We start from the raw sequence: 56639 nt of genomic DNA, 5'->3' as shown, positions 1-56639 counted from the left end.
GCAAGCCCGTACGCACCCTCACCGGCCTCCGGACGGACGGCAAGGGCCTGCTCACCCTGCCCAAGCTGTACGCGGACGACACCACCGGCACCTACCTGCTCCGCGTCACCACCGCGGGCGGTGCGACGCTCACCGTCGAGCTGAAGGTCGCGCCGGCCGCGGACTCCTCCGGCGACCCGGGCACGACCCCGAGCGCCACCCCGAGCCCGTCCGCCTCCGGCTGAGGACGTACACGACGACAGGGCGCCCTCCCCGCTCCGGCGGGGAGGGCGCCCTCGTTCGTGCGTGCACCGCTGTTCTCATCTCGCCCGGCCGTTGCTACGGTGCCGAACCTGACCTCACCTGACGATCCATCAGGGACCAGTCAGGTCACCGCCGTCCGCCGGGAGGCCCCGCATGCGCGCCCTCGCAGCCGCCGCGACCGGTCTCGTCCTCGCGCTCGCCCTGGTCCTCACGATCAGCGCGACGGGCGCACCGACGGGCGGCACGTCACCCAAACCGCTGCTGACGACGGTGCCCGCGCACCCGTAGCCGCGCCCGTCCAGGAGGGAGGCCGGCATGCGCCGCAAGGCCAGCCTGGTCCTGCTCGCCTGCGCCGTGTTCTGCGCGGCGCTGTCCCCCCTGCTGCGCTGGTACGCCTTCCCGCGCCTGGCGAGGATCCCCGCCGGCCAGTACCAGGACATGGTCCTGGAGGCCAAGGACGCCACCCTCCTCGACTACGGCACCATGCGGGCGAAGAAGGTCTCCAAGGTCACCATCGTCCAGACCCTCAAGGGCGACGTGGAAGCCGCGAAGAGGATCGAGCGGACGGCGGACCGGCCCGTCGTCGTCTGGGACAGCCTGTCCTACGTCCAGGGCCCCGACGGCAAGATGGTCTCCCGCATCCCCGAGCGCTACATCTTCGACGCCCACAGCCAGGACCCGGTGCACGCCACCGGGGAGAGCGTCGACGGCGACCCGGTACGGCGCGACGGCATCGAGTTCAAGTGGCCGTTCCTCACGCAGAAGCGGGACTACGAGTACTTCGACGCGCAGACCCGCACCACCGGCCCCATCCACTACAAGGGCACCCGCACCTTCCGCGGCCTGGACGTCTACTACTTCGAGCAGACCGTCCCCTGGACCAAGGTGCCCATGCCCAAGACCATGCCGGTGCAGGGCATCACCCCGCAGTCCGTCGCCAGGACCGGCACCACCCGCTGGTACACCACCGTCCGCAGGTTCTGGGTCGAACCCGTCACCGGCGCACCCGTCTACGGCGAGGAGATCCACCGGGAGGAACTGCGCGGCGGCACCCTGCTCGGCGACCGCGCCAAGGTCACCGCCTTCGCCGGGCACGTGAAGATGCGCGAGGACTACATCGAGCACACGGTCGCCCTGGTGAAGCACAACCGCACCCTGGTCCTCATGCTCACCTCCTACGTCCCCCGGGGCTCCCTGGTCCTCAGCCTGCTGCTGCTCGCCCTGTCCCTCTGCCTGGAGGCCCGCGCCCGCCGCCCGCGGGACCCGGACGACCCGGAGGCGAGCGAGACCGCCGCACCCGAACCGGTCAGCGCCTGAGCCGCGCGTTCGTGTGCCGGGTCGGCTCGGCCGCGGCCGGGTCCTCCGGCCACGGATGCTTCGGATAACGCCCGCGCAGCTCCGCCCGCACACCCCGGTAGCCGTCCGCCCAGAAGGAGGCGAGGTCGGCCGTGACGGCGGCGGGCCGCCCGGCGGGGGAGAGCAGGTGCACCAGCAACGGCACCCCCGCCACGGCCGGCGTCCGCCGCAGTCCGAACATCTCCTGCAGCTTCACCGCGAGAACCGGCCGCTCGGCATCCCGGTAGTCGATCCGGATCCTGGACCCGCTGGGCACGGTGATCCGCTCCGGCGCCAGCTCGTCCAGCCGCGCCGCCTCGCCGCTCGCCCAGGGAAGCAGCCGCGCGAGCGCCTGCCCGGCGTCGATCCGGGCGAGATCCGCCCGCCGCCGGGCCCGGCCCAGCTCGGGCTCCAGCCATTCGTCCACGCGCGCGTACAGCGCCGCGTCCGACACGTCCGGCCACGGCTCCCCGAGGTGCGCGCGCAGGAACGCCAGCCGCTGCCGCAGCACCACCGCGTCCGGCGACCAGCGCAGCAGCTCCGGCCCCTCCTGCCGCAGCCCTTCGAGCAGGGCGGCGCGGACGAGCGCGGGGTCGGCGTCCCGCAGCGGCCGCACGGCCAGCTCGATCGCCCCCAGCCGCTCGACCCGCCGGGCCACGACGTCCCCGTCCGCCCAGTGCACCTCCTCGCGCTCCTCCAGAAGCGCCCGCGCGGCCGCCCGCGCCACGTCCTCCGGCACGGCGGCGCCAAGCCGCACGCGCGCGTGCCCCTTCCCGGCGGGCCGGTCGGCCACGGCCACGACGATCCACGGCGCCCCGCGCAGCCCCGACCCGTCCGACACCTCGGCCCGCGTCCCGGAAGCCATCAGATACGACCCCCCGTCCGCCTTGGCGACCCGCTCGGGAAACGCGAGCGCGGACACCAGCCCGGCCAGTCCGTCGTCCCCGCCGGCCCCCGCGACCGGACCGGCGCCGGTGCCGCCGGGCACCGCTCCCGCCCCGGTGGCCGCCTCCGGCCCGCGCCACCCCGCCGGGCGCTCCGACTCCCCGGAGACACCCCGCAGACGCCGTACCTCCGCGGTCCAGCGCCCCGCGTACGCGTCACCCCCGCGCCGCGCCCGCCGCAGCGCGGCCGCGAGATCGTCCCCGTACTCCCGCGGCACCTCCTCGGAGAGCAGCGCGACCACCGGCGCACCCGCACCGGCCGTGTCCAGCAGCGCCCGCCCCAGCCGGGGATGCACACCCAGCCGGGCCAGCCGTCCGCCCACCGCCGTGGCCCGCCCCGCCGAGTCCACCGCCCCCACCGCCGCCAGCGCCGAGCGCGCCGCCGTCATCGCCCCGCCGGGCGGCGGATCGAGCAACGCCAGCCCCGACGCGTCCGGATCGCCCCAGCAGGCCACCTGAAGGGCGAACGCCGTCAGATCGGCCACCTTGATCTCCGGAGCCGGAAACGCCGGCAGACGGCCGTCCTCCGCCTCGGACCAGCACCGGTACACCACCCCCGGCGCCTCCCGCCCGGCCCGCCCCGCCCGCTGCCGCCCCGCCGCCCGCGACGCCCGCACCGTCGTCAGCCCGCTCAGCCCGCGCGCGTGGTCCACCCGGGGCTCCCGCGCGAGCCCGGAGTCCACCACCACCCGCACCCCCGGCACGGTCAGCGACGACTCGGCGACCGACGTGGCCAGCACCACCCTGCGCCGTCGGCCCGGCGCCAGCACCGCGTCCTGCACGGCGGCCGGCGCCCGCCCGTGCACCTGGAGCACGTCGACGTCACCGAGATCCCCCAGCTGCCCCGCCACCCGCGCGATCTCCCCCACACCGGGCAGGAAACACAGCACGTCCCCCGCCCGCTCCGCCAGCGCTCGCCGCACCACCGACGCCACGTGCGCCAGCAGCGCGGGATCCACCCGCATCCCGTGCGGCGGCCGCACCGGACGCGCCGGGGGCGCCCACACCGGCTCCACGGGATACGCGGCACCCGACGCCTCCACCACCGGCGCACCGCCCAGCAGCCGCGCCCACCCCTCCGCGTCCGTGGTCGCCGACGCCGCCAGCAGCCGCAGCTCCGGCCGCAGCGCCTGCCGTACGTCCCACAGGAACGCCGCCGCCGTGTCGGCGTCCAGATGCCGCTCGTGGCACTCGTCGAGGACGACGACGTCCACACCCGCGAGCTCCTGGTCGCGCTGCAACCGCTGCAGCAGCACGCCCGTCGTCACGACCTCCACGCGCGTGTGCCGCCCCACGGACCGCTCGCCGCGCACCGTGAAGCCCACGCTCTCGCCGGGCCGCTCGCCCAGCAGCCACGCCATCCGCCGGGCCGCCGCCCGCGCCGCGATCCGCCGCGGCTCGGCCACCACGACCCGCCGCGCGGGCCCACCCCCGACCAGCCCCGCCAGCACGAGCGGCACCAGCGTCGTCTTCCCGGTGCCGGGCGGCGCCACCAGCACGGCGGTGCCGTCACCCTCCAGGGCGTCGGTCAGGGCGGGCAGGGCCGAGCGCACGGGCAGCGCGTCCAGGGCGTCGTAGCGGATCACGCCCCCAGTGTCGTACGAGCACGCGAAAGGCCCGCACGCGCGCGTACGGGCCTTTCCTCACCGAAGGGCCTGCGATCCCCCTCGGGAACCGCCTCAGTCCCGCTCGCAGACGAAGATCGCCGTCCCCGGGATCAGATTGCCGCGCAGCGGGGACCAGCCGCCCCACTCCGAGGTGTTCCAGGCCGGCCACTCCGGCTCCACCAGGTCCACCAGCCGGAAGCCCGCGCCCACGACGTCCCGCACCCGGTCGCCGAGCGTCCTGTGGTGCTCGACGTACACCGCGCGGCCGTCGTCGTCCTGCTCCACGTAGGGCGTGCGGTCGAAGTAGGAGGCGGACACCGACAGGCCCTCGGGCCCCGGCTCGTCCGGGAACGCCCAGCGGACCGGGTGCGTCACCGAGAAGACGAACCGGCCGCCCGGCCGCAGCACCCTGCGCACCTCCCGCAGCACCAGCCGCGGGTCGGCGACGAACGGCAGCGCCCCGTACGCGGAGCACGCCAGGTCGAAGGCGCCGTCCGCGAAGGGCAGCGCGCCGGCGTCGGCACAGACAAGGGGAAACGATCCGCCGATCCGCAGGGCGTGCTGCAGCTGGCGGTGCGAGAGGTCCAGGGCCACCGGACGGGCGCCCTGGGCGGCCAGCCAGCGCGAGCACTGGGCCGCGCCCGCGCCGATCTCCAGCACGTCCTTGTCCTTGAGGTCCTCCTGCGGGCCGAGCAGCTCGGCCTCCACCTCGTCCAGGCCCTCCGGGCACCAGACGAAGCGGTCGTCACCGAGGAACGTGCCGTGCTCGACCTGGTACTCGTCCGCGTTGCGGTCCCACCAGCCCCGGTTCGCCCGGGAGCTCTCCGCGATCCCGGCGTCACGCCGGGTGGCCTCCGGTTCGGACCCCTCGAATTCCCCGGGTTCGTGCGCTTCCGGCTCTTGGATGATCGGCTCCCTCGTCGTAATCTTCCGTCCAACCCGCCGGGGGCCGTCACACAGGCGGCCCATGGGCCCGCGTGGCCTCCTGGGACGATTCTTCTGCCGGAATTGCGGCGAACCGCCCCGGGTGTGCGCCTTCGCGCATTGACCCTTTCCGGCTGCCCCCGTATGCTACAAGTTGCGCTGCGAGCCTGCGCACCTCAGACGTAGCAGGCTGCGCTCGCATCTGTTGTATGTCCCCTCGGTTGTCGAGGCGCCATCACCGGTTCTCTGGTGGGGCGCTTCCTTGGCTGTCCGGCTTCTTCAGAGCGATACGGGCTCCCGGCGTAGCAGTACCTACGACTCAATGTCCGTACCGGAGCCCTTTCCCACATGACGAGCAGCACCGAGACCACCGCCACCACCCCGCAGGTTGCGGTCAACGACATCGGTAACGAGGAAGCCTTCCTCGCCGCGATCGACGAGACGATCAAGTACTTCAACGACGGCGACATCGTCGACGGCGTCATCGTGAAGGTCGACCGGGACGAGGTCCTGCTCGACATCGGTTACAAGACCGAAGGTGTCATCCCGAGCCGCGAGCTCTCGATCAAGCACGACGTCGACCCCAACGAGGTCGTCGCCGTCGGTGACGAGATCGAAGCCCTTGTTCTCCAGAAGGAGGACAAGGAAGGCCGCCTGATCCTCTCGAAGAAGCGCGCCCAGTACGAGCGTGCCTGGGGCACCATCGAGAAGATCAAGGAAGAGGACGGCATCGTCACCGGTACCGTCATCGAGGTCGTCAAGGGTGGTCTCATCCTCGACATCGGCCTCCGCGGCTTCCTCCCGGCCTCCCTGGTCGAGATGCGCCGTGTCCGCGACCTCCAGCCCTACGTGGGCAAGGAGCTCGAGGCCAAGATCATCGAGCTGGACAAGAACCGCAACAACGTGGTCCTGTCCCGCCGTGCCTGGCTGGAGCAGACCCAGTCCGAGGTCCGCCAGACGTTCCTCACGACCCTCCAGAAGGGTCAGGTCCGCTCCGGCGTGGTCTCCTCGATCGTCAACTTCGGTGCCTTCGTGGACCTGGGTGGCGTCGACGGTCTGGTCCACGTCTCCGAGCTGTCCTGGAAGCACATCGACCACCCGTCCGAGGTCGTCGAGGTCGGCCAGGAGGTCACCGTCGAGGTTCTCGACGTGGACATGGACCGCGAGCGCGTCTCCCTGTCGCTGAAGGCGACCCAGGAAGACCCGTGGCAGCAGTTCGCCCGCACCCACCAGATCGGCCAGGTCGTGCCCGGTAAGGTCACGAAGCTGGTTCCGTTCGGTGCGTTCGTCCGCGTGGACGAGGGCATCGAGGGTCTGGTCCACATCTCCGAGCTGGCCGAGCGCCACGTGGAGATCCCGGAGCAGGTCGTCCAGGTCAACGACGAGATCTTCGTCAAGGTCATCGACATCGACCTCGAGCGCCGCCGCATCAGCCTCTCGCTGAAGCAGGCCAACGAGGCCTTCGGTGCCGACCCGGCGACGGTCGAGTTCGACCCGACCCTGTACGGCATGGCCGCGTCGTACGACGACCAGGGCAACTACATCTACCCCGAGGGCTTCGACCCCGAGACCAACGACTGGCTCGAGGGCTACGAGACCCAGCGCGAGGCGTGGGAGCACCAGTACGCCGAGGCGCAGCAGCGCTTCGAGCAGCACCAGCAGCAGGTCATCAAGAGCCGCGAGGCCGACGCTGCCGCTGCCGCCGAGGGTGGCGAGGCTGCCGCTCCGGCCGCGTCGGGTGGCGGTTCGTACTCCTCCGAGGGTGCCGACACCTCCGGTGCCCTGGCCTCGGACGAGGCGCTTGCCGCGCTGCGCGAGAAGCTGGCCGGCGGCCAGAGCTGATCGCTGCCGCTGAGGCTTAGCCGATAGTCGGCTGAGGGGTCGTACCTTTCGGGGTACGGCCCCTCGGTGCGTTCCGGGTCCGGCCGTCTCCCCGTCAGGGGGTGACAGGGATGTTCGTCAGGCCCTTGCCGCCGGTCACCGTGTTGCTGCGGTACACGGTCGTACGGCAGCTTGCGCTGTTGTTGGTGACGTCGATCGCCAGCCGCGTGGCGCCCCCGGCACCCGTCAATGTCGACTTGTTTCCTTTGAAGGCGGTGCCGCAGCCCCAGCCCGACTGCTGGGTGTGGGTCTGGTAGCCGTCGTTCGTGGTGTTCCTGCCGGTGTTGTCCTGCACCAGGACGTCGTTGCCCTTCACGTCGACCCAGGAGTCGTCGAAGTTGGCGCCGGTCAGCCCGCTGCCGTCGAAGGTGTTCCCGACGATCCGCGCCCCGGTCGTGCCCTCCTTGATGTCGACGTTCTCGCCGCCCACGTCCGGTCCGATCGTGTTGCCCAGGATCTGGATGCGGTCGCTCCGGTCGGACAGGGTGTTCGCGGTGCCCACGTACACCCCCTCGCCCATGCCGCGGCCGTCGTTCCCGGTGTCGTAGATCCGCGAGTTCCTGATCACGCCGTCGGTGCTGGAGGTGCGGAAGTGCACGCCCTCCATGTCCAGGCCGTGCACCGTCACCCCGTCGACGACCACACCCTTCGCCGCGTCGATCATGATGCCCTTCTGGCCGCCGGTCACGGTCAGCCCGCTGACCGTCCAGAAGGAGGCGCCGTTCAGATGCAGGCCGTAGCCGCCGCTCGCGGTGAGGACGGCCCCGGGGGAGCCGGTGAGGGTGACGCGTGCCGTGGCGGTGCCCGGTGCGGTCGCCTTGAAGTTGCCGGTGTACGTGCCGTCCGCCAGGTGGATCGTGTCGCCGGGTCCGGCGCCAGCCAGCGCCGCCTTGAGCTGTGCGGCGGTGCCGACCTCGATGGTGGAGGCGGCCGGGGCGGGGCCGGCGCAGAGGAGGAGCCCGCCGGCGGCGGCGGTCGCGGCGAGCAGGGAGGTGAGCGGCGTACGCGTGCGCATGGGAGGTGCCTTCCTGTCGGCGGGTTCCTGACCTGACCGTCGTGCTGCGGACGTTCCGACGGCGTCCAGGAAGAGATCTCATACATGAACAGTGAACGTCCATATGAACAGCACTGCTGGTGAAGGTACGGACCAGGTGACGGAGCGTCAAGAGACCCCGCATGAGATGCCTGATCAGCGGGCCGACACGGGAATGCCCACGCCCCAACGTGCGTTGACCACCACTGGACACGAGGAGGAGCGGTCACAGTGCTTGATCCGCAGGGTTTGTACGCATGGGAGCCGAAGGGCGTTGCCGTCGTCGACATGGCGCTCGCCCAGGAGTCGGCCGGTCTTGTCATGCTCTACCACTTCGACGGATACATCGACGCGGGCGAGACCGGCGACCAGATCGTCGACCGGCTGCTCGACTCGATGCCCCACCAGGTCGTCGCGCGCTTCGACCACGACCGGCTCGTCGACTACCGGGCACGCCGGCCCCTGCTGACCTTCAAGCGGGACCGCTGGGAGGACTACGAGGTCCCGGCCATCGAGGTCCGCCTCCTCCAGGACACCACGGGCGCTCCCTTCCTCCTGCTCTCCGGCCCCGAGCCGGACGTGGAATGGGAGCGGTTCGCGGCGGCCGTGCAGCAGATCGTGGAGCGGCTCGGTGTCCGCCTGTCCGTGAACTTCCACGGCATCCCCATGGGCGTCCCGCACACCCGCCCCGTGGGCCTCACCCCGCACGGCAACCGCACCGACCTCGTCCCCGGCCACCGCAGCCCCTTCGACGAGGCGCAGGTGCCCGGCAGCGCCGAGTCCCTGATCGAGTACCGCCTGATGGAGGCCGGACACGACGTCCTGGGCGTCGCCGCACACGTGCCGCACTACATCGCCCGGTCCCCCTACCCCGACGCGGCACTGACCGTCGTCGAGGCGATCACCGCCGCCACCGGACTGGTCCTGCCCGGCGTCGCGCACTCCCTGCGCACCGAGGCCCACCGCACCCAGACGGAGATCGACCGCCAGGTCCAGGAGGGTGACGAGGAACTGACCGCGCTCGTCCAGGGCCTGGAGCACCAGTACGACGCCGCCGCCGGCGCCGAGACCAGGGGCAACATGCTCGCCGAGCCCACGGACATCCCCTCGGCCGACGAGATCGGGCGCGAGTTCGAGCGGTTCCTGGCGGAACGGGAGGGCGAGGGCTGACGGCCGCGCCTCGCATGCGCAGCGTGCGGACCAGGTGGCACGCGGCCTCGGTGAGCGGCATGGAGTCCATGGAGTCTCTCCACGCGGCCACGGCGAGCGGCAAGCGGCGCCTCCGCGTGGCAAGCGGACTCGCCCCCTGGCACGCGGCCGGCTCGCCGCGCGGGGCCGGCCGCCACCGGCCCGTACCCCTCGCTGTGGCCCCCGAGAGGAAGGTCTAGGCTTCCGCCCATGCTGAAAGTGGGCCTGACCGGCGGCATCGGCGCCGGCAAGAGCGAGGTGTCGCGGCTGCTCGTGGAGCACGGGGCCGTGCTGATCGACGCGGACCGCATCGCGCGCGAGGTGGTCGCGCCCGGCACTCCCGGCCTCGCGGCCGTCGCCGAGGCCTTCGGCGAGGACGTCCTGGCCGCCGACGGCAGCCTCGACCGGCCCCGCCTCGGCTCGATCGTCTTCGCCGACCCCGAGAAACTCGCCCTCCTGAACTCGATCGTCCACCCGCTGGTGGGCGCCCGCTCCCAGGAGCTGGAGACCGCCGCGGCCGACGACGCCGTGGTGATCCACGACGTACCGCTCCTCACCGAGAACGGCCTCGCGCCGCTCTACGACGTCGTGGTCGTCGTCGACGCGCCCCCCGGGACCCAGCTCGACCGGCTGGTGCGGCTGAGAGGGATGACGGAGGACGACGCACGCGCGCGTATGGCCGCACAGGCGTCACGTGAGCAGCGCCGGGAGATCGCCGACATCGTGATCGACAACGACGTGCCGCTCGACGCGCTGCGCAAGCGTGTCGCCGAGGTGTGGGACGACCTCGTGCGCCGGGTACCCGCACGCGCGGAGAGGTCAGGCGACGGGCGCCCGCGGGACGCCGCTCCGGAATAACGGCCCTGTCCGCGGGCGTTGAACCGCCGGAGCGAGGGAAGGACTCTGCCGTGCCCGAGACCAGCGGTTCCAGCGGACGTACACCGGAGACGCATGTCATCGACTTCCGTGCCGCCGAGCATCTGCTCAACGCACGGGACCCGCGGGGCGCGGTGAAACTGCTCGACGGAGTCATCGCCGCGTACCCGGAGAACACCGCCGCGCGACTCCTCCGCGCGCGCGCCTTCTTCGCCGCGGCGCAACTGCGTCCCGCGGAACTCGAATTCACCATCGTCCTGGAGCGCGAACCGGACAACGCGTTCGCGCACTTCGCGCTCGCCCGCACCTACGAACGCCAGGGCCGCCCCGAGCAGGCCAAACGCCACTTCCGGCTGGCGGCCGCGCTCGACCCCAACCCGCAGTACCTGAAGGCCGCCCACTTCGAGGACTGACCGTCGTCACCGGGCGCCGTCACCCGCCACCGGTCTCTCACGGATGCCGGTGCCTCGGCGGTCCCGGATACGGCGGCGATCCCGGATACGGGGGCGATCCCGGGTGCGACGACGGCCCCGGGCGCGGCGGTCCGGCATCCGGCGGCCGGTACGGCGGAACGTCAGGGCCCGGTTGATAGTGCGGGCCCTGCCGGAGGTGCCTGAGGATCATGGCCGTGTCGACGGTGACCACCAGCCACAGCACCCCGCACGCGGCCGCCCAGCCGGGGCGCCCGGCGAGCGCGAACGCCGCCGTGCCGAAGACCGCCCAGGCCAGTCCCCACATGCTCAGCCAGAACCGCGCCCGCAGGGCACTGCGCGCGGTCGCCGGTTCACTGCCCGTACGCATCGGATCACCACTCCTTCTTGCAACGTACTCTTCGACGCCGATGCGCGACAACGCCCGGCGGGAGCGCGCGCCGGATCCCGCACCCCGAGTACGCGACCGTTCACCGAAGGGGGACCCACCGTGCTGCCGGACGCCGGCGGCCTTCCCGACCTGCTGCTCGACCTCGCCGTACCGCACGAGGACATCAACGAACTCGTCGCGCTGCGACGCCGGGTGAGCGGCGACCCGAGCATGCTGAGGCTGCTGGAGGCGTGCGTCCAGGAGCTCTTCCAGGACCTGGACGACGTGGGACGCACCCCCGACCTCGGCGGCCTGCTCGCCTCCGCGCCGGCCGAGCTCACCGGCACCTTCCCGCTGTACGTCTTCCTCGCCGCGTTGCCGCGCACCCTCGCCCACCAGCGGGAGCGTGGCATCCCGGCCGAGATCACCCGGCGCACCCTGGCCGACCTGGGCCGCCAGATCGCGGTGCATCGCCGGCGGCACGGCAGAGCCGGTCTCCAGTCGCCGCGCTGGCCGGCCCGTCACTTCCGCGGCGAGCTGCACCAACTGGGACGGCTGCAGTTCGAGCGGGCGCGACTCGGCCGGCGCACGGCACAGGCGCTCGCCTCGCACGGGACGGACGCGGCGCCCGGCGACGCCTGCCTGCTGCTGCACGTCCCCGACTTCCTCGGCCCGCTGACCCCGTCCGCGTGCGACCGCTCGCTGGCCCTGGCCCGCGCCTTCTTCGCCCGCCACTTCCCCGAGGAGCGGCCGGAGGTCGTGACGTGCCATTCCTGGCTGCTCGACCCGCAGTTGACGCGGTACCTGCCCGCGGACTCCCACATCGTCCGGTTCCAGTCCCGCTTCCGGACCGTCCGCGAGGACACCGAGCCCGCCGACACCGAACCCGTCCAGTTCGTCTTCGGGGATCCGGACCTGCCGGTGGCCGAACTGCCCCGCCGCACCTCCGTGGAACGGGCCGTGGGGGACCATCTGCGGACGGGCGGCCACTGGTACATCGGTCACGGATGGTTCCCGCTTCACACCGAATAGCTCGAACGAGTGAACCACCCTCGAACGGGAACGGCCCCCCGAGCACCACCCGTTGTGCAGGCATGCCAGTCGAAATGCGTGAGGGATACGAGGGCACGGGCCCCGGTGCGATCACCCCGGACGGCTGCGCGGTCGAGCTGTACGAGCGGCTGCCGGTGGGCGAGGAACCGGACGTCATCACCGCCGCGATACCGGCGGTGGCCCACATTCTCGAACTGGGCAGCGGAGTGGGCCGGGTGACCCACGCCCTGCTGGACCGGGGCTTCACGGTCACCGCGGTGGACGAGTCCGCGGACATGCTCGCCCGGATCCGTGGGGCCCGCACCATATGCGGCCCCATAGAGCACCTCGACCTGGGCGGTGAGCGCTTCGACGTGGTGATGCTCGCGTCGTTCCTCGTGCACACCGGTGACGAGGAGGTCCGCAGAGGCCTGCTGCGCACCTGCGTCCGGCACGTGGCACAGGGCGGCTGCGTGCTCATCCAGCGGGAGGGCGGCGACTACCACACGAACATCCCCCGGGAGCGGGTCGACCCGAGCGGTTTCACCGTCCGCATCGCCTCGGCGGAGCCCGTCGGCGAGGGGGTGCACTCGGTCCGCGCCGAGTACGTGTTCCCCGACGCCGTCTGGACACAGACGTTCCTCTCCCGCCCCCTGACCAAGGAGCAGTTCGAATCCGCACTGGCGGAGGCGGGCCTGGAGGTGGACACCTACCTGACACCCGACGGCATGTGGGTGAGGGCGGTGCCGACGGCTTAGGCGCAGCGGCTAGCGGCTAGCGGCTAGCGGCTAGTGGGGGAGGAGGGGCGAGGGCCCCAGCGCGCCCGCTGCTCCGCCCTTCCAGGCGGTCCCTCGGGCCGTGGTCGAAGTCCGTCCGTCAGGCAGCCGGCGGTACGCCCGCCGTCCTGAGGGCGTGGCCGGCGAGTGACCGGCTCAGCGGGAGCGCCCGCCCGACCCGTGGGAACCTCCCGGTCCGGCGGGCCCGCGCGGCGTGCCTCGTCCGCTCCCTCGTCCACCGGTTCCACGCGTGGAACCCGATCCGCCCGATCCGCCCGGGCCGCCAGATCCACCGTGCCCTCCGAATCCGGGGGCGCCGCCGAAGCCCGGTGATCCAGCCGGGCCGGGCGGGCCGGCGAGGCCGCGGAGGCGCTCCATCTCGCGGCGGTCCCGCTTGGTGGGGCGGCCCGCGCCCCGGTCGCGGATACCGGCGGGGGCGATGGCCTCCCGCGGCGGGGGCGGAGGGGAGTTGTCGACGTAGCACTGGGCGGCCACGGGCGCGCCGACCCGCTTGCGGATCAGCCGCTTGACGATCACGATCCGTTCCCGGCCCTCGTTCCGCAGGCGCACCTCGTCGCCGATGCGCACGGAGTGGGCGGCCTTCACCCGCTCGCCGTTGACGTGCACGTGGCCGCCACGGCAGGCGGCGGCCCCCAGGGAACGCGTCTTGATCAGGCGCACGGCCCAGATCCAGCTGTCGATCCGGACCGTCTCGCCGCTGGCCGCCCCAGCGGCCTCGGCAGCGGCCACCGCGGCGGCTGTCTTCGGATCGAGCGGCTGGTCGGCGGAGGCGTCGCCATCGGCGTCGGAGCGCTCGGCACCCTCAGCGGGAGTCGTCCCGTCCGGCGCGCCGGACCCACCGTTCACGTTCTCGTCCGCATCCTCGGAAGCCATGTCCCGACCTTAACTCCAGGAGCCGGCCGCCCCGGAGGGGATTTCCCGCGAGCGGCACGCGCCCGAACCGGGGGCCGCGCAGGTGATCGGCTCGTCCGACGGGGCTGCGTCGGGCCGCCCGGCCGGGGCATACGGTGGCGGTATGGACGACAGCAGTGCCCTCGCCCGGCTCGACCGCCGCGTCGCGGACTGCGGGGCCTGCCCCCGGCTGGTCGACTGGCGCGAGGAGGTGGCCCGGACCAAACGGGCCGCGTTCGCCGACTGGACGTACTGGGGGCGGCCGGTGCCGGGATTCGGTCCCGAGGACGCCCGGCTGGTGATCATCGGGCTGGCGCCGGCCGCGCACGGCGGAAACCGCACGGGCCGGATGTTCACCGGGGACCGCTCCGGAGACGTGCTCTACCAGGCCCTCTACGACGTCGGCCTGGCCTCGCAGCCCACTTCGGTGAGCATCGACGACGGCCTGGAACTGTACGGCGTCCGGGTCACGGCGCCGGTGCACTGCGCTCCGCCCGCCAACAAGCCCACCCCCGGCGAACGCGACACCTGCCGGCCCTGGCTGGTCCAGGAGCTCAAGCTGCTGCGCCCCACACTGAAGGCGGCGGTCGTCCTCGGTGCCTTCGGCTGGCAGGCCGCGCTTCCCGCGTTCGCCGAAGCGGGCTGGACCGTGCCCCGTCCCCGCCCGTCCTTCGCCCACGGCACCAGGGTCGCCCTCGACGGCCTGGAAGTCTTCGGCTGCTTCCACGTCAGCCAGCGCAACACCTTCACCGGGCGCCTCACCACCGAGATGCTCCGCGAGGTACTGCGCACGGCGGCGGACGCGGCCGGACTGCCGTGACGGCTCCTCGGCCGGGGACGGTCGGCGGGGCCCACCTGCGCCACGGGGTCGTCACCACGATCTAGCCTTCGACCACTCCCACTGCCGGATCTAGCCTTCGACCGCTCCCGCATCCGGATCGAGGACAGCCTCTGGGCGGCCGGCCCCGCCGCGCCACTCTCAGGGCCGCCACACGTAGCGCACGTCCGGCTCCCGCTCCTCGTTGCCGCTGCCGTCGGTGTACTCGGCCGCGGTGAATCCGTGCCGCTCGTAGAAGCGGTGGGCCGGTTCGTTGACCTGGAAGGTCCACAGGGTCAGTCCGTCGGGGCTGCGCTCCTTGGCCAGGGTGACGAACCGGTCCCCGAGGCCCCGCCCCCGCCAGTCCGGTTCCAGGTACAGCTGCGACAGCTTCTCTCCGTCCAGCACCATCAGGCCGACGATCCCGGTTCCGGACGCCTCCGCCACCCAGGTCTCCCGCAGCGGCACCACGACGTCGCGGATGTAGTCCCGTACGTCGTCGTCCGTGCGCGGCCGTACGACCGTCGGCAGCGCGGCGGTGAAGGACCGCAGCCAGACGTCGGCGGCGGCCCGGGCGTCGGCCGCGGTGGCGCGGCGCAGCACCACTGCCCCGTCCGTCACCGGCTGCCCTCTTCCCGTTCGGGCACCACGGCCGTGGCGGTGATCTCGACCAGCTGGCCGGTGTAGCCGAGGCAGGCGACGCCGAGCAGCGTGGAGGAGTGCGGGCCCTTGCTCAGCCCCGACGCCTCCACGACCTCCCACACCGCGGACAGCACCGAGGGTTCGCCGCTCACGACGTACACCTCGGTCACGATCACGTGCTCCAGGTCGCTTCCTACCGCACGCAGTTGCTCGCGGAGGTTGGCGATCACCTGCTCGGCCTGCCTGACGGGGTCGCCCGGGCCCACCACCTCCCCCTTGTCGTCGAGGGGCACGGCGCCGGCGAGGAAAGCGAGCTTCGTGCCCGCCTCGACCACGGAGGCGTGGGAATAGGTGGGCGGCGGGAAGAGTCCGGGCGCGGTCACTCGCCGGATCACGGCGGCTCCTTGAGGTCGGGGGCGGACTCCGGCTGGGGTGCCGGAGGCGGGTGGGGCCGAGGCGCCGGCCCGGACCCGGAGTTCGGTCTTCGTACCTCGGTGCGGGCGACCGGAACCGAGGGCCGGCGGCCGACGGGCCGGGGCCCGCAACCTCCCGATCATCCGCGCCGCGTACCGTCCCGCGCATCCCGTTTTCCGGCGGCGGGCGCGCCGTGCCCACCCGAATCCGCTCGCCCCGCACCCCGCCCACCCCCTACGCTCCACCCCGCCGCCCATCCCTTACGCGCCCATCCCCCCCCGCGCACACCCAGGAGGCCGTCGAGCATGCCCGCCCTTCCCGACCGGGTCTTCCTCTCCACCACCGCGGACCGTCTGGCCTCGCTGCCGGCCGTGGAAGCCGTGGCCCTCGGCGGTTCCCGGGCCCAGGGCACGCAGCGGGACGACAGCGACTGGGACCTGGCCGTGTACTACCGCGGCCGGTTCGACCCCGGCCGTCTGCGGGCCGTCGGCTGGGAGGGCGAGGTGTCCGAGGTCGGCGGCTGGGGAGGCGGCGTCTTCAACGGCGGGGCCTGGCTGACCGTCGACGGACGCCGGGTCGACGTGCACTACCGGGACCTGGACGTGGTCGAGCACGAACTGGCGGAGGCGAGGGAGGGCCGGTTCCGGGTGGAGCCGCTGCTGTTCCACCTCGCCGGGATCCCCACCTACCTGCTCGTGGCCGAACTCGCCGTCAACCAGGTCCTCAGGGGAGCCCTGCCCCGCCCGGCGGGCTACCCGGACAGGCTGCGGGCGACCGCCGCGGAACGCTGGGGCGGCACCGCCCGCGCCACCCTCGCCTACGCCAAGGACAACCACGCTGTCCACGGGCGCCTCACGGAGACCGCGGGAGCCGTCGCCACGGCCGCGGCCCAGGCCGCCCACGCCGTACTCGCGGCACGCGGCGAGTGGGTGACCAACGAGAAGAGGCTCCTGGAGCGAGCCGGACTGCGCGCGGTCGACGCGGTACTGGGCGCGCTGCGGCCCGATTCCGGGATCCTCGTTGCCGCCGTCACCGCGGCCGAGGCCGTCATCGCCGGGGCGCTGCGCTCATGACGGCTTGGTGACCATGGCAAAATGGGCGGAACAGCGAATTGCGTTCATAAAGAAACCGGCCCCTCCGGGCAGGTTTCACCTCCCTGAAACGTGAGCGGCCCGTTCACTCGGGGAACGCGCCCTACCGTGGGGATCACCACGCCCGGCACCAGCGTGTGCCGGCCGCGTGACCCCCTCGTGGGATCCGCCCGGCCACCGTCGTCCGAAGGCCCACCCCTGCCCTCGTACGAACAGGAGCCCCGTGTCCCGGCCCGCCGCACCCCCATGGCTCGCCCACGCCTTCCGCGCCCAGCGCGGCCCCGTGCCCTGGAGCGCGGTGACCCGGGGCGCACTCGCCGCCGGGCCGTTGCTGCTCGCCGGTGTCCTCGGCGGACGGACGTCCGTCGGGGTGCTCGCCGCCGTCGCCGCCATGCTCGCCGGGATCAACGACCGGCCCGGCAGCCGGCGCGCCTCCGTCAGGCGCCTCGGGGTGCCCGCCCTGGCCGGAGCACTCGGGCTGCTCGTGGGGACGTACGCCGGGCAGGGGATGACGGCCGTACCGCTGGCCCTGGCGTTCACCGGACTCGGGCTGGTCGCGGGAGGCGTCAGCGCGGTCGGGCCCGTCGCCAGCGCCGCGGGCACCCAGCTTCTCGTCGCCGCCGCCTTCGGCGCCGGGATGCCGGCCGCGGAGAGCGGCTGGCAGCGGGCCCTCGCCTTCCTCGCCGGGGCCGGCTGGCTGATGCTGCTGCGGCTGGCCCTGCCCTCGCCCGGCTCACCCGCCGGTGACTTCCGCTTCGACGGGGAGCGGGCGGCGGTCGCCGACGTGTACGACGCGATCGCCGCGCTCCTCGACGCCGCGGGCGGCCCTCACGCCACCGCCCGGCGGGCCGCGCTCACCGCCACCCTCGACCACGCGCAGGACGCACTCGGCGGGCCCCGGCTGCGCCGGTACGCCGGCTCGTCCGCCGAGCGCCGGCTGCAGGCCCGGTACGCGGCGGCGCTGCCCCTCGCCGAGGCCGCGACCGCGCTCTTCTGGGTGGGGGAGCCCGTCGCGGCCAGGGCCTCCGAAGGGCCCCGGCGGCTCGCCGCCGCCGTCCGCGGCGACACCCCGGCCGGACCGCTGCCCGCTCCCCGCGTCCCCCGTGCCGGGCTGCGCCTGCGGGCCGCGGTCCCCGTCACGCCCGCGCTGCGCGCCCTCGACGACGCCCTGCTGCGCGCGGCCCAGGCCTTCGACCGGGCCGACGGCGCCCACCACCGGCTGATCGCCAGGCGCCTGGGCGTCCGCGACGCGGCCCGGGCCGTGTTCGGCGCCGGTGGACGCGAGTACGGCCTGCGGGTCGCACTCTGCTTCGGCGGCAGCGCCGCCATCGCCCAGACGCTGCACCACACCCGCTGGTACGGGCACCACGAGCACTGGTACTGGCTGCCCGTCACCGCCGTCTTCCTCGTCAAGCCCGATCTCGGACCCCTGGCCTCGCGCGTGCTGTGCCGGGCCGCCGGGACCGTGCTGGGCGCCCTGGTCTTCGCCGCTCTCGCCGCGTTGCTGCCCCGCCCGGCGGGACTGTTCCTGCTGGTCACGGTGTGCGGCGCGCTCGTACCGGTGGCCGTACGGCACTTCGCCGCCCTGACCGCCGTCATCACCGTCCTGGTGCTCGCTCTCGGCATGGTCGGCGGGGAGCCGCAGGCCTCCGTCAGCCGGATCGGTGAGACGCTCCTGGCCTGTGCGCTCGTGCTGGTCGTCGGGCACCTGCCGGTGCCCGGCCGGCGAGGCGGCGCGGTCAAGGCCCGCCTCGCCACGGCAGGTACCGCCGCGCACGCCTACCTCGCCCACGTCCTCGGCGACCCCGGCCACCCCGCCGACGGGGCCGGGCGGAGGGCGCCGAGCGGGGCCGCCGACCTGGCCGGGCGGTGGGCCCAGGAGGAACCCGCCGATCGAGCGCGGCCGGCGAAGGGCGGGCCCGCCGATCGAGCCGCGCGGCCGGCGGAGGACGGGCCCACGTCAGGGGTGCCCGCCCGGTGCGACGACCGTCCCGAGCGGTGGGCGTTGCGCCGGGAGGCCTACCGCGCCCTCGCCGAGGCCCGTACCGCCATCGCGCTCGCCGCCGCCGAACTGCCCGCCCTGGCCCGGCACACCGAGGGGACGGACGCCGTCGCGGAGGTGCTGGAACGGCTCGTGGACACGACGACGGCCTGCGCCGTCCACCTCGACGACACCGGCCGCCTCACACCCCGCCACGTGCGGCAGCTGCGCGCTGCGCTCACCGAGCTGGAACTCCAGGGGATGCGGGTCCCGGCACCCGCCGCCTGAGCCCGGCCGGGGCCTCGATGTACCGTTTACGTACGGCGGTTGACGGAGGGCCGGCCGCCCCGGCCGACCGCAGGCACGTACGACGGGGTCCACGCCTACGGCCGCTGAGCAGGCGGTTTCCCCGAGACGGAACGCACGGACGGCGCGCCGGCGGCGGCCGTCGCGGCCCGCCGGGAAACCGGCCGAAAAAGAACTCCGGGCGGGGCGATGAGTTTCGTATCCGAGGTCGGTCACCACCGTGACGGACCGTCGGACAGGAGAGCCCATGTCGCTTCCCGAGATCGTCTCGCGTGAGCAATGGCGCGCGGCGCGCGAGGAGTTGCTGCGGAAGGAGGAGGCGGTCAGGCGGGCCCGCGAGGCCCTCGGCGCCGAGCGGCGACGGCTGCCCATGGTCGAGGTCGACCCCGAGTACGTCTTCGAGGGCGGCGACGGCAAGGCCACCCTCCTGGACCTCTTCGAGGGCCGCGCCCAGCTCGTCGTCCACCACTTCATGTTCGCGCCGGAGTGGGAGGAGGGCTGCCCCTGCTGCGCGGCCTTCCTGGACCAGGTCGGCCACCTCGCGCACCTGCGCGCCAGGAACACCTCGTTCGCGGCCGTGTCCCGGGCCCCGTTCACCCGCATCCTGCCGTTCAAGGCACGTATGGGCTGGGCGGTGCCCTGGTACTCCTCCGGCCACAGCGACTTCAACCGCGACTTCGAGGCCACCGTCCCCTCGGCCGGGAACCAGGTCGAACGGCCGGGCGTCAGCAGCTTCCTGCGCGACCACGACCAGGTCTTCCACACCTACTCGGTGTACGACGACGGACTGGACGGAGTCGGCACCCTCGCCGGCCTCCTCGACCTGACCGCGCTGGGCCGGAGCCCGGCCGGAAGCGACCACCTCCGCCTTCACGACGAGTACGAGAACTGACACGGACGGTGCCGTTCCTGTCACAACGTGAACGGACTCTCACCGTCCGCGCCCAGCAGGTGTAGACAATGTCTCAGTCCCGTCACCGAGCGAGCCGTTTCCCCTCTCCAGGGCGTTAACTCCAACAAGTACGACGCTTCTGGAGGTGCGAGATGGTGAACGGGCGAACGGTGCTCGAACGCTTTCCCGCCGGTGGTCCGCGGGGATCCTGGCCCGCGGAGGAGTTCGCGCACGCGCGACGCCAGGAAGGCCTGCCCGCCGAGGTCGTGATGGACCTCGCGACGGACACCTTCCTCGTGATCGTGCGCGGGGCCGAAGCCGTCGAGTGACACCGCCGGCGCCGACCGCGCGGCGGCCGGTGAGGCCGAGCCCGGTCAGGCCGGTTTCGGCGCGGGGATCCGCATCGTGAACTGCTCCGCCTGGAGCGCGTACAGCTCCGCGTAGACACCGCCGCCGGCCAGCAGTTCCTCCGGGGTGCCGGACTCCACCAGCCGCCCGCCCTCCAGTACGTGCACGAGATCGGCGTGCCGGACCGAGGCCAGCCGGTGGGTGATCAGCACGACCGTCTGCCCGCTGCCCGCGAGCGCCCGGATCTTCTCGAACACCTCCAGCTCGGCCCGCGCGTCGAGGGCCGCGGTCGGCTCGTCCACGATCAGGATCCGCCCGCGCCGGTAGGCGGCCCGGGCGATGCCGAGGCGCTGCCACTGGCCGCCGGACAGCTCGTGCCCACCGCTGAAGACGCGAGCCAGCAGCGTGTCCAGACCGCGCGGCAGATCCTCCACGACCTCACCGGCGCCCGCCTCGGCGATCGACGCGGCCAGCCGTTCCTCGGTCATCGGCACGGAGGAACGGCCGACGGCCACGTTCACCCGGGCGGTGAACGGCCACCTCTTGAAGTCCTGCGCCACCATCGCTACACGCTCGGCGAGCAGCCGCCGGTCCGCGCGCGCGGCGTCGACCCCGTCCCACAGGATCCGCCCCCGGTCCGGCGTGTACAGGCCCGCGAGCAACTTGACGAGGGTCGTCTTGCCCGAGCCGTTCTCACCGACGAGTGCCACGATCCGGCCCAGGGGCAGCGTGAGGGTGACGTCGTCCAGGGCGGGCCGGGCCGCGTCACCCGGATAGCTGAACGTGACGTTCTCGAACCTGATCTCCTGCGGCTCCTCCGGCAGCGCCTCCCCGCCCACCGGGATCGCCCGCTCCGCCGCCTCGACGTACATCCGCTCCAGATCGCCCACGAACAGGGCCTCCTCGTGCAGCTGGTTGATCTGCAGCACCAGGGTGTCCAGGCTCGCCGCACCGGTGCGGATCGCGAGCACCGCCGTACCGGCCACGGACAGAGCCATCGCCCCGGCCAGCAGCAGGGCGCCCAGCGTGGCGTACGTCGCGAGGGTGGCGAGGCCCGTCCAGGCGGCCGCGATCAGACCGGTCCGGGCGGCCAGCCGCGAGAGCCGGGCCTGCTCCGCCTCCGCGGTCTCCGACATCGCCCGGAAATGCCGCAGCAGGAAGGGCCCCACCCCGTGCACACGGATCTCCGGGGCCGCGCCCGGCTCGGTGAGCAGGCTGCTGATCAGCTGACCGGCGCGGGCGTGCTGCACCCAGGTGTGGAACGACTCGTAGTGGCGCCGCGCGTTCGTCAGCGCGCTCCAGGCGCTCGGCAGCGTCATGGTGACCAGCAGCGGCAGCAGCGCCGGATGCAGCACGGTCAGTACGCCCGCCGCCGCGACCAGCGAGATCATCGCGTTGACGACCTGGGTGCCGTACCCGATCATGCGCCGCGCGGACCGGGCGCCGTACTGTGCCGTGTCCAGCAGCTTGTGGAACGCGTGGTCCTCGATCGCGGCCAGCTCCACGTTCGCCGCCCGCTCCAGGTACAGCTCCGTCGCCACCCGCTCCACCTTCGGCTCCAGCCGTCCGGTGGCGTAGACGGAGGCGGCCCGCAGCAGCGCGGCCAGCAGCATCACGAACGCGACGACGACCAGGGCGGGCGCGGCCGCGTGCAGGCGCCGAGCGATGTCGGGGCCGGTGAGCAGCTTGCCGAGCGCGCTGTTCACGGCCAGCAGGCTCACCGCTTGCGCGGCGCCCCGGCCCGCCTCGGCGGCCAGCACGATCCAGGCGGCCCGGGGATCGGCCTGCCGGGCCAGGCGCAGACTCGACAGCAGCATCCCGGGGAGCCGGGCCACCATCGCGCGGAAATTCAGCTCGAGGAACGCGTCCGCGTGCTTGTTCCAGCCGGTGTCGTACCGCAGCGGCCCGCCGAACAGCAGCCGCTCCGACTCCGACACCGCGGACTCGGCCGCCCCCCGTCGCTTCCCCACGTGACCTCCCGAACCGTCGCGGAACGGCCACTATCGCGGGCGTGCGCGGCAGGTCGGCAGGGCGCGAGAGGAAGGAATCGGGGGCGCGGAGGGGGCGCGAAGTGTGCGCGGGCGTGGCGCGGGGACGGGTTCACCCCGGGCTGCCGGATGCGCTCCGGGCCGTCGGTCACCTGTCGGCCACGTGCGCCGCTCGCCGCCGACGCCTGCGCCGTGACTTGCACCGGCAGCGGTGACGCACCTGCGCCGAGGCCCGCACCGGCACGGTGACGCACCTGCGCCGAGATCCGCACCGGCATTCGCGACGGACCTACGCCGACACGGCTCTCGACCAGTCGGGTGGCGTGCCGGTCGCCCGGCACAGGGCCAGGTACAGCGGGATCGGCGGGGTGTAGGGGACCGTGCCGTCCGGGCGGTGGATGAGCCGGGCCGTGCTGGTCACCAGGGCGCCGGGCGCGTAGTGGGCGGGGGCCGGCCAGCGCAGGGCGTGGTCGGAGTCCGCCGGCACGATCCACCACCAGTGCGTTCCGTCGGCGTACACACAGCCCAGCCGCGGCAGCCTGGGGACGACGAGCGGGCCGAGACGGTCGGGCACGGCCACGGCGTCACAGCCGAGCGGAACCGTCATGCCCTCCGGCATCGGCAGCCGGCGGAGCGCCTCCGCAGCCGGCCGCCGCCGCTGCAGACGCACGAGTGTGTCGAGGCCGATCGGCCCCTCAGGGCCTCTGCCGGCCCCCCGGCCGAAGCCGTCCTCGGCGGCGGTCACGGCCGCTCCCCGGCGCGATGCTGCTCCGGGGCCCGCCGCAGGGGCTGGTCCACCGCGCGGTGCCGGTGCTTCTCGAACGCCGGATGCGAGGGCTGCTCGGCCGCGCGGTACCGGTGCTGGTCAGGGGTTCCGTACCCGTGCTGCTCGGGGCTCACGGTCCGGTACGGCTCGAGGTTCCCGTGCCGGCGCTGTTCCGGGGTGCCGTTGCCGCCGTGCCCGTGCTGGTGCGGGCCCCCCTGGCTTCCGTGGCCGTGCTGCTCCGGGGTCCGGTGCGGCGGCTGGTCCGCGGTGCGGTGCCAGGAGTGGGCGGGGGTGTGGCGGTGTGCCTCGGCCGGGTCGTCGTCGCCGGAGTCCTCCGGGCGGCCGGGCTTCGGCCGAGCGCCCCAGCCCAGGTCGTTGCACGGTTCCGCGGTGCCGCGCGGCGCGCCCGTGCCGGAGATCGCTTCCGTCCCGTGGGCCGGGTCCCGCCCGGAGGCCGCGTCGATACCGGTACCGGTGCCGGTCTCGGTGCCGGGAATCGGCTCCGAGCCGCGGGCCAGCTCCGCCCAGACCAGCAGCCCGGAACCCTGCTCGTGCGCACCCCAGGACCGGCACAGGGCGTCGACGAGAAGCAGTCCCCTCCCGTGCTCCTCGTCGGGGCGCTGCGGGGACGGGTGGGGATCGCCGGGAGCACAGCCCTCGTCGCCCACGGCTATGCGCACCATGTCGTCGTGGTCGTGCAGCTCGCACACCACATGCGTACTCGCGGTGTGCACGATCGCGTTGGTGACCAGCTCGGATATGACCAGAGCCGCGTTGTCGCAAGTGTCCGCGCACACCGACCAGCCGGTCAGCCGGGCGTGCGCGAGCCGTCTCGCCTGAGCGACGGAACCCGGATGTGCGGCCAGCTCGAAGCGGAACCGGCGCTGGGCAGCACCCCCCGGAGGGGTCGCTCCCGTCGCGTCACCGAGACCGGAACGGTCTGCGGCGGCGGCGTCTGTTCCTAAGGGCGCGGACGGAATCACGCCTGCCACTATCTCCCCGCCATGGACACTTGGCAAGTATCACTCTGAAAATTGCAGAGTGCTGTGTGACTCGGTCAGACGCCGTGGCACACTGCTCGCAACAGCACGTCGAGCGGCGCCAATTGGAGTCATCGGAGAGCCGACCCGGTCTCCGAATGAATCTTCGAATGGCGCCGCAGGGCTGTCGTGGAACTTTCGGTGGAGGCTTTCGGTGGAGGTGGGAGCGTGAGCGAGCCGCGGTCCGCGCCGACGGTGGGCCAGGTGGTCCTCGGCCGGCGCCTGCTGGACCTGCGGGAACGCGCCGGACTGAAGCGCGAGGAGGCCGCCCGTGTGCTCCGCGTCGCCCCCGCCACCGTCCGCCGCATGGAGATGGCCGAGGTCTCCCTCAAAATCCCGTACCTGCAACTGCTGCTGAAGGCCTACGGCGTCCCCGACGACGAGGCCGAACTCTTCGTCCAGCTGGCCGAGGACGCCAACAGGCCCGGCTGGTGGCAGCGGTTCCACGACATCCTGCCGGGCTGGTTCTCCATGTACGTCAGCCTGGAGGGTGCGGCCGCCCTCATCCGCTCCTACGAGCCGCACTTCGTCCCCGGCCTGCTCCAGACCGAGGACTACGCGCGCGGGGTGCTGAAGTCCGGCGCCATCGGCCAGACGAGCCCGGACGACATCGAGCGCCATGTCGCCCTGCGCATGCAACGTCAGGAACTGCTCACCCGTCCGGACGCCCCCCGCTTCTGGGCGGTGATGGACGAGACCGCCCTGCGCCGCCCGATCGGCGGCCCGGAGGTGATGCGCGCGCAGATCGACAAGTTGCTCGAGGCCACGAAGCTGCCCAACGTGACGCTCCAGGTCGCCCCGTTCGCCAACGGGCCGCACCCGGGGACGTACGGGCCCTTCGTGCTGTTCCGATTCGCCATGTCAGAACTGCCGGACATGGTCTACAGCGAGTACCTGACCGGCGCCGTCTACCTGGACGCGCGCGCCGAGGTGGCGACCCACCTGGAGGTCATGGACCGCATGGCGGCGCAGGCCGCTACGGCGCAACGCACGAAGGAGATTCTCCGGGATCTCCGCAAGGAGCTGTGAATGGATCGCATCAAGCCGCGCGGACACGTCTACAACGGCATGCCCGCGCGGGAGTTGGGCAGCGAGGGCTGGCACAAGCCCTGGAGCGGCGGGAACGGCGGCAACTGCCTGGAGGCGATGAAGCTCGCCGACGGCCGGATCGCCGTGCGCCAGTCCACCGATCCCGACGGTCCGGCGCTGATCTACACCTCTGACGAGATGACCGCGTTCATCGAAGGCGCCAAGGCGGGCGAGGCCGACTTCCTGCTGTCCTGAGTCCGGGGTCACGGACGCCTCTTGCTGAACCGTTTCTGTATCGAGCTCAACTCCTCCTCGTGCCGTTGGGGTTGGCGGGGACCGGCGGGGCTCGGCACATTCCGAGGTGCCGGGAGCCGAGAGCCGGACGGCCCCCAGGGCTTGGTGGACCCGAACCGCTCTCACGCCGGTGGCAGCGCCGCGCACAGCGCGTCCAGCGCCGCCCCGTACGCGTGTTCAGCCGGTGCGGCGTACCCGACCACCAGGCCGTCGGACGGCGGCATCCGCGTCTCCGGATGCCGGAACGCTGCGAGGCCGTCGAGGGCGACTCCCTGCCACGCGGCGGCCTTCACCACGGACCGTTCGCTGCCCGGCGGCAACCGCAGCACCGCGTGCAGCCCGGCCGCGATCCCCGTCACCTCCACGTGCGGCGCCTGCGCGGCCAGCGCCGCGACGAGCCGGTCACGCCGGCGACGGTACCGCTGCCGCATACGCCGCACATGACGGTCGTACGCCCCCGAGCGCATGAAGTCGGCGAGGGCGAGCTGGTCCGGCGCGCTCGCCCATCCCTCGCGTTCGCCCTTCGCCGCGAGCACCGGCCCCACCAGGTGTTCCGGCAGGATCATCCAGCCGAGCCGCAGCGCCGGAGACAGACTCTTGCTGACGGAGCCGATGTGGATCACCCGCTCCGGATCGAGGCCCTGGAGTGCGCCGACGGGTCTGCGGTCGTACCGGAACTCGCCGTCGTAGTCGTCCTCCAGCACCACCGCCCCCTGCGCGCGGGCCCAGTCGACCACCGCTGCCCGCCGCTCCGGATGCAGCGGGCCGCCGGTCGGGAACTGGTGCGCCGGCGTGAGCAGCACGGCCCGCTCCCGCCCGAGCTCCTCCACCCGCGCCCCGTGCTCGTCCAGCGGCAACGGCACCGTCCGCACCCCGGCCGTCGCGAGCAGCCCCCGGTGGAAGTCCAGCCCGTACGCCTCCACACCCAGCGGGCCGCGCAGCACCCCGCCCGCCCCCTGGCCGAACAGCAGCCGCAGCGCGTGCGCGAAACCCGAGCAGACGACGATCCGGCCCGGCTCGGTACGCACCCCACGCGCGCGTGCCAGATATTCCGCCAGCGCCTCCCGCAACTCCCACCGCCCGGCCGGGTCACCCGGCCCGAACGCCTCGCTCGGTGCCGCCTGCAGCGCCCGCCGGTACGAGGCGGACCAGGCCGTACGCGGAAACGCCGACGGGTCCGGCGACCCCTGCCGCAGATCGTGCCGCGGCCCACGACCGCCTGACGGCGTGGCCATCGGTGTCAGTACGGCGGTCCGCCTCGGCTCCGGCTTCCCCGGTCGTCCCGGTCGTCCCGGTCGTCCCGGCCGTCCCAAGGGAGCCACGCCCGTCGCGACCCGCGTCCCCGAGCCCTGCCGGGCGGTCAGCCAGCCCTCGGCGACCAGCTCCGCATAGGCGTCGGCCACCGTGTTGCGGGCGACGCCCAGGTCGGCCGCGAGCGAACGGTACGGCGGCAGCCGGGTGCCCGGCGCGAGCCGCCCGCTGCGCACCGCCTCCCGCAGGGCCCTGGTCAGCGCGGCCCGTCGCCCGCCCGGTCCCGACAGTTCCAGGTGCAGATCGACCCCGATCCGCTCCGCGGAATTGACCCACGATTCCGTCATGGAAATGCACCCTACAGCCGGTCTTTGCACGGCCTAATTTGAAGTCATGACGACGAACACCACCGCAACTGCCCGAACCACCCCCGCTGTTGCCCCCCCCGTTGTTGACGCCACTGCCGGGATCGCCGCGGCCGAGGCCGCCCGGACCCGCCTGGACTTCGCGAAGGCCGCCCCCAAGGTCTTCCGGGCCATCGTCGGCCTCGACGTCGCCGCCCGCTCGGGGCTCGACCCCGCGCTGGTCGAACTCATCCAGATCCGCGCCTCGCACCTCAACCACTGCGCCTACTGCCTGCACATGCACACCAACGACGCCCGCAAGGCCGGCGAGAGCGAGGACCGGCTGCACATGGTCGCCGTCTGGCGGGAGGCCCGCCACTTCTTCACGCCGAAGGAGCAGGCGGCCCTGGCACTGACGGAGGCGGTGACCCTGGTCGCCGACGCGGGCGTCCCCGACACCGTCTACTCCGAGGCCGCCGCGCACTTCGAGGAGGAGGAACTGGCCCACGTCCTCGCCCTGATCCTCACCATCAACACGTGGAACCGCGTGGCCCTGGCCACGGGCAAGGTCGCCGGCACGGACGAGCGACGCTGACCCCGCGCCCTGCCCGGTTCGGCCGGGCCCTCGCCCAGGGCATGAGCCGAATCCAGCACCTCGGTGCCGTACTCACACCCGCATCGGCCGGTCGCCCGGAGCGACCGGCGCGGGAAGCTGCGACGTGCCCATCAGGTAGCGGTCGACGGCCGCCGCCACCGCCCGCCCCTCCGCGATCGCCCACACGATGAGCGACTGCCCGCGCGCCGCGTCCCCCGCGGCGAACACCCCGGGGACGTTGGTGGCGAAACCGTCGTCCCGCGCGATGGTGCCGCGAGGCTGGAGCACCAGCCCCAGCTGGTCGACCAGGCCGTCCTCCTGGTCCGGCCCGTTGAACCCCAGCGCGAGCAGCACGAGGTCCGCGGGAAGCACCCGGTCGGTCCCGGGCACCGGCTCACGCCGTGCGTCGACCTCCACCAGATGCAGCTCCCGCACGTGTCCTTCCGCGTCCCCGGTGAAGCGGAGCGTGGACGCGGCGAAGAGCCGCGCGTCCGCGTCCGCCGCCGGCGCCGTCCGCAGATCCCTCGCCTCCTCGTGCGCGGCCGACAGACGGTAGACCTTCGGGTACGTCGGCCACGGCTCGACGTCCTCGTCGCGCTCGGCACCCGGCTGCGCGTAGATGTCCAACTGGGTCACGGACGCGGCCCCCTGGCGCACCGCCGTGCCCAGACAGTCCGCCCCCGTGTCCCCGCCGCCCACGATCACCACGTGCTTCCCGGCCGCCGACAGCGGTGAGACCTCCAGATCCCCCTCACACACCCGATTCGACAACGGCAGATAGACCATCGCCTGATGGATCCCGTGCAACTCCCTGCCAGGCGCCGGGAGTTCCCGCCACGCCGTCGCCCCCGTGGCCAGCACCACCGCGTCGTACCGCGCCCGCAGATCCGCCGCCGAGATGTCCCGCCCGACCGCCGTGGACGCACGGAACTTCGTCCCCTCCGCCAGCATCTGCGCGATCCGCCGCTCCAGATGCCGCTTCTCCATCTTGAACTCGGGGATGCCGTAGCGCATCAGCCCGCCGATGCGGTCGTCCTTCTCGTACACGGCGACCGTGTGCCCGGCCCGCGTCAGCTGCTGCGCCGCGGCGAGACCCGTCGGCCCGGACCCGACGACCGCGACCGTCCTGCCCGACAGCCGCTCGGGAGGCCGCGCGGGCGTGAAGCCCTCCTCCCAGGCCCGGTCGGCGATCGCACACTCGACGTTCTTGATCGTGACCGCCGGCTGGTTGATCGCCAGCACACACCCCGCCTCACAGGGCGCCGGACACAGTCGGCCGGTGAACTCCGGAAAGTTGTTGGTGGCGTGCAGCCGCTCGCTCGCCGCCTTCCAGTCCTCCCGCGAGACCAGGTCGTTCCACTCGGGGATGAGATTGCCGAGCGGGCAGGCGTCGTGGCAGAACGGGACACCGCAGTCCATGCAGCGGTCGGCCTGCTTGCTGATGATCGGCAGCAGCGCTCCCGGGACGTACACCTCGTCCCAGTCCCGCACCCGCTCCTCGACGGGCCGCCGCGCCCACTCCTGGCGCGGCGTGGTCATGAACCCCTTGGGATCGGCCATGGCGGTCTTCCTCGCGTACCGGCACCGGAGGGCACCGGATGTACGGCGGGCCGTGCGTCATCGGGCGGCACTCTTGCGGCCACGATACGTCCGCCCCGACAGCCGCGCAGAGCGGCGGCCGGCCCCCGCCGAGGAGCCGCCCGGCACACGACCGGACGCCTCTCCGCCACTGATGTCGTCCCGGAAGGGTTGTCACGTGAGCGCCAGCACGTAGACGAGGGCCGCCGCGGCGGACGCCACCATCCGGACGTGGTTCCAGAGCGTCCACTCGCGCACGTACACCGGCCAGTACACGGCGGCCTCCGGCGCACCCGCGGTCATCCGGGCCAGCCTCTCGTTGCGGGGCACGTTCGCGACCAGCGTCAGCCCGAAGGAGCCGGCCAGGTACAGCGCACTGCCCAGCAGCAGCTCCACCTTCCCCTCGCCCGGCCAGACCACGAACGTCACCACGGCTATCAGCACGCTCAGCACCGCCGAACCCATGAAAACGGCCATGAAGGCAGGTCGCACCGCGGCCACGTTGATCGTCTTCATCGCGGCGACCCCCTGCGCGGGCGGCAGCGCGGCGAGCCCCCGCATCACGAACGTCGAGAACCCGCAGAAGACGCCGGCCACCAGCCCGGTCCCGAGGACCCCCAGCACCACCAGGACGAAGTACGGCCCGTCGATCATCTCCACACCCCCTTGTCGTTCCACCGGGCCCGGAAGCCCGGCATCTCCATCACTTCCAGTGAATGCGCGCGGCAAGCGGCCGACCATGGCCGAGGAACGCGGCGCCATACGCAAGCGTCCATAGGCCGCCCACCGTGAGTCGCACGCACCACCTCCGTCCGGCACTACCGCGCACCGCCTCCCCTCCCTGTCGCTGCTCGCCCCCCTCAGCCCACGTCCTCCCCGGCCCCCTGCCAACCCCGCAGCACGCCGTCCACGGCCGAGGCGATCCGGCGGCGAGCCTCGAACCGCCCGACCCCGCTCATCAGCAGCTGGTCGTACGGCGTGTCCACGTGCCGCACCGCCGCCACGACCGCCGAGATCACCGCCCCTTCGGTCAGCGCCCGCCCGGCGGCGCTGCGACCGACCCGCCCGCTGCCCCGCAGGGACGCGTGCGCCGCGATCGCCCGGGCCCGATCCACCGGGCAGCCGGGGAACAGCCGGAGAATCTCGGCTGCGAACGCCGCCGCGAACCGGTCGTCCTCCGCCGCCCTGCGCCGCGCGTCCCGCGCCCGGCGCCGGCGCCGCGCCTCCGCATCCGCCAGGCAGCGCTCCTCGGCCCGTGCCAGAGCGGCCTCCTCCACGAGCACGCCCTGCCGCTCGTACCGGCTCTTGCGCCGGTTGTAGCGGACGACCACCACCGACAGCCCGCTCTCCTCCCGCGACCTGCGGGTCAGCGCGGTGTCCCCGCGCGGGAGGAACACCAGGTGCCCGAGGTCGGCACAGACCAGGCAACGGGGTGCCCCGTCCTCCAGCACCAACAACGACAGCGGACCACGGAGGCAAGCGGCACACCGCTTCTGCTTCAGCGGCTGAACGGCGACAAGACGACCGGGGGAGTGGGGAGTTGTGGGAAGGGCCATACGCGGTACTTTCCCCGTCACCACCCCCGTGTCCCTCTCCGGGCCGTCCTAGGCCCGCCGCCTCTCGACCCGCCCCTGCGTCAGCGACCCGTCCCTCGTCGGGGCCGCGCTCGGCCCGCCGCCTCTCGCCCCTGCGTCAGCGACGCGTTTCTCCTCGGGGCCGCGCTCGGCCCGCCGCCTCTCGCCCCTGCGTCAGCGACGCGTCTCTCCTCGGGGCCGCGCTTGGCCCGCCGCCTCTCGCCCCTGCGTCAGCGACGCGTCCCTCCCCGGTCGCGCTCGGCCCGCCACCGTCCGACCGAACGCCGTACCCGCCGCCTGCTGGGCCCGCCCAAGCGGTGCCGCCGGCGGCCGACCAGGCGAGGGCCGGCCGGAGACAGGCACCCGCGCCCTCCTCCCGCCGGGACCCTGCTCAGGTCAGGCGCCGACGCCCGCCGTCTCCGGTCTTCGGGCCCACCCGGCATCATGGGCTCTGTGCGACTCGAAGCGATCACGTGGGACCGGCTCGCCGATCAGCTGGCCGACCGGCTGGCCGGACTGGCACCGGCCGACGGAGGAGCCTGGCTGCGAGTCGGCTTCGACGGAGCCCCGGCCGCCCGGCCCGGGGATCTCGCCGAGCGGGTCGGCGAGGCGCTGCGGGTGCGCGGCCGGCCCTCCCTCGTCGTCGGCACCGAGGGCTTCCTGCGCCCCGCCTCGCTGCGCCTGGAACACGGCCGCCGGGACGAGGAGTCTTACTACAGCGGATGGTTCGACACCGCCGCTCTGTGGCGCGAGGTCTTCGGCCCGCTCGATCCCGGCGGCAGCGGCCGTGTCCTGCCCGACCTGTGGGACCCGGCCACCGACCGGGCCACCCGCAGCCCCTACACCCAGCTTCCGCCCGGCGGAATCCTGTTGCTCCACGGCCCCCTCCTGTTGCGCCACTGGTTCCCCTTCGACCTGACCGTGCACGTCCTCCTCACTCCGGGCGCCCTGCGCCGCCGCACTCCCGAGGCGGACCACTGGACGCTCCCCGCATTCGAGCGGTACGAGGCCGAGACGGATCCGGCCGGCACGGCGGACGTCCTCGTCCGGGCCGACGACCCTCGCCATCCCGCGTGGGGCGGGTGACCCGGAGCCCCCCAGCGGAGCCGGACTCTCCGCGGCATCGCCGTCAGAGCCAGCCGTTGCGCCGGAACCCCCGGTACAGCGCCAGACACGCCCCCGCCATCACGACCATGACCAGCGGATAGCCGAACTGCCAGTGCAGCTCCGGCATATGGTCGAAATTCATGCCGTACACCCCGCACACCATGGTCGGCACGGCGATCACCGCGGCCCACGCCGTGATCTTCCGCATGTCCTCGTTCTGCGCGACGGTCACCTGCGCCAGGTGCGCCTGCAGAATGGAGTTGAGGAGTTCATCGAACGCGGCGATCTGTTCCTTGGCCCGTATCAGATGGTCCAGCACGTCGCGGAAGTACGCCTGTATCTCCGGGGCCACGACCCGGATGGGCCGGGTGGCGAGATCCTCCACGGGGCGGCCCAGCGGTACCACCGCCCGCTTGAGCTCCAGCAGTTCGCGCTTCATCTGGTAGATACGGCCCGGGTCCAGTCGCGCGCCGATCTCCGAGAACACCTCCGTCTCGACCTGGTCGATGTCGGCCTGCACCGCGTCCGTGACGCTCAGGAAGTCGTCGACGACGTGGTCGGCGATCGCGTGCAGCACCGCCGCCGGCCCCTTGGCGAGCTGCTGCGGATCCGACTCCAGTTCCTCCCGCAGCGGCCCCAGGGAGCCGTGCATGCCATGGCGCACCGTGACGACGAAGTCCTCGCCGACGAAGACCATGATCTCGCCGGTGTTCACCACTTCGCTGGTCGCCGTGAGCTCTTCGTGCTCCACGTAACAGACCGTCTTGAACACCGCGAAGAGCGTGTCCCCGTAATGCTCCAGCTTCGGACGCTGGTGCGCCTCGACCGCGTCCTCCACCGCCAGCGGATGCAGGTCGAACAGCTCGGCGATCCCCGCGAACTCACGGGCCGTCGGCTCGTGCAGCCCCAGCCAGACGAACCCGTCGCCCCTCTTGCGCACCAGTCGTACGGCGTCCTCCAGGTCGGCGCACTCCGGCACCCGCGCGCCGTCCTGGTACATCACGCAATTCACCACGGAGGAGCCCAGCGGCGACCGGGCGGGATGGCTGAGGTCGACGCGAGGCCGCCGCCTGGCCAGCCGCGCGACCTTGCGCAGGCCACCGACCCGGTCCAGCCGTGTGACCTTCCGCAGATTCCCTGCCATGGACATTGGATCTCCTCGTGTGGATCTCCTTGCGTGACGCTTGCGCGTCTTTGCCCGGCAAGTCTGCCAGTTGCGGGCAAAGGGCGGGCAAGCCTGTGGGAACGGCGAGTTCCGCTTGGTTCCCGCCTGTGGACGGAAGCCGCGGATCACCGGCCGAACCGGCGCTCACCTGGGCACCATCCATGCCAGGAGTGTCGAACCCCTGCTCAACTCGGTTCCCCTGAAACACGGATGTGAGCCATCGCTCACCTCGGCATGCTCACCCTCGCGAAACAGCCGGCCAGACAGGTCGGCCGATCGGGACAAGCCGGGTGACTGGGATGATCGCGGCATGACGCAATCCGACGGGTACCTCCTCGACAACCGGCAGAGCGAGGCAGGCCGGCGCTTCGACGCCTTCGCCGACCTGTTCGACCCCACGACCTTCCGGCACATCGACGGCTTGGGCGTCCGCCCCGGCTGGCGCTGCTGGGAAGTTGGGGCCGGTGGCAGCTCCGTCGTCTCCTGGCTCGCCGAGCGGGTGGGCCCGACGGGCACCGTGGTCGCCACCGACATCGACACCACGCGGCTCGCCGGCGTGGCCCGACCGCCGGTGGACGTCCGCGTGCACGACGTCGGGGCCGAGGAACCGCCGGGCGACGGCTTCGACCTCGTCCACGCCCGGCTCGTCCTCGTCCATGTGCCCGACCGCGAAAGGGCGTTGCGGTCCATGATCCAGGCTCTGCGTCCTGGCGGCCGCCTGCTGATCGAGGACGCCGACCCCGCGCTCCAGCCCCTGATCTGCCCCGACGAGCACGGTCCCGCGCAGCGGCTCGCCAACCGGCTGCGCCAGGGCTTCCGCAAGCTGCTCGCCGAACGCGGCGCCGACCTGGCCTACGGCCGCAAGCTGCCGCGCCTGCTCCGCGAGGCGGGGCTGCGCGAGGTGGAGGCCGACGCCTACTTCCCCGTGGCCTCCCCTGCTTGCACGGCCCTCGAAGCCGCTACCGTCCGCCAGATCCGGGGCGGGCTCATCGCCGCAGGGCTGGCCACCGACGAGGAGATCGACCAGCACCTCGCCAACGTCGAGGCCGGCGACATGGACCTGGTCACCGCCCCGATGATCTCGGCGTGGGGCCGGAAGCCGTAGGCACCGGCACCAGCACCGGCACCGGCACCGCAAGCCGCAGGCGCCGGCATGTCCGGTCGGTGCCGCCGACACGGTCGCGCCGCCGTCGCACGTCTGCCGACGGCCGCCCCTGCGCCGGTGTTCACAAGGGGAGTGTGGCGCAGGCACCTGCCGCCGTGTGCGGAAAGGGGGACCAGTAGCCCTGCACGCCTACCCACCTGCCCGCCGCGAAGGGCCGGCCCCTACCCGTCGCTCCCCGGGCACGGCGGTCTGCCACCCACCCGTCCTACCGCCTCCGCTCCTGCCCGGCACCCGAGTGCCGCCGCGTCCTCCGGGGCGGCGTCCGCGACCAGGGCCGCGAGGAACGCGCCGGTGAAGGCGTCACCGGCGCCCGTGGTGTCCCGAGGAATCGCCGACGCGGCCGGCACCCGGGCGGCCACGGTGCCGGACCGGGCCACCAAAGCACCGTCCGCACCCGCCTTGGCCACCACCAGCGGGACGAGCCGGCTCAGCTTCGCCGCCGCGTCCGCCGGGTCCGGCAGCCCCGTCAGCAGGCAGGCCTCGTCCCGGCTGGGCAGCAGCACGTCCAGTCCCTCCGCGAAGGCCAGGAACCGGTCCACCCCCAGCTCCACCAGGAAGCCCGCCGACGCCGGGTCGAGGCTGACCGGCACACCACGCGCGCGTGCCGCCGCCAGGGCTCTCTCGGCGAGCGCCCGGCTGGACTCCCTGAACAGCAGATAACCCGACAGATGCAGCCGGGCGACCCCGTCCAGCAGCTCCTCCGACCAGTCGGCGGGTTCGAGCCGCAACGAGGCACCGCTGTCCGTGAGGAACGTGCGCTCGGCCGCCGCTCCCGTGTCCACCAGGCAGATCACCGTCCCGGTCGCCGCCTCCGGATCGACCACGAGCCGCGCTCGCACCCCGGCGGCGGCCAGCTCCCGCTCGTGCCACTCGGCCGCGTCGGCGCCCACGCGTCCCAGCAGCCGTACGTCGGCGCAGCCCGCGTGCGCGGCCCAGCAGGCCACGTTGGCCCCCGCGCCGCCCGGCAGCGTGCGGATCACGGCGGCCGTGTCGGTGCCCGCCGTCAACGGTCCGACGTGCCGGGCGACCACGTCGGTGACCACGTCACCGACGACCAGCAGCGCTCCGTGCCGCTGCCCCGAGGTCACCCCCGCGCCCACGCCGAGGCGATCCGCGCCGCCAGCCGTACGTTTCCACGCACCGCCGCCAGATTGGCGCTCAGGGAAGCACCGTCCGTGTGCCGGACCAGGTGGTCCAGCAGGAACGGCGTCACCGCCTGCCCGGTGACTCCCCGTTCCGCGCAGGCGGCGAGGGCCTCGGTGAGCACGCGCGCGTGGAGTCCGGGATCGAGCTGCTCCGTCTCCGGTACGGGGTTGGCGACGATCAGCGCCGACTCCGGCGCGCCAAGGGCGTCCTGGGCCCGCATCACGCCCGCGACCTGCTCCGGGCTGTCCAGCGTCCAGTCGACGGGATGCCCCGAGTCGGCCAGGTAGAAGCCGGGGAAGCGATCCGTGCCGTACCCGGCGACCGCCACGCCCAGCGTCTCCAGCCGCTGCAGGGTCGCCGGCACATCGAGGATCGACTTCACGCCCGCGCACACGACGGTGATCCGTGTGCGGGCCAGCAGCCCCAGGTCCGCCGACTCGTCCTGCGTTACCGTCCACTCCCGGTGCACACCGCCCAGACCACCCGTCGCGAACACCCGTACACCCGCCAGCGCGGCGAGCTGCGCCGTCGCCGACACCGTCGTCGCCCCGCTCGCACCGACCGCCACGGCGAGCGGCAGATCACGGTGGCCCAGCTTGCGGATGTCCTCCTCGTTCGCGACCCGCTCCAGCTGCTCCTTGTCCAGGCCCACCAGCGGACGGCCGTCGAGCACCGCGATCGTCGCGGGCACCGCGCCCTCGCGCCGCACCGCGTCCTCCAGCTCCAGCGCCACCTGCAGATTCCGTGGGCGCGGCAGACCGTGCGCGATGATCGTGGACTCCAGGGCCACCACCGGCCGTCGCCCGACGATCGCCTCCCGGACTTCTTCAGACACCACCAGCACCACGCGCCCGCCTCCTGTCCGTCGTCCTTCCTCATCTCTGGCGGGCGCCGACCGCCGTTAAACGCTTGCGGCCTGTGGGGCACGCCACCAGCCTGGTCGCATGACGAACAGCAGCACACGACTCGACCACGTCGTCCTGTGGGTGGCCGATCCGGTGGCATCCGCCGCCTTCTACGAGGAGGCCGTCGGCTTCGAAGCCCTACGGGTCGCCGAGTTCGCCGAGGGGAAGGTGACCTTCCCGTCCGTGCGCGTCAACGAGGAGACGATCCTCGACCTCGCCCCGCACAGTGCCGCGGACCGCATGAACATGCTGCCCGGCTCGGCCGGCAGTGCGGGCCACCCCGTCAACCACGTGTGCCTGGCCCTGCCCGCCGACGCCTTCGACGCCCTGCGTGCCCGCCTCCACGAGCACGGCGTGCCCATGAGCGACATCGGGCGCCACTCGTCCGGCGCGCGGGGCGACGCCACCCGCAACTTCTACTTCCGCGACCCCGACGGCAACGTCTTCGAGGCCCGGCACTACGACGACTAGCCGCCTCAGAAGAGCGGCTCGGGCAGCACGCCCTCCAGGGCGAGCAGCTTCCGCTTGGTCTCCAGTCCGCCTCCGAACCCCCCGATACCACCGTCGCTCTCCACCACCCGATGGCACGGCACCACCAACGGCAGCGGATTGGCGCCCATCGCGGCGCCGACCGCCTGCGCCCCGCCCGGCTGCCCGACGCGCCCGGCGAGATCGCCGTACCCCACCACGGCGCCGTACGGCACGCCGGACGCCAGCTCACGCAGCACCTGCCGGTTGAACCCGGAGATCAGCGACCAGTCCAGCGGCAGATCGAAATCCAGGAGGTCGCCGGCGAAGTACGCCCGCAGCTGGCGTATCGCCTCGGCCAGCAGCGGCGAGTCCGGGTCCTCGACGGGCTCGCCGCCCAGCCGGGCCGCCAGCCGCTCCAGAGCCCGGTCACGCACCGTGTCGGTGGCGTGGAACACGACGTTGACCAGGCCCTCCCGGGTCGCCGCCAGCATCAGCGGGCCGATGTCGCTGCCGACGACCGCCCACACGACCCGCTGCTCATCCTGCCCATGGCTGTCCATGCGCCCACGGTACGACCCGTCACTGACAACGCCGCCCGGCTCAGTCCGCGCCGGTCGCCGACCGCACCACGTCGGGCTTGTTGGTGATGATCCCGTCGACGCCGTAACCGGCCACCTTGCGGGCGCTGTCCACGTCGTCGACCGTCCATGCGAACACCCCGAGCCGCCTGCCGTGCGGCCCTTCGAAGGCATGCACGGCCGAGACGTAGCCACGGGTGAGCGAGCCGTACGAGGGGTTGATCAGATCCGCGAACCGGGCGTACCGGGGAAGCTGTCCCGCGCCCGGTTTGCCCAGGTAGGCGGTGGTCACCGCGGGCTTCAGCTCGTGGACGGCCAGCACGCTGTCGGTGCTGAAGCTCTGCACGACGAGCCGCCCGAGATGGCCGGGGTCCAGCCAGCCCTCGTTGCCGAGGAGTTTCAGTGTGTCCCGCTCGATCCCCGGGTACAGATCAGGGTTCTTGATCTCCAGGAGCAGCTTCTCGTGGTTGTGCTCGACCCGGCGCATGTACTGCCGGAGCGTCGGCACGCGCGTGCCCGCGTACACGGGGGAGAACCAGCTGCCCGCGTCCAGCCGGGCGATCTCGGCGGCCGTGAAGTCCTTCACCTTCCACGGCGCCCGGCCGGGGAAGACGTCCTCGACGTTCGTCGTGCGCGCGAGGCTGTCGTCGTGGATCACCACGAGCTCGCCGTCCTTGGTGCGCTGGACGTCGTTCTCGACCCAGGAGAAGCCGAGGTCCGCCGCGTTGTCGATCGCGGCCAGCGTGTTCTCCGGCCCGTAGGCCGCGGCACCCCGGTGCGCGATCACCGTGGGCCCGCCCGGCTCGGCCGCCTCACCCACCTCGCCGGCCCGGGCACCGGAGCCGGGACTCAGCAGGGACAGACCCGTCCCCAGGATCGTGGCGGCCGTGGCGGCGACAACGCGCGCGTGCATGCAGTCTCCTCGCGTCGAGCGAATACCGACAGCAACAGACTGACAGCAGATGGTAACCGGCACGCGGGTGCACGACGGCCACAGATTGAATGGAGATGTCCAAGTGCGCTCACGAGTGCCGCACAAGTGGGGCAAGGGCGTGTTTCTTTGCCGGAAAATCGTTCGACCATTCCGGTGGGGGTCATACTCTCTGCGACAACCCTGATCGCCCCCGCGGTCCTGGGACGGGGGCACACAGCCGGTATTCCGGGACGCAACAGGGCGGAAGGGCAGCCGCGCATGCAAGGCACGGTCGACGGATTCAGCTACGGGGCCGTCACCCCGGTGGTGGCCTACCTCATGGCCTGCCTGGGCGGTGCCCTCGGCCTGCGCTGCACCAGCCGGTCCCTGCTGGTCCCGCGCTCCCGGCGGCCCGCGTGGCTGGCCCTCGGGGCCGCCGCGATCGGCTCCGGCATCTGGACCATGCACTTCGTCGCCATGATGGGCTTCACCATCGAGGAGGCCTCGGTCCACTACGACAAGCCGATCACCTACGCGAGCCTCGCTCTCGCCATCGTCATGGTCGGCGTCGGGATCTTCATCGTCGGCTACCGGGGTGCCAGCGGCACCGCCCTGTTCACCGGCGGCACGATCACCGGTCTGGGCGTCGCCTCGATGCACTACCTGGGCATGGCGGGCGTGCGGTTCGACGGCCACTTCACGTACAACACGCTCACCGTCGCCGCCTCCGTCGTCATCGGCGTCGTTGCGGCCACCGCCGCGCTGTGGGCCGCCGGGCACGTCCGCGGCGCGCTGTGGAGCGTGGGCGCCAGCCTCGTCATGGGACTCGCGGTCAGCGGTATGCACTACATGGGCATGGCGGCACTCGGCGTCCAGCTCCACGGCACCCACCACGCCGCCGCCGGAGGCGGCCCCGAGGCGTCGGTGCTCGTGCCGATGCTGATCGGCCCGCTCGCCTTCCTGATCCTGGCGGGGGTGGTCGTGGTCTACGACCCGCTGACCGTCATGGGGCGCCCCGCCCGCACGACCGACGAGGACAAGCCGGGCGTCCCGGCCGCCACCGTCGCCCCGCGCCCGGACCGCCGCACCGCCCTCCACCAGGGCCGCAGGCCGGTCCGCCGACCCGAGTACCACGGCTCCCGCACCCCGCAGAACCGCTGACCGGAACCCATTGTCAGTGGGGGGTCGTACGGTTGATGGCATGCGGCCCGTTTCCCACATCGAACGTACGGTGGCGCCCTTCGAGGTCGTCAGCCCCTACCAGCCCAGCGGCGACCAGCCGACGGCCATCGCCGACCTGGCCAAGCGCATCGAGGCCGGTGAGAAGGACGTCGTCCTGCTGGGCGCGACAGGCACCGGCAAGTCCGCCACCACGGCGTGGATGATCGAGAAGCTCCAGCGCCCCACGCTCGTGATGGCGCCGAACAAGACCCTGGCCGCTCAGCTGGCCAACGAGTTCCGCGAGCTCCTGCCGAACAACGCGGTCGAATACTTCGTCTCGTACTACGACTACTACCAGCCCGAGGCGTACGTCCCGCAGTCGGACACGTACATCGAGAAGGACTCCTCGATCAACGAGGAGGTGGAGCGCCTGCGCCACTCGGCGACGAACTCCCTGCTGACCCGCCGTGACGTCGTCGTGGTCGCCTCGGTGTCCTGCATCTACGGCCTCGGTACTCCTCAGGAGTACGTCGACCGCATGGTCCCCCTCCGCGTCGGCGACGAGTTCGACCGGGACGAGCTGCTGCGCCGCTTCGTGGACATCCAGTACACGCGCAACGACATGGCCTTCACCCGCGGCACCTTCCGGGTGCGCGGCGACACCATCGAGATCTTCCCGGTCTACGAGGAGCTGGCCGTCCGCATCGAGATGTTCGGTGACGAGATCGAGGCCCTCTCCACGCTCCACCCGCTCACCGGTGAGATCATCAGCGACGACCAGCAGCTGTACATCTTCCCCGCCTCCCACTACGTCGCCGGCCCCGAACGCATGGAGCGGGCCGTCAACGACATCGAGAAGGAGCTCGGGGAGCGCCTCGCCGAGCTGGAGAAGCAGGGCAAGCTCCTGGAGGCCCAGCGGCTGCGGATGCGTACCACGTACGACATCGAGATGCTCCGCCAGATCGGCACCTGCTCGGGCGTGGAGAACTACTCGATGCACTTCGACGGCCGGTCGCCCGGCTCCCCGCCGAACACGCTGCTCGACTACTTCCCGGACGACTTCCTGCTCGTCATCGACGAGTCGCACGTCACGGTTCCGCAGATCGGCGCCATGTACGAGGGCGACGCCTCCCGCAAGCGCACCCTGGTGGACCACGGCTTCCGCCTGCCGTCCGCCCTGGACAACCGCCCGCTGAAGTGGGAGGAGTTCCAGGAGCGCATCGGGCAGACCGTCTATCTGTCGGCCACCCCGGGCACCTACGAGCTGTCCCGCTCCGACGGCACGGTGGAGCAGATCATCCGCCCGACCGGCCTGGTCGACCCGGAGGTCGTGGTCAAGCCCACCGAGGGCCAGATCGACGACCTGGTGCACGAGATCCGCATGCGCACCGAGAAGGACGAGCGGGTCCTCGTCACCACGCTGACCAAGAAGATGGCCGAGGACCTCACCGACTACTTCCTGGAACTCGGCATCCAGGTCCGGTACCTGCACAGCGACGTCGACACCCTGCGCCGTGTCGAGCTGCTGCGCGAGCTGCGCGCCGGTGAGTACGACGTCCTGGTCGGCATCAACCTGCTCCGTGAGGGCCTCGACCTGCCCGAGGTGTCCCTGGTGGCGATCCTCGACGCGGACAAGGAGGGCTTCCTGCGCTCCGGCACCTCGCTGATCCAGACCATCGGCCGCGCGGCGCGCAACGTCTCCGGCCAGGTCCACATGTACGCCGACAAGATCACCCCGGCGATGGAGAAGGCCATCGAAGAGACCAACCGCCGCCGGGAGAAGCAGGTCGCGTACAACAAGGCCAACGGCATCGACCCGCAGCCGCTGCGCAAGAAGATCAACGACATCGTCGCGCAGATCGCCCGCGAGGACGTCGACACCGAGCAGCTCCTCGGGTCCGGCTACCGCAAGGCCAAGGACGGCAAGGGCGCCAAGGCACCCGTCCCGTCCCTCGGTGACAAGACGCTCAAGGGGGCCAAGGCGGGCAAGGCCGCCAAGTCCGCGAAGGGCGCGACGGTTCCCACGGACCGTCCGGCTGCCGAACTCGCCGAGCAGATCGAGGAGATGACCGAACGCATGCGCGCCGCCGCCGCGGAGCTGCAGTTCGAGATCGCCGCCCGGCTGCGGGACGAGGTCTCCGAGATGAAGAAGGAACTCCGCCAGATGCGGGAGGCCGGCATCGCCTGACCTCGCCGATGACCGTCCCGGACCCCGGTGCGGGCGCCAAGTGTTGCAACACCGACACAAAGCGCGAGCCGGGGTTCGGCACTGTCGGTGCCCGTGCGTAGGGTTCTGGCAACCGCGCAGTTCGCGGCAGCAGGGGACGTCGAGAGGGGAACCAGCCGTGTCCGTCAATTTGACCAAGGGTCAGGCCATCAGTCTCGCCAAGACCGACGGGGCGACCTTGACCGCGGTCCGCATGGGGCTCGGTTGGCAGGCGGCGAAGCGGCGCGGCCTGTTCGGCTCCCGCACCCGCGAGATCGACCTGGACGCCTCGGCCGTGCTGTTCGCCGAGAAGCAGCCGGTCGACGTGGTCTTCTTCCGCCACCTGGTGAGCGACGACGGTTCCGTGCGTCACACCGGTGACAACCTCGTCGGCGGCGTCGGCCAGGGCGGGGACGACGAGGCGATCCTGGTCGACCTCCAGCGCGTGCCGGTCCACATCGACCAGATCGTCTTCACCGTCAACTCCTTCACGGGCCAGACCTTCCAGGAGGTCGAGAACGCGTTCTGCCGCCTCGTCGACGAGACCAACGGCCAGGAACTCGCCCGCTACACGCTGGCCGGCGGCGGCCAGTACACCGCCCAGATCATGGCCAAGGTGCACCGCGCGGGCTCCAGCTGGACGATGACCGCCCTGGGCACCCCGGCCAACGGCCGTACCTTCCAGGACCTCATGCCGGCGATCCTGCCGCACCTGTAGGACCACCAGCGCCCGCCCACGGGCGGGCGCGCACCACATCACTACACAGGGGGGGCGACGGCGATGACGGCCGAGCTGGTGCGGGGGCAGAACCACCCGCTGTCCCAGGTACGGCTGACGATCCGGATCTCGGCCGGCGTGCCGGTCCTGGTCGGAGCCGCACTCGGCGACGAGAACGGCACGGTGCGCGGCCCCCAGTGGGTGGCCCATCCCGGCGCCCCCGCGCTCCCCGGTGTCGAGGTCTCCCGGCAGGCCGCCGCCGAACACCGCCTGGCCGTCGACCTGGACGCCCTGCCCGAGGCGGTGCACCGGGTCGACATCTTCCTCGCCCTGCCGCCCGCGACCACCGGGCCGCTCCGCTTCGGTGCCGTCCCGTCGCCGTACACCGCCGTCGAGGATTCCGACGGCACCGAACTGGCCTCGTACACCCTCACCGGTCTGGACACCGAGACCGCCGTGCTCGCCCTGGAGCTGTACCGCAGACAGGGCGCGTGGAAGGTGCGCGCCATGGGCCAGGGGTACGCGGGCGGCCTCCACGCCCTCCTCGACGACCAGGGGCTGCCCCAGGCCGGCGATCTCGCGGCCGCCATCCAGGAGGCGACGGCCCAGAGCCTGGCCCGTGCGATACCCGCACCGTCGGCCAGGCCCGTGCCGACCTCCGCGCCCCAGGACACCTCCGCGGCCACGCCCTCCCCCTCCACGACGGGCGAGACGACCTCGCCGTACGACCCGCAGCACCTCTCCCATGGTGCGAACCCTTACGACGGGCCGGCGGACACCCCAGCGCAGCCGCACACCGCCGACGGGAATCGGTACGACGCCGAGACCCTCGGCGCCGCCCCGCAGGCGCGGTCCGCCGGCGGCCCGGTCGACTACACGCATCCGCGCCGCCACAGCACTCCGCCCCCGCTCCCGCCCTCCGCGGCTCCGGCCGGTGACGGGCAGCACGCCCGGCCCGTGGCGGGCGACGCCGTGGGCTGGTCGATGGACGAACGGCTCTACAACCAGGTCTGGGGCATGTTCGAGGATCTGGCCCGCACCACCGCCGCGTACCGCAGCGCCGTCGACTTCGCCGACACCCGTCTGGAGAAGGAGATCGACCAGGCCCTCGCCGACCCCCGTGACCGGCTCGGCAGCTCGGGCGACGCGGCCCGCGAGGCGGCGCAGGCGCGCCGGACCCACCTGGTCGACCAGGCACGCGCGGTCCTCGATCGTGATCTCGCCCAGCTCACGGCCGAGTCGGAGGTGGTCGAGCCCGCGCTGCCGCCCGCGTACGCCGGGTGGGACAGCCCCGTCTGGCACGGCTACCGCGTGCCCACCGAGGCGCCGCTGGCGCTGAGGCTGGGGGAGCTCCACCTGCCCGAGAGCGTGCCCCTGCGTATCCCCATGCTGGTCAGGCTGCCGCTGGAGCGGGGCCTGTGGGTCGACAGCGGACCGGCGGCGCTCGACGACTCCTTCCGGGACTCCGCCGAGCTGCGGCACCTGGCCATGGAGGTCGCCGTCGCGCTCGCCGCCCGGCTGCTCGCGGTGCACCCCGCCGGGGAGTTCGCCGTGCAGGTCATAGACCCGGCCGGAGCCGGGGCCCGGGCGCTGCTGCCGCTGACGGGGGCCGGAGTGCTCGCCGCTCCGCCGGCGACGGGGGCGGCGGGTGTGACGGAGATTCTGGAGCGGCTCACCCGGCGGGTGGACCTGGTGCAGATGGCGCTGCGTGGCGGAGCGGCCGCGGCACTGCCGGCCGATGTCGACATGGCGCAGCAACTACTGATCGTGAACGACTTCCCCCACGGTTTCGACGACCGCGCGGTGACGCGGCTGCGCTACCTGGCGGACGAGGGCCCGACGGTCGGCGTCCACCTGGTGATGGTCGCCGACCGGGAGGACGCGGCAGCGTACGGCCCTCTGCTCGATCCGCTGTGGCGTTCGCTGATGCGACTCACTCCGGTGCCCGACGACCACCTCGCCGACCCCTGGGTCGGCCATGCCTGGACCTACGAGCCCTCGCTCGTGCCGGGCGGCAGCCAGATCGTCCAGCAGGTGCTCGCCGAGGTGGCGAGGGAATGGACCAAGCACAGGTAAAGTGCCATTGAGCTGCACACTTGCCCTTTCCTTTACTTTTCCCTTTACCTTTCCTTGGTGATTGGGGTACTCTCGTCCGTACGGAGGGGAGTACTCCCTGACTGCGGCGCACCCGTCAGTACGGACCGGTTCCAGGTCCCGGGTCGTCGGCCCCGCGCGGGTGGAAGAGACCTCCGGCAGCGACAACGCTGATGTTTGCCGTCACGCAATGCCGGAGGTGCAGTGGAAGTCACCATGGGCCTGTGGGTCCTCACCATCGTGGGCCTCGCCGCCCTGATCGCCGTCGACTTCTTCATCGGTCGCAAGCCGCATGAGGTGTCGATCAAGGAAGCCGGAATCTGGACCGTCGTCTGGATCGCCCTGGCCGGACTCTTCGGCCTCGGACTCCTCGTCTTCGGCGGCGGGCAGCCGGCCGGAGAGTTCTTCGCGGGCTTCATCACCGAGAAGTCCCTGAGCGTGGACAACCTCTTCGTCTTCGTCCTGATCATGGCGAAGTTCGCGGTGCCCGCGCAGTACCAGCAGCGTGTGCTGCTCGTCGGCGTGCTCATAGCCCTGGTCCTGCGGGCCGTGTTCATCGCCGCCGGAGCCGCCATCCTCGCCAGCTTCTCGTGGGTGTTCTACCTCTTCGGCGCCTTCCTGATCTGGACGGCGTGGAAGCTCATCCAGGAGGCGCGCGCCGACGAGGAGGACGAGGAGTACGAGGAGAACAAGCTGCTCAAGGCCGCGGAGCGCAGGTTCGGCGTCGCCGACCGCTACCACGGCACCAAGCTGTGGATCCAGGAGAACGGCAAGCGGGTCATGACCCCGATGCTGGTCGTGATGCTCGCCATCGGCACCACGGACGTCCTGTTCGCGCTGGACTCCATCCCCGCGATCTTCGGCCTGACGCAGGACCCGTACATCGTCTTCACCGCGAACGCCTTCGCTTTGATGGGTCTGCGGCAGCTGTACTTCCTCATCGGCGGCCTGCTGAGGAAGCTGGTCCACCTCTCGTACGGCCTGTCGATCATCCTCGGCTTCATCGGCGTGAAGCTCGTGCTGCACGCACTGCACGAGTCCGGCGTCCATGTCCCCGAGATCAGCATCCCGGTCTCGCTCGGCGTGATCTGTGCGGTCCTGATCGTCACCACCATCACCAGCCTGATGGCGACCAAGAAGCAGGCCGCCGCCGAGGACCGTCCGAAGGACAGCATCGACGCCTGACCCTGCCGACCGCTCGGCGAGGAGCGAGACGCCGTGGGGCCCGGTCCGTCAGGACCGGGCCGCCGCACCGGAAAGGATGAGAGGTATCCGGAAAGAACGGAATGCGAACCCTGTACGTCTCTGCGAACATCGCGGCATGATCACTGGGCTGAGATCGCTCACCGGGCAATGGACGCTCCTCGTGCCCGTGCTCGCCATCATCCTGCTGGTCTTCACCTGGGGCCGTGACCTGCCCGGCGCGGTCGTCGCCCTGGTGACCCTGGTGCTCGCCGGCTCCGTCCTCGCGGCCGTGCACCACGCCGAGGTCATCGCCCACCGGGTCGGCGAGCCCTTCGGCTCCCTGGTCCTCGCCGTCGCCGTCACGATCATCGAGGTGGCCCTCATCGTCACCCTCATGGTGGACGGCGGCGACAAGAGCGCCACCCTGGCCAGGGACACGGTCTTCGCCGCCGTGATGATCACCTGCAACGGCATCGTCGGCCTCTGCCTGCTCGTGGCCTCCCTGCGGCACGGCACCGCCGTCTTCAACCCCGAGGGCACCGGCGCCGCCCTGGCGACCGTGGCGACACTCTCCACGCTCAGCCTGGTCCTGCCGACCTTCACCACCAGCAAGCCCGGACCCGAGTTCTCCACCGTCCAGCTGACCTTCGCCGCGCTGTCCTCACTGATCCTCTACGGCTTGTTCGTGACCACCCAGACCGTGCGCCACCGGGACTACTTCCTGCCGCTCACCCGGCAGGGCGAGGTCATCACCGCCGACGACCACGCCGAGCCCCCGTCCGCGCGCACCGCCTGGATCAGCCTCGGCCTGCTCGGCCTCGCCCTGATCGGTGTGGTCGGCCTGGCCAAAGGCGTGTCGCCGACCATCGAGGCGGGCGTGAAGGCCGCCGGCCTGAACCAGGCCGTCGTCGGTGTGGTCATCGCCCTGCTCGTCCTGCTGCCCGAGACGATCGCCGCGCTGCGCTCCGCCCGGCGCGACCGGGTGCAGACCAGTCTCAACCTCGCGCTCGGCTCGGCCATGGCCAGCATCGGCCTGACCATCCCGGCCGTGGCCCTGGCCTCCGTCTGGCTGTCCGGGCCGCTCGTCCTGGGTCTCGGCCCGGTGCACATGCTGCTGCTCGCGCTGACCATCGTGGTCAGCTCCCTGACGGTCGTGCCGGGACGTGCCACGCCCCTGCAGGGCGGAGTCCATCTGGTGCTGTTCGCGGCCTACCTGGAGCTGGCGGTCAACCCCTGAGAACGGGACGTGGGACCCCGGGCACGGACGTGCCGCACGCCCACCCCCGTCATCCGGTCACCGGGTCCACCGCCGGTACCGGGACCGGCCGCGTCTCCGGCAGCAGCGCGAAGCACCCGAGGCTGAGCAGCGAGATGCCCGTCAGGTAGAGGCCCACGCCCCACGGGACACGCCCGCCGTGGGCGGCGAGCGTCGTGGCCACGATCGGGGTGAGCGCGCCGCCGAGGACTCCGCCGAGGTTGTAGCCCACGGCGGCACCCGTGCAGCGCACCCGCGCCTCGTACAGTTCCGGCAGGTAGGCGGCGATCACCGCGAACATGGTGATGAAGGCCAGCAGCGCGCCGAGGATGCCGAGGAACATCAGCAGCGGCTCACCCGTGGCCAGCAGCGCGACCATGGGCAGCATCCACAGGGCGCAGCCGGCGCACCCCGCAAGGCACATCGGCCGGCGCCCGAAGCGGTCGCCGAGCAGCGCCATGAGAGGCGTGAGCGCTCCCTTCACGACCACGGCGGCCATGACACAGGTGAGCATGACCGTGCGGCTCACGCCGAGCCGTTCCGTGGCGTAGGACAGCGACCAGGTCGTCACCGCGTAGAACACCGCGTACCCGGCCGCCAGCGCCCCCGCGGTCAGCAGCACCAGCCGCCCGTGGTGCCGTACGACCTCGGCGAGGGGCACGCGCGCGAGGTCGTCGAGTTCCAGGAACCGCGGGCTCTCCGTGAGCGACGACCGCAGCCACAGACCGGCCAGCGCCAGCGCTCCGGCCGCCCAGAACGGCACCCGCCACCCCCAGTGCGCGAACTGCGCCTCGGACAGCGCCGCCGACAGCGCCAGCATCACCCCGTTGGCGAGCACGAAGCCGACCGCGGGCCCCACCTGGGGGAAACTCGACCACAGCGCACGCCGCGCGGGAGGCGCGTGCTCGGCGGTCAGCAGCACGGCTCCACCCCACTCCCCGCCGAGCCCCAGGCCCTGCAGGAAGCGCAGGACCAGCAGGAGTACGGGCGCGGCGACGCCGATCGCCCCGTACGACGGCACGCAGCCGACGGCGACCGTCGAGGCGCCGGTGAGCAGCAGCGACAGGACGAGCACCGGCCGCCGTCCGCGCCGGTCGCCCAGGTGCCCGAACAGCACCGAGCCCAGCGGCCGGGCCACGAAGCCCACACCGAAGGTGGCGAACGCCGCCAGGGTCCCGGCGACCGGTGAGAAGGTCGGGAAGAACAGCGGCCCGAGGACCAGAGCGGCGGCCGTGCCGTAGACGAAGAAGTCGTAGAACTCGATCGCGGTCCCGGCGAGGGACGCGGCGGCGAGCCGCGACATGGAGGGTGCTGTTGCGGTGCGTACGTCGTGCATGCCGCGTCAACCACCCGCGGTGATCATGGGTTACGGGGGCGTGCGACGGCGGCCGAAGGCCCCTGGAGCGTGCGCCGAGGCGACGGCGCACACGGTCCGGCCGGCGTGATACACCGGGTGCGAGCGGCGGTCGTCGACGCACCGCCCCGACGGACCGGAGGAACCGTGCCCCGCACCCTGGCCAACGCCCCGATCATGATCCTCAACGGGCCCAACCTGAACCTGCTCGGCCAGCGCCAGCCCGAGATCTACGGCAAGGACACGCTGGCCGACGTCGAGGCGATGTGCAAAGAGGCGGCGGCCGCGCACGGTGGCACGGTGGACTTCCGGCAGTCCAACCACGAGGGTGAGCTGGTCGACTGGATCCACGAGGCACGGCTGAACCACTGCGGGATCGTCATCAACCCGGCCGCGTACTCCCACACCTCGGTCGCGATCCTGGACGCGCTCAACACCTGCGACGGCCTGCCCGTGCTGGAGGTGCACATTTCCAACGTCCACCAGCGCGAGGCGTTCCGGCACCACTCGTACGTCTCCCTGCGCGCCGACGGTGTGATCGCGGGCTGCGGGGTGCAGGGCTATGTGTTCGGCGTGGAGCGGGTCGCCGCTCTGGTGGGAGCGGCACAGGCCGACGCGTAGCCGGCGGCGGCTACAGGCGGCCGGCGTCCACGATCCGCCGCAGGAAGCGCCGGGTGCGCTCCTGCTGCGGATCGCCGAAGACCTGCTCGGCGGTTCCGCGCTCCAGCACGACCCCTCCGTCCAGAAAGCAGACCTGGTCGGCGACGTCCCGGGCGAACCCCATCTCGTGCGTCGCCAGCACCATGGTCATGCCGTCGTCCTTCAGACCCCGGACCATCTCCAGCACCTCGCCCACGAGTTCGGGGTCGAGCGCTGCCGTGATCTCGTCCAGCAGCAACAGCCTGGGCCGTACGGCGAGGGCCCGGACGATCGCCACACGCTGCTGCTGGCCGCCGCTGAGCCGGTCCGGGTAGGCGTCCGCCCGGCCCGCGAGGCCGAGGCGCTCCAGCAGCTCACGGGCCCGTTCCTCGGCCTCGACACGGGAGACGCCGTGCACCCGGCGCGGCGCGAGCGTGATGTTGTCCAGCACGGTCATGTGCGGGAACAGGTTGTACGACTGGAAGACCACGCCGATCCGGCGCCGTACCGCGTCCTGGTCGACGCGTGGGTCGGTGATCTCCTCGCCGTCCAGCCAGATCGCGCCGTCGTCGATCTCCTCCAGGAGGTTGGCGCAGCGCAGCAGCGTGGACTTGCCGGAGCCCGAGGCGCCGATCAGCGCGGTGACCGTGTGCGGAGCGACCTCCAGATCGACGTCCCGCAGCACGACGGCCTCGCCGAAGGTCTTGCGGACGGACTCCAGACGCAGGACGGGTGCCTCGCTCACAGTGTTCCTCCCTGGGCGCGCCGTCGGTCCGTCCGCGCCGTCACCCAGTCCGTGAAGCGGGTCATCGGGATGGTCAGCGCCACGAACACCAGCCCGGCGACGATGTACGGCGTGTAGTTCAGGCTGCGGCCCACGATGATGTCGGCCGCCCGTACGGCGTCCACGGCGCCGCCGATCGACACCAGCCCCGTGTCCTTCTGCAGCGACACCAGGTCGTTGAGCAGCGGCGGCACCTGCCGGCGCACCGCCTGGGGCAGCACGACGTGGCGGAGGGCCTGCCGGTTGGTCAGGCCCAGCGAGCGTGCCGCCGCCCGCTGGGAGGGGTGGACGGACTCGATACCGGCCCGGAACACCTCCGCCACGTAGGCCGAGTACGTCAGCGTCAGCGCCGTACCGCCCAGCAGCACCGGGTCGACCGTCACCCCCTGCAGCCGCAGTGCGGGCACGCCCAGGACCACGATCATCAGGTTGATGATCAGGGGGAGGCCGCGGAAGAAGTCGGTGTACGCCGCCGCCAGGACCCGCAGCGGGAAGAACACCGGGCCGCGCAGCGTCCGTGCGACGGCGATCAGCATGCCGAGGACCAGGACGGCGGCACCGCAGACCAGCAGCAGGCGGATGTTCAGCCACAGTCCGTCGAGGACCTTCGGGAACGCCTCGCGCGCGTACCGGGCGCTGAAGAAGGTTTCCCGGGTGCGTGGCCAGCCCGGCGCGTTGACGACGACCAGGTAGAGCACGGCGGCCGTGACGAGCGTCGAGAGCGCGGCGAGGGCCGTGGCACGACGGGCACGGGCGCGTTTGTGGCGCTCGCGTTCCAGACGCCGTTCGGAGGGTGTGTAGGCGCCTTCGGCGGTCATGTCACCCTCGTCGTCCGCCCCTTCCCGGGCGGACTCGCCCTTGGTGACCGTCACTTGAGGACCGGGGCGTCGACGGCGTCGGACAGCCACTGCTTCTCGAGGTCCGCCAGGGTGCCGTCCTTGCGCAGGGCGTCCACGGCGCCGGTGACGCACGCGGTGAGCGCGCTGCCCTTGTCCAGCACGAGCCCGAACTGCTCGGGGGTGCCACCCCGGTTCTCGAACTGGCCGACGATCTTCGCGTTCGTCACCTCGGCGCCGGTGATGTAGAACGCGGTCGGCAGGTCGACGACGACGGCGTCCACCTGACCGTTCTTCAGCGCGGACTTGGCCTGGTCGTTCTTCGCGTAGACGGCGGCCTCCTGCTTCGGCTTCACCACGTCGGTGATGTAGTCGAGGCTCGTGGTGCCCACCTGGGCGCCGAGCTTGAGGTTCCTCAGGTCCGCGACGCTCGTCGCTCCGGCCGCCTTGCCGCCCTTGAGCGCGACGACGGCCTGGCGCACGTCGTAGTAGCCGGAGGAGAAGTCCACGGCCTTCTTGCGTTCGGCGCTGATCGACACCTGGTTGATGTCGAAGTCGAAGGTCTTCACACCGGGCGCGAACGCCTTGTTGAAGGGGACGCTCTGCCAGACGACCGCGTCCTTGGAGTACCCCAGCCGCTTCGCCACGGCGTACGCGACCGCCGACTCGAACCCCTTGCCGCTGCCGGGCTTGTCGTCCTTGAACCACGGCTCGTAGGCCGGCTCGTCCGTCGCGATCGTCAGCTTCCCGGACGTGGTGGTGGCCAACTTGCCCCGGACACAGCTCTTCGCGGCCGATCCCGACGGGGCTGCCGATGCCTTCCCCTCGGGCTGCGGAGCACAGCCGACGGCGGTGGCGAGCAGGGCGACGGTGGCGGCGGCCACCGCCCGGCGCAGAGTGTGAGGAGCAGGGTGCATGGCGGGAGAGTGGCAGCGAACTTGGCGTTTGTCGAGGTCATGGCCGTGAAAGTCCGCATGCTGGGAACGGGTGTTGCGGCCGTGTGAACGCCGGACCTGGCCTGCGCTCCCGGCGGGTGCCCCTGCCTGGGCCGCCGGCCGAGGGCGGGGTTGGAGGCCGGCGGCCCATACCGCTCAGGAGCCGTCATCCTGCGCGGGGCTGCCACCAGTTGACCGCGCGGCAGCCGTACACGGGAGCGCGCACGGGGGCCCGGCGCGTGCGAAGCGTTCACACGGGGCGCGCGCATAGAGGCGCGCGCCGGGAGGGTGCGCGGACGGCGCACTTCCTGCGCCGGGCGCGCGCCGAGGTGCAGGCAAGCGGGCGCCCGCTCGTGTACGCGCGACCGCTCACGTGCCCGTACCTGCGCCCGGTCACGTAGGCGTGGCGAGCTCACCTGCACGCGACCGCGCGTCGGCCGGCCCGCCCGAGTCGGCGGACGCCCGGTCGCCTACCACCCGCGCGCGTGCCACTCCGGGAGGTGCGGCCGTTCGGCGCCCAGCGTGGTGTCGTTGCCGTGACCGGGGTAGACCCAGGTCTCGTCCGGCAGCACGCCGAAGAGCTTCGTCTCCACGTCGTGGATCAGGCTGGCGAACGCCTTGGGGTCCTTGCGCGTGTTGCCGACGCCGCCCGGGAAGAGGCAGTCGCCGGTGAAGACGTGCGGATGACCGTGCGGGTCGTCGTAGACCAGCGCGATCGAACCCGGCGTGTGCCCCACGAGGTGGCGCGCGGTGAGTTCCACGCGCCCCACCCGGATGACGTCGCCGTCGTCGACGAGGACGTCGGTCGGCACGGGGATGCCCGGGGCGTCCTCACGGCCGGCATGGGTACGTGCGCCCGTGCCGGCGACGACCGCGGCCAGCGCCTGCCAGTGGTCGCCGTGCTGGTGGGTGGTGACGACGGACGCGATGCCGTCGTCACCGATCATGCCGAGGAGCGTCTCCGCCTCAGCGGCGGCGTCGATCAACAGCTGCTCGTCGGTGGCCCGGCAGCGCAGCAGATAGGCGTTGTTGTCCATCGGGCCGACCGCGATCTTGGTGATCATCAGGTCTTTCAGCTCGTGCACGTCCGCCGGTCCGCCGACCTTGACCTCTCCGGTGTACGTCATGGTGATCAGCCTATAGCGGGCCGGGCCCCGGCGGACGGCCGTCGTGCTACAGCGGGGGGAGCTTCGGGAGCGTCCCGCCCCGCACCTCCAGCGCCGCGCCGTCGCTGCGTCCCGCGAGCCAGCCCACCAGCTCCGCCGGCCGGCCGGCGACCTCCACCTCGGGCTCGTCCGCCGCCCGCCCGGTGCTCCACGCGCGCGTGCCGTCCGTGACGCGGGTCGCCGGGACGTCGGGGTGGCCGGAGAAGCGCTGCGTGAGGAAGCCGGTCTCCCGCTCGGTGAACTCGACCGGAAGATCCTCCAGCTCGTAGCCGATGCCGAGATCCACATGGTGCAGTTCCACCTCGACCCAGCGCCGGAACGGCACGCGGGCCGCGGTGTCGGTGACGCCGTTGCGCAGCTCCACGGTGCGGGCCCAGTCCGCGGGGGCGTCCGCGACCGCCTGGAGGCGGGCCGCACTCTCACGCAGGTCGGCGAGCTGCTCGTCCAGCGGGCGCCGGGCGTCGCGCTCGATGTCGGCGTCCCGGGTCTCGGCGCTCGGGTACATGGGCCGGCCCTCCAGAACGTTCACGATCGCGTCGGCGTTCCGGGAGAGGTGGGCGAGGACGTGCCCCCGGCTCCAGCCGGGCAGCCGTGACGAGTCCGCGAGCGAGGCGTTGTCCAGTTTGGCGACAGCGGTGAGGAGCCGCTCCGTCGCGTCACGTACACATGCCAGGTCATGAGCGTGATCAATCATGGTGCTGACCCTAGCCGTGCCACACCTTCGGGTGAAGGTGGTGAACCTCGCCCTCAAATCGAAAGCACGTGCTATATCGTCGAGGGTGGCGTCGGGCATGCTGGAAGGTCGGGGGTTGTTATGCGACCGGGCAATCCGACCGGCGTTGTCAGTGGCTCCCCCTAGTCTGAAGAAGCACGGGGGCCCCGCCCCTGTCACTTCTCTCAAGAAAGGTGCGGACCGGCGTGGCCGACCGTCTCATCGTCCGTGGCGCGCGCGAGCACAACCTGAAGAATGTCTCGCTCGACCTGCCTCGTGACTCGCTCATCGTCTTCACGGGCCTGTCCGGGTCGGGCAAGTCCTCCCTGGCCTTCGACACGATCTTCGCCGAGGGTCAGCGTCGCTACGTGGAGTCGCTCTCCTCGTACGCCCGGCAGTTCCTCGGCCAGATGGACAAGCCGGACGTCGACTTCATCGAGGGTCTGTCCCCGGCGGTCTCCATCGACCAGAAGTCGACCTCGCGCAACCCGCGCTCCACGGTCGGCACCATCACCGAGGTCTACGACTACCTGCGTCTGCTGTTCGCGCGCATCGGCAAGCCGCACTGCCCCGAGTGCGGGCGCCCGATCTCGCGCCAGTCGCCGCAGGCCATCGTCGACAGGGTCCTGGAGCTGCCGGAGGGAAGCCGCTTCCAGGTGCTGTCGCCGCTCGTGCGCGAGCGCAAGGGCGAGTTCGTCGACCTCTTCGCCGACCTGCAGACCAAGGGCTACTCCCGCGCGCGGGTGGACGGCCAGACCGTTCAGCTGTCCGAGCCACCGACGCTGAAGAAGCAGGAGAAGCACACCATCGAGGTGGTCGTCGACCGCCTCACCGTCAAGGACTCCGCCAAGCGCCGCCTCACCGACTCCGTCGAGACCGCCCTCGGCCTGTCCGGCGGCATGGTCGTGCTCGACTTCGTCGACCTCCCGGAGGACGACCCCGAGCGCGAGCGGATGTTCTCGGAGCACCTGTACTGCCCGTACGACGACCTGTCCTTCGAGGAGCTGGAGCCCCGCTCCTTCTCCTTCAACTCGCCCTTCGGCGCCTGCCCCGAGTGCACCGGCATCGGCACGCGCATGGAGGTCGACCCCGAGCTGATCGTCCCGGACGAGGACAAGTCCCTGGACGAGGGCGCCATCCACCCCTGGTCGCACGGGCACACCAAGGACTACTTCGGCCGCCTGATCGGCGCCCTCGCCGACGCGCTGGGCTTCCGCACGGACATCCCGTTCGCGGGGCTGCCGCAGCGCGCGAAGAAGGCGCTGCTTTACGGCCACAAGACCCAGATCGAGGTGCGCTACCGCAACCGGTACGGCCGCGAGCGCGTGTACACCACGCCGTTCGAGGGCGCTGTTCCCTTCGTCAAGCGGCGGCACAGCGAGGCGGAGAGTGACGCCAGCCGCGAGCGCTTCGAGGGCTACATGCGCGAGGTGCCCTGCCCCTCCTGCCAGGGCACGCGCCTGAAGCCGATCGTCCTCGCGGTGACGATCATGGAGAAGTCGATCGCCGAGGTCGCCGCCATGTCGATCAGCGACTGCGCGGACTTCCTGGGCCGGCTCAAGCTCAACGCCCGCGACAAGAAGATCGCCGAGCGGGTGCTCAAGGAGGTCAACGAGCGGCTGCGCTTCCTGGTCGACGTCGGCCTGGACTACCTCTCGCTGAACCGCGCGGCCGGCACGCTCTCCGGCGGCGAGGCCCAGCGCATCCGGCTGGCCACCCAGATCGGCTCCGGCCTCGTCGGCGTCCTGTACGTCCTGGACGAGCCGTCCATCGGCCTGCACCAGCGGGACAACCACCGGCTGATCGAGACCCTGGTCCGGCTGCGGGACATGGGCAACACGCTCATCGTCGTGGAGCACGACGAGGACACCATCAAGGTCGCCGACTGGGTCGTGGACATCGGTCCCGGCGCCGGTGAGCACGGCGGCAAGGTCGTGCACAGCGGCTCCCTCAAGGAACTGCTCGCGAACACCGAGTCGCAGACCGGTGCGTACCTCTCGGGCCGCAAGGCGATCCCGCTGCCGGACGTGCGTCGTCCCCGCGACCCGTCCCGGCACCTCACGGTCCACGGCGCCCGTGAGAACAACCTGCGGGACATCGACGTGTCCTTCCCGCTGGGCGTGTTCACGGCCGTCACGGGTGTCTCCGGGTCCGGCAAGTCGACGCTGGTCAACGACATCCTCTACACGCACCTGGCCCGCGAGCTGAACGGCGCCCGGAACGTCCCCGGACGGCACACGCGCGTGGAGGGCGACGACCTCGTCGACAAGGTCGTGCACGTCGACCAGTCGCCGATCGGCCGCACCCCGCGGTCCAACCCGGCGACCTACACCGGTGTCTTCGACCACGTCCGCAAGCTGTTCGCCGAGACGACCGAGGCGAAGGTCCGCGGCTACCTGCCCGGCCGCTTCTCCTTCAACGTGAAGGGCGGCCGCTGCGAGAACTGCGCGGGCGACGGCACGATCAAGATCGAGATGAACTTCCTCCCGGACGTCTACGTCCCGTGCGAGGTCTGCCACGGCGCCCGGTACAACCGGGAGACCCTGGAGGTCCACTACAAGGGCAAGTCCATCGCCGACGTGCTGAACATGCCGATCGAGGAGGCCACCGACTTCTTCGAGGCCGTCCCGGCCATCTCACGGCACCTGCGCACGCTCAAGGACGTCGGTCTCGGCTACGTCCGCCTCGGCCAGTCCGCCACCACGCTCTCCGGCGGCGAGGCGCAGCGTGTGAAGCTCGCCAGCGAACTGCAGAAGCGATCCACGGGACGCACGGTCTACGTCCTCGACGAGCCGACCACCGGTCTGCACTTCGAGGACATCAGCAAGCTGCTGAAGGTCCTCGGCGGTCTCGTGGACAAGGGCAACACGGTCATCGTCATCGAGCACAACCTCGACGTGATCAAGACCGCGGACTGGGTCGTGGACATGGGCCCCGAAGGCGGCGCCGGTGGCGGACTCGTGATCGCCGAGGGCACGCCCGAGGAGGTCGCCGGGGTTCCCGCCAGCCACACCGGCAAGTTCCTGCGCGAGATCCTGGGCGCCGAGCGCATCAGCGACGCGGAGCCCGTGAAGGCGTCACGCCGCACGACGGCCAGGAAGACGGCGGCCGCCACCACGGCGGCGAAGAAGACGGTGACCGCCAAGGCCAACAACACCGCGTCGGCCAAGGCCGCCACGGCCGCGAAGAAGGCGACGCCCGCGAAGAAGACGACGCGCGCCCGCAAGGCCTGAAGCGGCAGTCAGGCCGGACCGTGACCGCGGTGACGGACCGGCCTGACACAACATCAAGAAATCGGCGCCCCACGGGAACTCCCCGTGGGGCGCCGCTCGTTCCACCATCAGCAGCCCCGGACCCGCGGTGCGCCCGGCCCCCACACCGCGGACCCGGCCGAACCTTGACAAGACCACAGGGAAGACAGGGGGCTCACCACCCGCCCAGTTCGGCCGCGTACGGCGGCTCGGCCCCCGCCCGCGAGCACGTGATCGCCGCCGCGCGGGCCGCGAAGCGCAACAGCCGCGCCCAGCCCTGTGCCCCCAGGCCTGCGAGCGCTTCCCGGGACAGCGCGTCCTGGGCGGACAGCCCGTGCAGCAGGGCCGCGTTCACGGTGTCGCCGGCACCGATGGTGTCCACCACGTCGAC

53 protein-coding genes and 1 pseudogene (2 of these 54 running past the window's edge) are annotated in these 56639 nt (G+C 72.2%); 28 read left to right on the top strand and 26 right to left on the bottom strand.

Translation table 11 applies throughout. The features are described from left to right. From N8I86_RS11155 to N8I86_RS11145, 3 genes are all read left to right on the top strand, one after another. A protein-coding gene (locus N8I86_RS11155) for a lytic transglycosylase domain-containing protein (protein WP_263277692.1) crosses the window boundary here: on the top strand, positions 1-224 show its end. It extends 1555 nt beyond the left edge of the window; the window shows 224 of its 1779 coding nt (coding positions 1556-1779); its start codon lies off the left edge, out of view; it ends in the stop codon at positions 222-224. A gap of 172 nt (positions 225-396) precedes the next feature. After that, positions 397-531, top strand: coding sequence for an SPW_0924 family protein (locus N8I86_RS11150; protein ID WP_107423677.1), 135 nt, complete (start codon positions 397-399; stop codon positions 529-531). A gap of 27 nt (positions 532-558) precedes the next feature. Then, on the top strand, positions 559-1560 hold the full coding sequence (locus N8I86_RS11145) for a cell envelope lipid trafficking protein PgfA (protein ID WP_263277691.1): 1002 nt from the start codon (positions 559-561) through the stop codon (positions 1558-1560). On the opposite strand, the gene hrpB is transcribed toward N8I86_RS11145, so the two are convergent. Together hrpB and N8I86_RS11135 are read right to left on the bottom strand one after the other, a co-directional pair. Then, positions 1550-4108: an ATP-dependent helicase HrpB gene (gene hrpB, locus N8I86_RS11140; RefSeq protein WP_263277690.1), complete on the bottom strand. Its 2559-nt coding sequence runs from the start codon at positions 4106-4108 to the stop codon at positions 1550-1552. The genes N8I86_RS11145 and hrpB overlap by 11 nt on opposite strands. Positions 4109-4201: 93 nt before the next feature. Then, positions 4202-5098 (bottom strand): class I SAM-dependent methyltransferase, encoded by an 897-nt coding sequence (locus N8I86_RS11135; protein ID WP_073892713.1) that lies wholly within the window; start codon positions 5096-5098, stop codon positions 4202-4204. Between the two features lie 303 nt (positions 5099-5401). On the opposite strand from N8I86_RS11135, the gene rpsA reads away from it, so the two are divergent. Then, on the top strand, positions 5402-6895 hold the full coding sequence (rpsA, locus tag N8I86_RS11130) for a 30S ribosomal protein S1 (protein WP_073892711.1): 1494 nt from the start codon (positions 5402-5404) through the stop codon (positions 6893-6895). Positions 6896-6989: 94 nt separating this feature from the next. Here rpsA and N8I86_RS11125 read toward each other — a convergent pair whose 3' ends face one another. Next, entirely contained in the window at positions 6990-7949 is a 960-nt protein-coding gene (locus tag N8I86_RS11125) for a right-handed parallel beta-helix repeat-containing protein (protein WP_263277689.1), read from the bottom strand. A 249-nt stretch (positions 7950-8198) separates the two neighbouring features. Between N8I86_RS11125 and N8I86_RS11120 the strand changes: the two genes are divergently transcribed. The 3 genes from N8I86_RS11120 to N8I86_RS11110 all read left to right on the top strand — a co-directional run bounded on the left by N8I86_RS11120 (position 8199) and on the right by N8I86_RS11110 (position 10444). After that, on the top strand, positions 8199-9137 hold the full coding sequence (locus N8I86_RS11120; RefSeq protein ID WP_073892707.1) for a PAC2 family protein: 939 nt from the start codon (positions 8199-8201) through the stop codon (positions 9135-9137). Positions 9138-9365: 228 nt separating this feature from the next. After that, positions 9366-10013, top strand: a complete 648-nt coding sequence (gene coaE / locus N8I86_RS11115; RefSeq protein ID WP_263277688.1) for a dephospho-CoA kinase — start codon at positions 9366-9368, stop codon at positions 10011-10013. A gap of 50 nt (positions 10014-10063) precedes the next feature. Then, on the top strand, positions 10064-10444 hold the full coding sequence (locus N8I86_RS11110) for a tetratricopeptide repeat protein (RefSeq protein WP_073892701.1): 381 nt from the start codon (positions 10064-10066) through the stop codon (positions 10442-10444). 37 nt (positions 10445-10481) lie between these two features. Here the strand turns inward: N8I86_RS11110 and N8I86_RS11105 are convergent, their stop codons facing one another. After that, positions 10482-10832 (bottom strand): DUF6343 family protein, encoded by a 351-nt coding sequence (locus N8I86_RS11105; protein WP_073892699.1) that lies wholly within the window; start codon positions 10830-10832, stop codon positions 10482-10484. Between the two features lie 120 nt (positions 10833-10952). Between N8I86_RS11105 and N8I86_RS11100 the strand changes: the two genes are divergently transcribed. Beyond that, positions 10953-11864 carry an acyltransferase domain-containing protein gene (locus N8I86_RS11100; RefSeq protein ID WP_263277687.1) on the top strand — a complete coding sequence of 304 codons (912 nt, stop codon included), beginning with the start codon at positions 10953-10955 and terminating at the stop codon, positions 11862-11864. Between the two features lie 74 nt (positions 11865-11938). Then, a complete protein-coding gene (locus tag N8I86_RS11095; RefSeq protein WP_263277686.1) occupies positions 11939-12622 on the top strand; it encodes a class I SAM-dependent methyltransferase in 684 nt (227 codons plus the stop codon). A gap of 174 nt (positions 12623-12796) precedes the next feature. On the opposite strand, the gene N8I86_RS11090 is transcribed toward N8I86_RS11095, so the two are convergent. Then, on the bottom strand, positions 12797-13534 hold the full coding sequence (locus N8I86_RS11090) for an RNA-binding S4 domain-containing protein (protein WP_263277685.1): 738 nt from the start codon (positions 13532-13534) through the stop codon (positions 12797-12799). 142 nt (positions 13535-13676) lie between these two features. On the opposite strand from N8I86_RS11090, the gene N8I86_RS11085 reads away from it, so the two are divergent. Then, positions 13677-14372 (top strand): uracil-DNA glycosylase, encoded by a 696-nt coding sequence (locus N8I86_RS11085; protein ID WP_263277684.1) that lies wholly within the window; start codon positions 13677-13679, stop codon positions 14370-14372. 159 nt (positions 14373-14531) lie between these two features. Here N8I86_RS11085 and N8I86_RS11080 read toward each other — a convergent pair whose 3' ends face one another. Both N8I86_RS11080 and N8I86_RS11075 read right to left on the bottom strand, forming a co-directional pair. After that, entirely contained in the window at positions 14532-14990 is a 459-nt protein-coding gene (locus tag N8I86_RS11080) for a GNAT family N-acetyltransferase (RefSeq protein ID WP_073892690.1), read from the bottom strand. After that, the gene (locus N8I86_RS11075) at positions 14987-15406 is read right to left on the bottom strand and encodes a RidA family protein (protein WP_123438242.1); all 420 of its coding nucleotides are present in this window, start codon (positions 15404-15406) and stop codon (positions 14987-14989) included. The genes N8I86_RS11080 and N8I86_RS11075 overlap by 4 nt, the downstream gene beginning before the upstream one ends. 324 nt (positions 15407-15730) lie before the next feature. On the opposite strand from N8I86_RS11075, the gene N8I86_RS11070 reads away from it, so the two are divergent. The 4 genes from N8I86_RS11070 (at position 15731) to N8I86_RS11055 (ending at position 20024) form a co-directional block, all read left to right on the top strand. Next, on the top strand, positions 15731-16498 hold the full coding sequence (locus tag N8I86_RS11070; protein ID WP_263277683.1) for a nucleotidyltransferase domain-containing protein: 768 nt from the start codon (positions 15731-15733) through the stop codon (positions 16496-16498). Between the two features lie 241 nt (positions 16499-16739). Beyond that, on the top strand, positions 16740-18785 hold the full coding sequence (locus N8I86_RS11065) for an FUSC family protein (protein WP_263277682.1): 2046 nt from the start codon (positions 16740-16742) through the stop codon (positions 18783-18785). Positions 18786-19050: 265 nt separating this feature from the next. Continuing rightward, positions 19051-19695 (top strand): DUF899 domain-containing protein, encoded by a 645-nt coding sequence (locus N8I86_RS11060; protein WP_263277681.1) that lies wholly within the window; start codon positions 19051-19053, stop codon positions 19693-19695. A 152-nt stretch (positions 19696-19847) separates the two neighbouring features. Beyond that, on the top strand, positions 19848-20024 hold the full coding sequence (locus N8I86_RS11055; RefSeq protein WP_185091418.1) for a hypothetical protein: 177 nt from the start codon (positions 19848-19850) through the stop codon (positions 20022-20024). A gap of 45 nt (positions 20025-20069) precedes the next feature. Here N8I86_RS11055 and N8I86_RS11050 read toward each other — a convergent pair whose 3' ends face one another. From N8I86_RS11050 to N8I86_RS11040, 3 genes and pseudogenes are all read right to left on the bottom strand, one after another. Then, the gene (locus N8I86_RS11050; protein ID WP_073892680.1) at positions 20070-22013 is read right to left on the bottom strand and encodes an ABC transporter ATP-binding protein; all 1944 of its coding nucleotides are present in this window, start codon (positions 22011-22013) and stop codon (positions 20070-20072) included. Positions 22014-22320: 307 nt separating this feature from the next. Next, positions 22321-22776 carry a hypothetical protein gene (locus N8I86_RS11045; protein ID WP_073892678.1) on the bottom strand — a complete coding sequence of 152 codons (456 nt, stop codon included), beginning with the start codon at positions 22774-22776 and terminating at the stop codon, positions 22321-22323. A gap of 320 nt (positions 22777-23096) precedes the next feature. Further along, positions 23097-23789 (bottom strand): annotated as a pseudogene (locus N8I86_RS11040) (ATP-binding protein); the annotation flags it as partial. Positions 23790-24005: 216 nt separating this feature from the next. Here N8I86_RS11040 and N8I86_RS11035 point away from each other — a divergent pair. Both N8I86_RS11035 and N8I86_RS11030 read left to right on the top strand, forming a co-directional pair. Continuing rightward, positions 24006-24866 carry a helix-turn-helix domain-containing protein gene (locus tag N8I86_RS11035; protein ID WP_073892676.1) on the top strand — a complete coding sequence of 287 codons (861 nt, stop codon included), beginning with the start codon at positions 24006-24008 and terminating at the stop codon, positions 24864-24866. Next, entirely contained in the window at positions 24867-25121 is a 255-nt protein-coding gene (locus tag N8I86_RS11030) for a DUF397 domain-containing protein (RefSeq protein ID WP_073892674.1), read from the top strand. Between the two features lie 161 nt (positions 25122-25282). Here N8I86_RS11030 and pdxR read toward each other — a convergent pair whose 3' ends face one another. Further along, on the bottom strand, positions 25283-26758 hold the full coding sequence (pdxR, locus tag N8I86_RS11025; RefSeq protein ID WP_263277680.1) for a MocR-like pyridoxine biosynthesis transcription factor PdxR: 1476 nt from the start codon (positions 26756-26758) through the stop codon (positions 25283-25285). A 46-nt stretch (positions 26759-26804) separates the two neighbouring features. Between pdxR and N8I86_RS11020 the strand changes: the two genes are divergently transcribed. Continuing rightward, the gene (locus tag N8I86_RS11020) at positions 26805-27350 is read left to right on the top strand and encodes a carboxymuconolactone decarboxylase family protein (RefSeq protein ID WP_263277679.1); all 546 of its coding nucleotides are present in this window, start codon (positions 26805-26807) and stop codon (positions 27348-27350) included. Between the two features lie 72 nt (positions 27351-27422). On the opposite strand, the gene N8I86_RS11015 is transcribed toward N8I86_RS11020, so the two are convergent. From N8I86_RS11015 to N8I86_RS11005, 3 genes are all read right to left on the bottom strand, one after another. Further along, positions 27423-28910 (bottom strand): glutamate synthase subunit beta, encoded by a 1488-nt coding sequence (locus N8I86_RS11015; RefSeq protein WP_073892668.1) that lies wholly within the window; start codon positions 28908-28910, stop codon positions 27423-27425. A 192-nt stretch (positions 28911-29102) separates the two neighbouring features. Beyond that, positions 29103-29582, bottom strand: coding sequence for an anthrone oxygenase family protein (locus tag N8I86_RS11010; RefSeq protein WP_263277678.1), 480 nt, complete (start codon positions 29580-29582; stop codon positions 29103-29105). Positions 29583-29788: 206 nt separating this feature from the next. Further along, entirely contained in the window at positions 29789-30484 is a 696-nt protein-coding gene (locus tag N8I86_RS11005; protein ID WP_263277677.1) for a DUF2293 domain-containing protein, read from the bottom strand. 471 nt (positions 30485-30955) lie between these two features. Here N8I86_RS11005 and N8I86_RS11000 point away from each other — a divergent pair, with 471 nt between their 5' ends. After that, positions 30956-31588 carry a nucleoside/nucleotide kinase family protein gene (locus tag N8I86_RS11000; RefSeq protein WP_263277676.1) on the top strand — a complete coding sequence of 211 codons (633 nt, stop codon included), beginning with the start codon at positions 30956-30958 and terminating at the stop codon, positions 31586-31588. Positions 31589-31631: 43 nt separating this feature from the next. On the opposite strand, the gene N8I86_RS10995 is transcribed toward N8I86_RS11000, so the two are convergent. After that, positions 31632-32759, bottom strand: a complete 1128-nt coding sequence (locus tag N8I86_RS10995; RefSeq protein WP_073892662.1) for a magnesium and cobalt transport protein CorA — start codon at positions 32757-32759, stop codon at positions 31632-31634. Positions 32760-33084: 325 nt separating this feature from the next. On the opposite strand from N8I86_RS10995, the gene N8I86_RS10990 reads away from it, so the two are divergent. Next, entirely contained in the window at positions 33085-33879 is a 795-nt protein-coding gene (locus N8I86_RS10990; RefSeq protein WP_263277675.1) for a class I SAM-dependent methyltransferase, read from the top strand. 221 nt (positions 33880-34100) lie between these two features. On the opposite strand, the gene N8I86_RS10985 is transcribed toward N8I86_RS10990, so the two are convergent. Beyond that, positions 34101-35039, bottom strand: coding sequence for a carbohydrate kinase family protein (locus tag N8I86_RS10985; RefSeq protein WP_263277674.1), 939 nt, complete (start codon positions 35037-35039; stop codon positions 34101-34103). Next, positions 35024-35932, bottom strand: a complete 909-nt coding sequence (locus N8I86_RS10980) for a pseudouridine-5'-phosphate glycosidase (RefSeq protein WP_263277673.1) — start codon at positions 35930-35932, stop codon at positions 35024-35026. The genes N8I86_RS10985 and N8I86_RS10980 overlap by 16 nt, the downstream gene beginning before the upstream one ends. Positions 35933-36029: 97 nt before the next feature. Between N8I86_RS10980 and N8I86_RS10975 the strand changes: the two genes are divergently transcribed. Further along, positions 36030-36461 (top strand): VOC family protein, encoded by a 432-nt coding sequence (locus tag N8I86_RS10975; RefSeq protein WP_123438255.1) that lies wholly within the window; start codon positions 36030-36032, stop codon positions 36459-36461. A 5-nt stretch (positions 36462-36466) separates the two neighbouring features. On the opposite strand, the gene N8I86_RS10970 is transcribed toward N8I86_RS10975, so the two are convergent. Further along, positions 36467-37021 (bottom strand): methylated-DNA--[protein]-cysteine S-methyltransferase, encoded by a 555-nt coding sequence (locus tag N8I86_RS10970; RefSeq protein WP_263277672.1) that lies wholly within the window; start codon positions 37019-37021, stop codon positions 36467-36469. Between the two features lie 40 nt (positions 37022-37061). After that, on the bottom strand, positions 37062-37952 hold the full coding sequence (locus N8I86_RS10965) for a glycerophosphodiester phosphodiesterase (protein WP_073892650.1): 891 nt from the start codon (positions 37950-37952) through the stop codon (positions 37062-37064). A 279-nt stretch (positions 37953-38231) separates the two neighbouring features. Between N8I86_RS10965 and N8I86_RS10960 the strand changes: the two genes are divergently transcribed. From N8I86_RS10960 to N8I86_RS10935, 6 genes are all read left to right on the top strand, one after another. Further along, positions 38232-39113 (top strand): MHYT domain-containing protein, encoded by an 882-nt coding sequence (locus tag N8I86_RS10960; RefSeq protein ID WP_263277671.1) that lies wholly within the window; start codon positions 38232-38234, stop codon positions 39111-39113. Between the two features lie 40 nt (positions 39114-39153). Next, the gene (gene uvrB / locus N8I86_RS10955; RefSeq protein ID WP_073892646.1) at positions 39154-41301 is read left to right on the top strand and encodes an excinuclease ABC subunit UvrB; all 2148 of its coding nucleotides are present in this window, start codon (positions 39154-39156) and stop codon (positions 41299-41301) included. A 157-nt stretch (positions 41302-41458) separates the two neighbouring features. After that, the gene (locus N8I86_RS10950) at positions 41459-42037 is read left to right on the top strand and encodes a TerD family protein (protein ID WP_263277670.1); all 579 of its coding nucleotides are present in this window, start codon (positions 41459-41461) and stop codon (positions 42035-42037) included. Positions 42038-42100: 63 nt separating this feature from the next. Continuing rightward, the gene (locus N8I86_RS10945) at positions 42101-44113 is read left to right on the top strand and encodes a TerD family protein (protein WP_263277669.1); all 2013 of its coding nucleotides are present in this window, start codon (positions 42101-42103) and stop codon (positions 44111-44113) included. Positions 44114-44347: 234 nt separating this feature from the next. After that, a complete protein-coding gene (locus tag N8I86_RS10940) occupies positions 44348-45316 on the top strand; it encodes a TerC family protein (RefSeq protein ID WP_382987782.1) in 969 nt (322 codons plus the stop codon). A 136-nt stretch (positions 45317-45452) separates the two neighbouring features. Further along, complete coding sequence (locus tag N8I86_RS10935) at positions 45453-46553, top strand: calcium:cation antiporter (protein ID WP_073892638.1); 1101 nt, start codon at positions 45453-45455, stop codon at positions 46551-46553. Between the two features lie 49 nt (positions 46554-46602). Here the strand turns inward: N8I86_RS10935 and N8I86_RS10930 are convergent, their stop codons facing one another. After that, a complete protein-coding gene (locus N8I86_RS10930) occupies positions 46603-47874 on the bottom strand; it encodes an MFS transporter (RefSeq protein ID WP_263280092.1) in 1272 nt (423 codons plus the stop codon). A gap of 198 nt (positions 47875-48072) precedes the next feature. Here N8I86_RS10930 and aroQ point away from each other — a divergent pair, with 198 nt between their 5' ends. Beyond that, on the top strand, positions 48073-48546 hold the full coding sequence (gene aroQ / locus N8I86_RS10925; protein ID WP_123438259.1) for a type II 3-dehydroquinate dehydratase: 474 nt from the start codon (positions 48073-48075) through the stop codon (positions 48544-48546). Between the two features lie 10 nt (positions 48547-48556). On the opposite strand, the gene N8I86_RS10920 is transcribed toward aroQ, so the two are convergent. From N8I86_RS10920 to N8I86_RS10900, 5 genes are all read right to left on the bottom strand, one after another. Beyond that, a complete protein-coding gene (locus N8I86_RS10920; protein WP_123438260.1) occupies positions 48557-49309 on the bottom strand; it encodes an amino acid ABC transporter ATP-binding protein in 753 nt (250 codons plus the stop codon). Then, positions 49306-50220 (bottom strand): amino acid ABC transporter permease, encoded by a 915-nt coding sequence (locus N8I86_RS10915; protein ID WP_263277668.1) that lies wholly within the window; start codon positions 50218-50220, stop codon positions 49306-49308. The genes N8I86_RS10920 and N8I86_RS10915 overlap by 4 nt, the downstream gene beginning before the upstream one ends. Next, positions 50217-51101, bottom strand: coding sequence for an ABC transporter substrate-binding protein (locus N8I86_RS10910; protein WP_263277667.1), 885 nt, complete (start codon positions 51099-51101; stop codon positions 50217-50219). The genes N8I86_RS10915 and N8I86_RS10910 overlap by 4 nt, the downstream gene beginning before the upstream one ends. 488 nt (positions 51102-51589) lie before the next feature. Beyond that, positions 51590-52246 carry an MBL fold metallo-hydrolase gene (locus N8I86_RS10905; protein ID WP_263277666.1) on the bottom strand — a complete coding sequence of 219 codons (657 nt, stop codon included), beginning with the start codon at positions 52244-52246 and terminating at the stop codon, positions 51590-51592. A gap of 46 nt (positions 52247-52292) precedes the next feature. Then, positions 52293-52979, bottom strand: coding sequence for a maleylpyruvate isomerase family mycothiol-dependent enzyme (locus N8I86_RS10900; protein WP_123438263.1), 687 nt, complete (start codon positions 52977-52979; stop codon positions 52293-52295). A 224-nt stretch (positions 52980-53203) separates the two neighbouring features. Between N8I86_RS10900 and uvrA the strand changes: the two genes are divergently transcribed. Then, complete coding sequence (gene uvrA / locus N8I86_RS10895) at positions 53204-56230, top strand: excinuclease ABC subunit UvrA (RefSeq protein ID WP_073892620.1); 3027 nt, start codon at positions 53204-53206, stop codon at positions 56228-56230. A gap of 193 nt (positions 56231-56423) precedes the next feature. Here uvrA and N8I86_RS10890 read toward each other — a convergent pair whose 3' ends face one another. Further along, on the bottom strand, positions 56424-56639 hold the final stretch of the coding sequence (locus N8I86_RS10890; protein ID WP_263277665.1) for a carbohydrate kinase family protein. It continues 696 nt past the right edge of the window; the window shows 216 of its 912 coding nt (coding positions 697-912); its start codon lies beyond the right edge, outside the window; its stop codon occupies positions 56424-56426.

This window comes from Streptomyces albidicamelliae, assembly GCF_025642175.1.
Lineage (GTDB): Bacteria > Actinomycetota > Actinomycetes > Streptomycetales > Streptomycetaceae > Streptomyces > Streptomyces albidocamelliae.
The sequence above is the reverse complement of the archived record's forward strand: the minus strand, read 5'-3'. Positions and strand labels throughout refer to the sequence as shown.

Coding starts and splice junctions, on each gene's coding strand:
- N8I86_RS11150 (WP_107423677.1), top strand. CDS start 397: ATGCGCGCCCTCGCAGCCGCCGCGACCGGTCTCGTCCTCGCGCTCGCC.
- N8I86_RS11145 (WP_263277691.1), top strand. CDS start 559: ATGCGCCGCAAGGCCAGCCTGGTCCTGCTCGCCTGCGCCGTGTTCTGC.
- N8I86_RS11135 (WP_073892713.1), bottom strand. CDS start 5,098: ATGGGCCGCCTGTGTGACGGCCCCCGGCGGGTTGGACGGAAGATTACG.
- rpsA (WP_073892711.1), top strand. CDS start 5,402: ATGACGAGCAGCACCGAGACCACCGCCACCACCCCGCAGGTTGCGGTC.
- N8I86_RS11125 (WP_263277689.1), bottom strand. CDS start 7,949: ATGCGCACGCGTACGCCGCTCACCTCCCTGCTCGCCGCGACCGCCGCC.
- coaE (WP_263277688.1), top strand. CDS start 9,366: ATGCTGAAAGTGGGCCTGACCGGCGGCATCGGCGCCGGCAAGAGCGAG.
- N8I86_RS11105 (WP_073892699.1), bottom strand. CDS start 10,832: ATGCGTACGGGCAGTGAACCGGCGACCGCGCGCAGTGCCCTGCGGGCG.
- N8I86_RS11095 (WP_263277686.1), top strand. CDS start 11,939: ATGCGTGAGGGATACGAGGGCACGGGCCCCGGTGCGATCACCCCGGAC.
- N8I86_RS11090 (WP_263277685.1), bottom strand. CDS start 13,534: ATGGCTTCCGAGGATGCGGACGAGAACGTGAACGGTGGGTCCGGCGCG.
- N8I86_RS11085 (WP_263277684.1), top strand. CDS start 13,677: ATGGACGACAGCAGTGCCCTCGCCCGGCTCGACCGCCGCGTCGCGGAC.
- N8I86_RS11070 (WP_263277683.1), top strand. CDS start 15,731: ATGCCCGCCCTTCCCGACCGGGTCTTCCTCTCCACCACCGCGGACCGT.
- N8I86_RS11060 (WP_263277681.1), top strand. CDS start 19,051: ATGTCGCTTCCCGAGATCGTCTCGCGTGAGCAATGGCGCGCGGCGCGC.
- N8I86_RS11055 (WP_185091418.1), top strand. CDS start 19,848: ATGGTGAACGGGCGAACGGTGCTCGAACGCTTTCCCGCCGGTGGTCCG.
- N8I86_RS11030 (WP_073892674.1), top strand. CDS start 24,867: ATGGATCGCATCAAGCCGCGCGGACACGTCTACAACGGCATGCCCGCG.
- pdxR (WP_263277680.1), bottom strand. CDS start 26,758: ATGACGGAATCGTGGGTCAATTCCGCGGAGCGGATCGGGGTCGATCTG.
- N8I86_RS11020 (WP_263277679.1), top strand. CDS start 26,805: ATGACGACGAACACCACCGCAACTGCCCGAACCACCCCCGCTGTTGCC.
- N8I86_RS11015 (WP_073892668.1), bottom strand. CDS start 28,910: ATGGCCGATCCCAAGGGGTTCATGACCACGCCGCGCCAGGAGTGGGCG.
- N8I86_RS11010 (WP_263277678.1), bottom strand. CDS start 29,582: ATGATCGACGGGCCGTACTTCGTCCTGGTGGTGCTGGGGGTCCTCGGG.
- N8I86_RS11005 (WP_263277677.1), bottom strand. CDS start 30,484: ATGGCCCTTCCCACAACTCCCCACTCCCCCGGTCGTCTTGTCGCCGTT.
- N8I86_RS10995 (WP_073892662.1), bottom strand. CDS start 32,759: ATGTCCATGGCAGGGAATCTGCGGAAGGTCACACGGCTGGACCGGGTC.
- N8I86_RS10990 (WP_263277675.1), top strand. CDS start 33,085: ATGACGCAATCCGACGGGTACCTCCTCGACAACCGGCAGAGCGAGGCA.
- N8I86_RS10975 (WP_123438255.1), top strand. CDS start 36,030: ATGACGAACAGCAGCACACGACTCGACCACGTCGTCCTGTGGGTGGCC.
- N8I86_RS10970 (WP_263277672.1), bottom strand. CDS start 37,021: ATGGACAGCCATGGGCAGGATGAGCAGCGGGTCGTGTGGGCGGTCGTC.
- N8I86_RS10965 (WP_073892650.1), bottom strand. CDS start 37,952: ATGCACGCGCGCGTTGTCGCCGCCACGGCCGCCACGATCCTGGGGACG.
- N8I86_RS10960 (WP_263277671.1), top strand. CDS start 38,232: ATGCAAGGCACGGTCGACGGATTCAGCTACGGGGCCGTCACCCCGGTG.
- uvrB (WP_073892646.1), top strand. CDS start 39,154: ATGCGGCCCGTTTCCCACATCGAACGTACGGTGGCGCCCTTCGAGGTC.
- N8I86_RS10945 (WP_263277669.1), top strand. CDS start 42,101: ATGACGGCCGAGCTGGTGCGGGGGCAGAACCACCCGCTGTCCCAGGTA.
- N8I86_RS10940 (WP_382987782.1), top strand. CDS start 44,348: ATGGGCCTGTGGGTCCTCACCATCGTGGGCCTCGCCGCCCTGATCGCC.
- N8I86_RS10935 (WP_073892638.1), top strand. CDS start 45,453: ATGATCACTGGGCTGAGATCGCTCACCGGGCAATGGACGCTCCTCGTG.
- N8I86_RS10930 (WP_263280092.1), bottom strand. CDS start 47,874: ATGTCGCGGCTCGCCGCCGCGTCCCTCGCCGGGACCGCGATCGAGTTC.
- N8I86_RS10910 (WP_263277667.1), bottom strand. CDS start 51,101: ATGCACCCTGCTCCTCACACTCTGCGCCGGGCGGTGGCCGCCGCCACC.
- N8I86_RS10905 (WP_263277666.1), bottom strand. CDS start 52,246: ATGACGTACACCGGAGAGGTCAAGGTCGGCGGACCGGCGGACGTGCAC.
- N8I86_RS10900 (WP_123438263.1), bottom strand. CDS start 52,979: ATGATTGATCACGCTCATGACCTGGCATGTGTACGTGACGCGACGGAG.